This window comes from Sphingobacterium shayense (assembly GCF_013179575.1).
GTDB classification, from domain to species: domain Bacteria; phylum Bacteroidota; class Bacteroidia; order Sphingobacteriales; family Sphingobacteriaceae; genus Sphingobacterium; species Sphingobacterium shayense.
The window spans coordinates 1-46,525 of the sequence record NZ_JABMCQ010000012.1; the positions used below are offsets into that span (position 1 = coordinate 1).

The following is a 46,525-nucleotide window of genomic DNA, read 5'->3' on the forward strand; positions in this document are numbered from 1 at the left end:
ACCATTTCAATGTTTGTCACATCAGTAACAACTGTTAATGCGCGCATCGCTGTTTTGACAGTCTCTTTAATACGCTTATTGTCCATTACCGTTGCAATGTTCAATGATCCGAGGTTACATGAAATGCCATAGCGAATTTTATCTTCTTTGCCGTAAATCTCGATATCTGAAACCTGAGACACTTGCATAATCTCGGTGCACAAATTTGAAAACTTGACCTGACCGATTTCATTCAAAGCGTGTACTCTATTCGTGTTTTCTTTGAAGAAGATATATGGATACCCTGATTCTTTTTGAGTTTGAGCAATGCGAACCAACAAATGGCGTGCGTTGATCTTTTTCTTTTTAACGTTCGGATTTGTAATTAATTCATCATACATCAAATCCATATCCAACTCATCCAAATATTTACCATATTCCTGCATCACAGTATGTGGATAAATAAGATAGCACGCTTCATCTTTTTCAGCAAGCTCCATGAACTTGTCAGGTACGATTATCCCAATTGAAAGTGATTTAATACGAACTTTCTCGTCCACATTTATTTTCTTACAGTCTAAGAATTCTTCGATATCAGAGTGGAAAATGTTCAAATAAACAGCTCCGGCTCCAGGACGTTGCCCTAATTGGTTTGCATAGGAGAATGTATCTTCGAGAATTTTCATGATAGGTAGAACACCACCAGCACGACCTTCTACACCTTTGATAGCCTCACCGCGCGCGCGGATTTTCGAGATATTAAATGATACACCTCCTCCAATAGAGGAAAGCTTCATTGCTGAATCGACAGCATAACCAATACCATTGAGGTTGTCACCTATTTCGTCCAAGAAACAGGAAACTAATTCACCAGACCGTTTTTTTCCAGCGTTCAAGAATGTCGGAGTAGCAGGTTGATATTCTTGATTGATCATTATTTCAGCGTATTCGATAGCTTTTTTTACGCCCTCTTGACGAGCAAGAAATAATGATACAGCTACAACACGGTCCTCATAGCGTTCTAAAAATTTTTCTCCGGAATCATCACGTAAAGCATAGCTTTGAAAAAATTTAAAAGCAGCCATAAAAGATTGGAATCGGAATTTCTTAGCGTATACAAAATTGTATACTTCTTCCATTTCCTCGAATGTGAACCACTCATAGAAATCAATATAATAACTGTTTTCTATTAAGTAATCGACTTTCTCTTTCAGGTTATAGAAAAATACGGTGTTTTTGTTTACGTATTCTAAGAAATAGGCGCGTACAGCTTCTTTATCCTTGTGCAAGCTATACTCGTCGTCTTGCTTAATCATTATCTCATTGTTAAGCAATATCCAATTTTTTGCTACCTCGTTTGCTATCATTGTATTGGTGTTTAATAATTTCTATAAATTGATTGATATCCTCCATTGTGCCCGAAAGTTCAAATTTCATTGCTAATGGCACATCGTAATCCTCGGACACCTTGTTAGCTGCTAGACCAAAGTTTTTCCCCCAGTTTCTATTTCCGCTAGAGGTTACCGAAAATATTTTGTTAGCGTGCTTATCCATAAAGGAGGATGTGATATCTGGTACACTACCCATTTTGGTTGTGTAAGTAATCAAGTGGCCTTCTTGAACAAGTTCTATTCCGGATTCTATTTTATGCGCTTCCCATCCTGTGATTTGCACCACTTTGTTGATAAAACGTTGTACGTTTCCAGTTTTTGAATCGTAGTATAAATGAACCATAGCTCGCCTAATTTAAGGTGAATACTTTACTTAAAGTGCGATTGTAGCCAGCTCTTCTGGTTTAAAGCCGATAATACGCTGCTGTATCTCTTCGTTTTCCAAAACCAATACGGTTGGAACAGTACGAATTTTGAATTTGGCCGCTAAATCAGGCTGGTCGAAAGGGTTGATCGTTTCGTAGCTTACCCCCTTTTGATCCAGATAAGCCGATACCTGTGCGCATGGTGCACAGTCATTTTTTTCGAATTTAATGATTCTTGCCATGTTGTTGTAATTTAATATGTCAGAGAAAGCTAATTCCCTTAGAAGTTAATACACGATACTTGGCTCAGGTGTGAGTCTCAAGCTTAACAAATATCCAACATTTAAGTCCCACATGTTAACGATACTTTTCCACATGCTGGAGAATACGTTTGTATAAACAGCGTCCCTAGCTTATTTTTAGTTGTAAAAGCCTGATAGAGAGATGGCGGATAGAATGTTGATAACTTTAAAACCCTCTTATATCTTAAAATATTTGTGTTGAATTTAGAAAAAAAAACGTATATTATTGGGGGTAAAAACTGACTAAATTTTGACCATTATTTCTTCTCTCTGTAAGCGAATGGTTTATATACAATACCTGAGATTCGGAATTCTAAATTGGGACAAAAATTATTGTTATTTTAGTGAAAAAATAGATTATGAAATTTATATATAGCATTTTTTTCCTTTTTATTACGACCACGCTATGCGCCCAAGAACAGCTCACATTCCAAAGACCGTCCGCTGAAATTTTGGAGCTAGCGGATTATCAACGACCACCTGCGGTTATATTATCGCCCGATGAAAAATGGATAATTACACTATATAAACCGACCTATAAAAGCTTAGAAGACCTAAATAGTCCTGAGATCCGTTTGGCTGGGCTACGGATGAATCCCGTTGTTAACATGCAGAGTGGTGCCACATATCATAATAATATTAAAATCCGACCTTTCGGTTCTCAGCAGGAGGAACAAATAGATGGGCTACCAAAGGATGCAAAGCTTGAAAACTTAGAGTTTTCCCCAGATTCAAAATATTTGGCATTTACACACACCACTGGAAAAGGTGTAGAATTGTGGCTTTTGAAGCTTGATCAGAAAAAAGCAAAGAAAATTTCCCAAGATGATCTGAATGGGAATATGGGAAGCCCTTATCGTTGGTATCGTGACAGCGGTAGATTGTTGATTTCAAAACTGCCTTCGACTCGTAAGCCTTTAATTGATAGTAGTAAAGATATACCTACGGGTCCTACGGTTTCGACTAGTGGGGGAGAAGTATCTCAATTACGTACTTATCAAGATCTTCTTAAAAATCCTCAAGATGAAGTTAATTTTGAGACATTGACACAAACAGAGTTATTTTCGATAGATCTAGAAGGAAGTCAAACTAAATTGTTAAAATCTGGAATTTATACCCAACGTTCGTTCTCTCCGGATGGCAAGTATTTATTGGTAACAGTGTTAAAAAGACCTTTTTCCTATATTGTTCCATACCGAAATTTTCCACAAGAAACTTCAGTCTATGATTTATCTGGAAAATTAGTAAAAAAAGTCAGCGAAACGCCATTGATAGAAATTCAACCGAAGGGTTTTTCATCAACTCGGAAAGGTAAACGTTATATAAGCTGGCGCAGTGATTTGGCGTCAAGCTTAACGTATGTCGCGGCCCTTGACGACGGTGATGCTTTTAAGGAAGCGGAGTTTAGAGACGAACTATTTACTTGGGATGCACCGTTTGATAAGAATCCGGTATCATTGATGAAGCTAAACGATCGCTATGCTGGAGTTGTTTGGGGAGACAGTCATCACGTAATAGTATATTCTTCTTGGTATGACACACGGAATCAGAAGATATTTTTACTAGATCCTACGGCAAAAACCTCAAAAATTATTTCAGATAGAAATTCACAGGATGTTTATAATGATCCGGGGCAAATATTTATCGATAAAAGCAAGTATGGAACTGATGTCATGGTGATAAAAAATGACAAAATGTTTTGGATAGGAGATGGATATACAGACAAAGGGCAATTTCCATTTGTTGATGAACTTAATTTAAAAACGTTAAAAAAGAAGCGGCTTTATACTTCTAATATCGAAAAGAAAAAAGAAGATATATTGCGTGTTTTAGATATTGAAAAAGGCGATTTATTGGTGTTACAGCAGTCGCCTACCGAATATCCGAATTATTTTACAAAAAATATGAAATCGGGGGAGACGATAGCTCTTACCCATTTGAAAAATCCATTTCATTCACTAGAAGGGGTAAGCAAAGAGGTGATACATTATAAGCGCAACGACGGCGTAGACTTAAACGGCACTTTATATTTGCCAGCAAATTATAATAAAGGGAGTGAAGAGAAGTTACCACTTTTGATATGGGCCTATCCAACCGAATTTAAAGATAAAGCAACTGCGGGACAAAGCACAGCTAATCCATATGCGTTTACGTTTCCTTATTATGGATCGTTTGTTTATTGGGTTACTAAAGGATACGCGGTATTAGACGATGCCTCTTTTCCAATCATAGGAGAGGGGGATGATGAACCAAACGATACATTTGTAGAACAGCTTGTTGCGAACGGCGCTGCAGCGATCGATGCTGTTGATAAATTAGGTTTTGTCGATCGTAAAAGAGTAGGAATAGGTGGACATTCATACGGTGCGTTCATGACGGCGAATCTTTTAACATATTCTGATTTGTTCGCAGTAGGCATTGCACGTTCTGGAGCATATAATCGCACACTCACGCCGTTTGGTTTTCAGCGCGAGCAACGAAATTACTGGGATGATCCTAATTTATATAATCGTATGTCACCCTTCATGAATGCACACAAGATGAAAACGCCTTTATTGCTGATTCATGGTGGTGCAGATAATAATCCAGGTACTTTCACGTTGCAGACCGAGCGGTATTTTCAGGCGCTAAAAAACTTGGGTGCACCGGTGCGGATGGTGATACTGCCACTAGAATCTCATGGTTATGCATCACAAGAGAATATTTTTCATACACTGTGGGAACAAGACCAGTTCTTGGAAAAATATTTGAAAAATAAAATTGAATAATTTTTTTCGAATCCTATCTACGGGGATAAATATGCGTTAATGCCGTTTTTGACCAACGTATGATTGTTGTTTAAAAGAAAAGCTCGTTGATCCCATTTGTAAAACCAAAGAGCTTTTCTTTTAAGTATAGAGGGTTTATTTTTTCTTGACATTGAATGGGACAGCGTAATCGCCCCAGCTTAAAGTGATTAACCCGCTCGGCTGCGCAGAGATGGTAAATTGTTCTTGGAACTCGCCGCCAGAGCCATTATTTACATCCACACGTAACGCATCCGTACTTTTGTCATATTTTGTGCCCCATTGATCCCACGTCTTGTTAAATATGAGCGTCGTTTGCTGTTCTCCAGGGATACTGTATAAACTGTATTTTCCAGCAGGTAGCGATTTACCTTCAATAGTAACATTTTGGTCAACCTCAAATGTTGTCGCTTCATTCGCTCCTGTACGCCATACCTTACCGACAGGGGCGATATCTACACCTAGTTCTCTACCTTTAACGGACGGCTTACTATAAGTTATATTGATATTAATCCCTTCATCGGTAGTAACTGTTACATTGTCAAGAGGGCTCGCTCTTTTGCTTTTATCCGTTTGTGCAACTGTGATGAAACAAATCATGCTTAAAAAGCATATAATACTGGTGATTTTCATGGTATAATTTTTTAGTCCAGTATATAACAATTATTCCATTGATTTGTTTTATTATAAGACAAATAGCTAACTTTAATCGAACCGAGGTCTAATGGAAAATGAAGTGTTTAATCTTTACATAACGGAGCTATTTCGATTCTTCGATAAAGAACAACCATGGGCGTTGCCGGATGGTTGGGAGAAGGATTTAATGCTCGCGTTAAACGAGAGTGTGGTACGTAACATCCAAGAACGGTTAGGATTGATGTTACTTCGAGACAATACGTTTTCGAATAGTTGTTTTGCCACTGCTAACAAAGAAATTCGGGATGAATACAAGCAATTTATTTCACCACGTGAGTTTCTTTATTTTTTGTACGGTACGTTTTTAATATCAACTGAAGAGAATAAATCAATAACCGAGTTATTTTGGCCAGATATTTTACCAGAGGATAGTAGCATATTTTGGGAACGTCTTCGACATGGTGAAAAACGGCTCCTAATAGCACCGTAGCCTTTTCTTACGGTGCCATTATAAATCTTCTAGACCAAGTATTCAAATAATGTTTGATCTTTATTAAGTTCAATAAAGTCGAATTTATAGGACTTCATCCGATCAATGAAGGGTACATAATCGTTCGGATCATTTAACTCAATACCGATAAGGGCTGGTCCACGTTCGCGTTCGGTTTTCTTAATATATTCAAAACGCGTGATGTCATCTTTAGGGCCGAGTACTTCAGTTACTAATAACCTAAGTGCTCCCGGACGCTGCGGAAACCGAACTATGAAATAATGTTTAAAGCCTTCATATAGCAGTGACAATTCTTTGATTTCGCTCATCCGGTCTATATCGTTATTCCCTCCTGAAATAATACAAACGACCTTTTTTCCTTTAATTTCTTCTTTATGAAATTCTAGGGCCGCAATGGAGAGTGCACCAGCAGGCTCAACGACAATAGCATCTTTGTTATACAGTTCGAGGATCGTTGTACATATTTTGCCTTCAGGGACTGATTTTACACTATCCAGAAGTTGACTACTTAAACTATAGGTAAGTGCTCCTACTTTTTTTACGGCGGCTCCATCGACAAATTTATTTATGTGTTCAAGCTCGATAGGTCCATTATTTTTTATAGCTGCTTGCATAGAAGCGGCTCCCTCAGGCTCTATACCGTACAGCTTAACATTGGGAGCGTGTTTTTTCATATGATAACTTACACCCGATGATAGACCACCTCCGCCGATAGGAATAAAAATAGCATCTAGATCGGGAAGGTCTTCCAATACTTCGACTGCTACGGTACCTTGCCCTTCTATAACTTTTTGATCGTCGAAAGGAGGAATAAAAGTCATATTGTGAATTCTGGTATATTCTAACGCTGCTTTTTGGCAGTCATCAAATGTGTCCCCAGTTAGCACAATCTCAATGTATCCATTGCCCCACATCTCAGTTTGTGTAATCTTTTGCCGAGGTGTCGGTCCGGGCATAAAGATTGTTCCTTTGATATTAAGCTTTTTACACGATAGAGCAACACCTTGGGCGTGATTGCCTGCGCTTGCGCAAGTCACGCCCCGAGAAGCCTCTTCTGAGCTAAGGCTTACTATTTTATTATATGCGCCACGGAGTTTATAAGAACGCACGACCTGAAGGTCTTCGCGCTTAAGGTATATTTCGGCACCATATTGTTCAGATAGATGCTGGTTATATTGTAATGGCGTACGATTAACAACTGTGCTAATACGTTTAGCAGCTTCGTTCGCGTCTATGGTTAAAGTTGATAAATCCATTTAAAAAGTTATTTTGGCAGGCATTTTCCAATACGACTAAGCTTTGCGCTTATAGAAAAGATATACATTTATATGGGTTCCTCCTGATTGGTATAATCTTCAGGTTAATATGCCTAAAAAAGAATAAGAACGTCTTTCGTTCTTATTCTTTTTGCTTCTTTACGATTGCATTAGCGTTTCCAAGTCGTCGTCGCAGAGGTCTTTCTTCGAGTCTGCTAACACCAGGAATCTCTCGTAAGTATTCGCGAGTTGTTCTTTATCTAATTGATACCCCAGACGTTCTAAGTGATGTTTTAGCGCATGGCGACCAGAACGTGCAGTCAAAATGATATCTGCTTCATGTAAACCGACGTCTTCGGGACGGATAATTTCATAGTTTTCCCTATGTTTTAAAAAGCCGTCTTGGTGAATTCCTGAGCTGTGTGCAAAGGCATTTTTACCTACGATTGCTTTATTTGGTTGCACAGGCATACGCATCATTGAACTGACTTTACGCGATATTTGTGTAAATAGTCTGCTATCGATCTTCGAACTCAATTCTGGAAAATGTTGTGAATGGACTTTCATGATCATTGCGACCTCTTCAAGAGAGGTGTTTCCGGCGCGTTCGCCGATACCGTTAATCGTACATTCTACTTGACGAGCTCCATTTTGCACCGCAGCGATAGAGTTAGCTGTCGCAAGTCCAAGATCATTGTGACAATGAGCGGAAATGATAGCTTGATCAATATTGCTAACATTTTCTTTCAAAAACTTAATCTTGGCACCATATTGATCAGGTAAGCAATACCCGTTCGTATCGGGAATATTTACTACTGTCGCACCTGCAGCAATTACGGCTTCAACCATTTTCGCAAGGTATTCCAAGTCAGCACGACCGGCATCTTCTGCATAGAATTCCACGTCCTCTACATAGCTTTTTGCATGTTTTACTGCCTCGACGGCACGTTCAAGTATTTCTTCGCGCGTAGAATTAAATTTATATTTAATATGCATATCGGAAGAACCGATACCTGTATGAATACGCGGGCGCTTTGCATATTTTAACGCATCAGCCGCAACATCTATATCGTTTTTATTGGCACGCGTAAGCGCGCAAATAATTACGTCATTTACTGCTTTTGATAGCTCAACAACGGATTGGAAATCTCCTGGACTTGATACAGGAAATCCTGCTTCGATGATATCAACGCCGAGCGATTCCAAATCTTTAGCGATTTCAATCTTTTCTGGTGTTGTCAATTGGCAACCTGGGACTTGTTCGCCGTCACGAAGTGTCGTGTCGAAAATATATAAGTGATTCGGATCGTGTAGCATAATGTAAATTTAAAAAATTAAAAACACCAATTAGCGTTTTGCCTAACGTTTTTGAGTTTTCTAATTTGTTATGAATATACTCAGTTAATTATTTCTTTAAAAACTCTAGAACCTTAGCTCCCATAGCATTGGTTCCTAAGATCTTTTCAGTCGGGGTATTCTCATTGGCAATATCGCCAGTCCTCCAACCCTCCTTTAGTGTTGTCGCTACAGCATTTGTAACAGTTTTTGCCTCATCTTGAAGACCGAAAGCAATGTCTAACATGAGCGCTACCGAGAGGATTGATGCTAATGGATTTGCTTTATCCTTTCCAGCGATGTCATGTGCGGAGCCATGAATTGGTTCGAAAAAACCTGTGCCATCACCTATTGATGCTGACGCCAACATTCCCATTGATCCAGCTATTTGTGACGCTTCGTCTGTTAAGATGTCGCCAAATAAATTGGCGGTTAGGACGACATCAAATTTTTTAGGGTTTTTAACTAGTTGCATTGCTGCGTTATCAATAAACATGTGTTCCGTTTCCACATCAGGATATTCTGCTGCTATTTCTTGAACCACTTCGCGCCAAAGTCGAGAGGTTTCAAGAACGTTCGCTTTATCAACTGAACAAAGTTTCTTATTACGTGTTCGGGCTGCGTCGTATGCTTTGCGCGCGATTCGTTCCACTTCATAGCGGTTGTAGTTCATCAGATCAGAGGCAAATGTGCCATCTTCATTACGTTTTTTCTCGCCGAAATAGACATCGCCTGTTAATTCACGGAAGAAAAGGATATCTGTTCCACGTAACACTTCTGGTTTTAAGCTAGAGGCGTCCAAAAGTTCATCAAATAATAAAATTGGTCGCAAATTCGCGTATAGGCCCAATTCTTTACGTATTTTTAGTAGTCCTTGTTCTGGTCTTACTTTCGCCGACGGGTCGTTATCATATTTCTGATGTCCGATCGCACCAAAAAGAATGGCATCAGAGGCTTTCGCTTTGTCTAGCGTTTCATTGGGCAAAGGATTGCCGGTTGCTTCAATCGCAGTATGCCCCATAATCGCTTCTTGAAAGCTAAATTCATGGTTATATTGTTTAGCAATAGATTCTAAAACTTGTTTACCCCATGTTGTTACTTCTTGACCTATTCCATCTCCAGGAATAATTAGGATGTTTTTCTTCATTGTATATTTGTTACATACCACCGAAATACAGAAAATTTATTACCGTTTTTCCATAGTATTCACTTTATTAAATTTTTTCAAAAATATCTTCAGAGGTAAGAATCTCTCCCTCTTGTAATTCTAAACGATGATCTAAGCAGCGCGGCAAATGTGATTCGTAATGTCCCACGTAGATTAATGTTTTACCGTACATACTAAGTTCGTCAACCACTGCATTGAAATGTGCCGTTTGCCCTCTATCTAAGCCTTGGCATGGTTCATCTAAGATTAATAACTGTGGGTTCTTGATGATGGTTCTTGCGAGTAAAGCAAGCCGTTGTTTACCTAGAGGCAGTGTGTGTAATAATTTGTCCTTGACTTCAAGCAGATCAAAAAAATCTAAAAGTTGCTCAATTTGTTTTTGTTCTTCATATTTAACTTTGAGAAACCATCCAATACTATCGTAATACCCCGAGGCTACAGTGTGCCAAACCGTTGCGGTCTTGTCGAAATACCAATGAAGCTCGGGAGAGATGATTCCAATTTTCTTTTTTATGTCCCAAATACTTTCCCCTGTCCCTCTTTTTTGTCCAAATAACCAAATGTCGCTCGCGTATGCTTGTGGATGGTCGCCATTCAATAAACTTAATAAAGTTGATTTACCTGAGCCATTATGCCCCTGAAGCAACCACTTTTCGCCTCGGTCTACTTTCCAGTTTACATTTTTTAATACTAGCTTTTCGCCGTATTTTACGGAAACATTACGCAGCTCGACGATCGTTGAAGAATCTCCCTCGGGATCTTTTTGTAGAAAATATGGAAACGTTTTGCTTTGGCGTGTTTCATCTTGAGAAAACGCCTTGCTATTATTTACTATTTTCAATTTTCCATCCATAATTTCTGCATACCTATTGATTGAAGATGGTATGGAACGATCGTTGCTGATTAAAACGAGCGTACTCCCTTGAGCAGCAAGAAGATCTAATTGATTGTTCAAGTTAATTCGCGCGTTTTTGTCAAGTCCCGTATAGGGCTCGTCTAAAATAAGTAGTTGAGGTTTAAGCCATAAAGATTGAACCAACTGCAGTTTTTTATGTTCGCCACTAGAGAGTTCAATCAATTGGGTTTGTCGACAGTTGTTGAACCCTAACGCATCTAAAATCGGTTCCACTGTTTGGAAATCAAGGTTGTTCTTCTCCCCAAAGTGAAGTAAATCGGCAAAGACAGTTAAGGTGTCGTTTTGTTGGTGTTTATTGTACCGTTGTTGATAGTAGAAATTTCTATCGCCTTCCAAATTTGCAAATTGGTACCAATTTGATACATAATGTGCTTTTGGATGTAAGTCTGATTCAATTATAAAGCCGTACTTGATCTCGCCAAAGAATTTCTCTTGATAGACAATGGCCTTCGCCAAAGAAGATTTTCCACTACCACTTTTTCCCCCGATCATCCAATGTTCGCCAGGGTATATATTCCAATTTAAATTGTATAGCACGGGCTGTCCCGCGTATTGCAGATTTAAGTCGGATATATGGACGAGGGGGGTGCTCATTATCTGTTTTTTTCGAACTCTTCGATTTGTGCTTGGTGGCTTAAGATAAAATCGATGTCATCGTAGCCATTTATTAAGCAAGATTTCTTGTATGGGTTGATTTCAAAGGAGAAACTGTCCCCTGTTTGATCAATGATTATCGTTTGAGATTCAAGGTCTACAGTTAAGGTGCTATCTGCGTTAGCGAAAACGGAAGCGAATATTTTTTCTAAGAAATCTTCAGGTACCTGTATTGGCAGTACACCGTTGTTCAATGCGTTACCTTTAAAGATGTCTGCAAAAAAGGAGCTGATCACTACATCGAAACCATAATCTTGGATAGCCCAAGCAGCGTGCTCGCGGGATGAGCCACAACCGAAGTTTTTACCGGCCACAAGGATTTTTCCGTGAAACGTAGGATCGTTTAATACAAAATCAGCTTTGGGCTGATTGTTACTTTCGTAACGCCAGTCACGAAATAGATTGTCCCCAAAGCCATCACGTGTAGTCGCTTTTAAAAAGCGAGCGGGGATGATTTGATCGGTATCGATATTTTCAATAGGTAGGGGTACTACCGGAGAGGTTATTTTTTCAAATTTTTTCATTTCTATACTTCATTAAATATAGTGTTCTACAATAGGGAAAGGGTCGTAAAAATGATGAAGGGCGCTCTTCCATTGCTGGTATTCTACTGAGCTACGAAATCCAATGGTGTGATTCTCTAAACTTTCCCATTGTACCTGTAAAAGATACTTGTCATTTTGTTCCATACACTTCCTTAATTCATGCGATAGGTAGCCAACTTGACAGGAAATCAACGGTTCTGATTGAGCAAACGCTTTTTCAAAGTCATGTGATAACCCTTTTTTTATGGATAATATAGCAATCTCCAGAATCATAACCTTAGATCATTGTCCTTACATCAACAACCTTACCGGTGATAGCAGCAGCAGCAGCAGTTAACGGGCTAACTAGCATGGTTCGTGCGTTCGGTCCCTGACGACCTTCGAAATTTCTATTGGAGGTCGACACACAGTACTTTCCTGCGGGGATTTTATCTTCATTCATCCCTAAACATGCTGAACATCCTGGTTCGCGGAGTTGGAATCCGGAAGCCTGGAAAATGACGTCAATGCCCTCTTCTCTTGCTTGCGCTTCCACTTGTTTAGATCCCGGTACGATCCAGACTTCAACACCTTCTGCTTTTTGTTTTCCTTGAATAAAAGCCGCTACTTCGCGTAAATCTTCTATCCGCGAATTTGTACACGAACCGATGAAGACATAGTCTATAGGCTTATTTAATATAGGTTCCCCGTCTTTAAAACCCATATAGTCTAATGATTTCTTAAATGAAGGCTGTTCCGAGGACGGTTGCGTCGCTAGAGACGGGATGTTTTGTGTAACCCCAATTCCCATTCCCGGATTTGTGCCGTAAGTAATCATTGGTTCAATATCCGCTGCGTCAAATTCAAGGACAGCGTCAAAGACGGCCTCTTGGTCGGAGTATAATGTTTTCCAATATTTAAGGGCTTTGTTCCATTCTTCGCCTTTTGGGGCAAATTCACGGCCTTCTAGGTAATCGAAAGTGGTTTGGTCAGGTGCAATTAAACCTCCACGAGCACCCATTTCGATACTCATATTACAAATTGTCATCCGGCTCTCCATGGATAATGATCGGATTGTTGATCCAGCGTATTCTACGAAATATCCTGTACCTCCTGCTGCAGAAATTTTAGAAATGACATATAGTATGATATCTTTTGCTCCGACGCCTTTTGCAAGCTCACCGTTTATTTCGATTTTCATCGTCTTCGGTTTTTGCAACAACAGACATTGTGTAGCGAAAACTTGTTCAACTTGGGAAGTCCCGATCCCAAAAGCGATCGCCCCAAACGCACCGTGTGTTGAGGTATGACTATCTCCACAAACCATCGTTTTACCAGGTTGTGTAATACCTAATTCCGGACCAATAACGTGTACGATGCCTTGGTAAGGATGTCCCAATCCATATAGCTCGATACCGAATTCTGTCGTGTTTTTCGTCAGCATATCTACTTGATAGCGCGATAACTCTTCCTGGATAGGAAGATGTTGATTTAATGTTGGTACATTGTGGTCCGCTGTAGCCACTGTTTGGTTTGGACGTAAAACAGAAAGTCCTCGTTTACGAAGGCCATCGAAAGCCTGAGGTGAGGTTACTTCGTGAATTAAATGTGTGTCGATATACAAAACGTCTGGGAAGCCATCTTGGCGCTTCACGACATGCGCATCCCAAATCTTCTCAACTAATGTTTTTCCCATTTCTCTTCTCTATTTTTTCTGAAGTTTTATTTGTTTGGGGTCAGAAAACCCACGTCAAACTTTTTGTTTATCACCTGTTTTGAGCTAGGTGACTAGCATTTAGGGGTAAAATTAAAAATGCGTTAATTTTACCCCTAAATAACCATCAAATTTACGAAATTATTAAACAGTTTTAATAACTTTCATTGCCGTCATAGCCTTGCGGAGTTTTGTTCCGACGATTTCCACAGGGTGATTACGAAGAATTTCATTTATTTGAACAAGCTGTACGTTGTCTACTGCTCCATCTTTACCGTCATTAAAGTTTTTACCAACAAGGTCCGTATCTACTTTCTTCATGAAATCAGTTAATAACGGTTTACAAGCTTGATCAAACAGGTAACAACCATATTCTGCAGTATCAGAGATTACGCGGTTCATTTCAAATAATTTCTTGCGCGCGATAGTATTGGCAATAAGAGGCGTTTCATGCAATGATTCGTAATATGCGGATTCTGGCTTAATACCAGCCTCTACCATCGTTTCAAAAGCAAGTTCGACACCGGCTCTTACGAAAGCTACCATCAAAGTGTAATTGTCAAAATATTCTTGTTCATTAATCTTTACATCCCCCGCTGGTGTTTTTTCGAATGCTGTTTCTCCAGTTTCAGCTCTCCACTTTAGTAGATTGGCATCGCCATTCGCCCAGTCTTCCATCATCGTCTTACTGAACTCGCCAGACATAATATCGTCTTGATGTTTTTGGAACAATGGACGCATAATATCTTTTAATTCTTCAGAAATATGGAAGGCCTTGATTTTTGCAGGATTTGATAATCGGTCTAACATACCGCTAACGCCGCCATGTTTCAGTGCCTCTGTGATTACTTCTACTCCATATTGTACTAATTTGGAAGCATAACCGGCGTCAACGCCCTTCTCAATCATTTTGTCAAATGATAAGATAGAACCTGTTTGTAGCAAACCACAAAGGATAGTTTGTTCGCCCATTAAATCAGATTTTACCTCGGCTACGAACGATGATTTTAATACGCCCGCACGGTGTCCTCCAGTTCCAACACAGTATGCTTTTGCGTATGGCCATCCTTTACCTTCGGGGTCATTTTCTGGGTGAACAGCAATCAGAGTAGGAACACCAAACCCTCTTAAATATTCTGCACGTACTTCCGATCCAGGACATTTTGGAGCTACCATGATCACAGTAATATCTTTACGGATCTGCATGCCTTCTTCCACAACGTTGAAGCCATGGGAGTAGGATAGTGCGGCCCCTTGTTTCATTAACGGCATCACTGCATTAACAACGGCCGTATGTTGCTTATCTGGTGTCAAGTTGATAACAAGGTCTGCTGTGGGAATTAAGTCATCATATGTTCCAACAGTAAAGTTATTGTCTGTTGCGTTCTTCCAAGAATCTCTTTTTTGTTCAATAGCTTCTTTACGTAAAGCACAGGAGATGTCTAAGCCGCTGTCTCTCAGGTTTAAACCTTGATTTAAACCTTGCGCACCAGCACCAACGATTACAATTTTTTTACCCTTTAAAGCGGTTATGCCGTCTGCGAATTCCGTATTATCCATAAATTCGGCTTGCCCCAACTGCGTAAGTTGGTCTCTAAGAGGTAATGTGTTGAAATAATTTGCCATTGTTTTGCTATTAATTTTTTTCTTTTTAATTCGATTGTTGTTTGTTACTTTTTATTGCTCTTCGCAGCGCTTGTGCATATCCTAGATGAAGGTTGTCATGACCTATAGTTGTAATAAGGACGTCGTCAAACGTGGCCAGGGTGGAACCATAGGTACTCGTTGAGAACGGTGTAACGTTCGCAAATAGTCCGTTTTGGTAATCCAATTGTATTTTTTCAATACTTGCGATGGCTATACTTTTTAGCTCGTGAATTTCTGCAGCAGAAATAAAATAGGTAGGCTTCGTATCCTTTTTGTATGCCTGTACGTATTTTACGTCGGTCACATCCGATTTTATCCCTGTGCGGACGTAACATAGCGTTTGGGTGCTAACCACGATGTGCCCAAAGTTCCAAGCGATGTTATTATTGAACCCTTCAGGAATTTGATTTAGCTCGTCTATGGACAGTCCGTCTACTAAACTTATAAATGCTTTTCGCGTATCAATGATGAACTTGAATTCTTTTTCCATGAGCTACATCGTAAAAACCTTGTCGGCTTGGTCTAAGAATTCATTTTCAATAGTTTCTTGGGAAGGCTCTTCCCTTTCAAACTGTTTTAATTTGGAATGGAAACCTGCACTATCTTTAATAATAGCGATGCGTGCTCCACGTACAAACTCAATAAGTTTGTATTTCGTAAGTTCAGCTGTCAGCTTATCGATCTCCTCACGGTGTCCCGCCGTTTCAAATACTGTATAGTCATTTCGAATAACGACAGCTGATGCTCCATACTCACGTAATAAGCGTTCGACCGGTGCTTTTTCAGCGATAATGTCTGTCGGAACTTTATAAAGAGCCTGTTCTTGCCATATTAATTCTTCATCGGTATTGTAGTATGCTTTTAAAACCTCTACCTGTTTCTCAATTTGACGACAAAGTTTACGAACTACCTCCTCACTTTCATTAATCAGGATTGTGAAACGATGAATGCCATCTACTTCCGAAGGAGAGGTGTTCAAGCTCTCTATATTAATTTTACGTCTAGAGAAGATACCAGATATACGGCCGATCATACCGATGGAGTTTTCCGTATATAACGTAATTGTATATTCTTGTTTTTCCATTTTACTTCAATCTGATTTCGGATACCGAAGTACCTTGTGCAACCATCGGGAATACGTTGTTTTCTTTTCCTACCATGACTTCTAAGAGGTAAGCCCCGTCATGTTCCAGCATTGTTCTCAGCGCATCTTTTAACTTCTCCCGTTCGCTTACTTTGTTTCCTTCGATATAATAGCCTTTTGCTACAGCGACAAAGTCAGGGCTGGTAATATTTACAAAAGAGTAGCGTTTGTCGTGAAATAGTTGTTGCCATTGACGGACCATTCCTAAGAATTCGTTGTTTAATATCAAAATTTTCACCTTAGCACCAAATTGCATGATGGTCCCTAGCTCTTGGATCGTCATTTGTATTCCTCCATCACCAATTATAGCAATTACATCTCTGTGAGGGGCTCCGTACCAAGCGCCAATGGCCGCCGGAAGACCAAACCCCATCGTACCCAATCCACCCGAAGTGACGTTAGATTTCGATTGGTTGAATTTTGCGTAACGACAGGCAACCATCTGGTGCTGGCCTACATCAGAAACAATAACTGCGTCTCCATTTGTGAGCTCGTTTAATAAGCGAACTACTTCTCCCATAGTTAAGATATCTGAAGTAGGATTTAATTCAGGGTGAATTACTTCTTTGATCTCTTCAGCTTCTAATTCACGGAATTGAGCCAACCATTCTCGGTGATCATTTGACTGAATGAGCTCAGTAAGTAATGGCAATGTTTCTTTACAATCTCCCCAGACCGGAATAGTAGCTTTTACATTTTTGTCGATCTCTGCTGGGTCGATGTCTAAATGAATTACTTTTGCTTGTTTGGCGTATTTATCTAATCGACCGGTTACACGGTCATCAAAACGCATCCCGATAGCAATTAATACATCACATTCGTTTGTCATCACGTTAGGCGCGTAGTTGCCGTGCATTCCTAACATACCCACATGTTGTGGGTGATCTGTTTCTAATGCACTCAAGCCCATGACGGTCGTTGCAGCTGGAAAACCGCCCTTCTCTATAAAATTTTTGAAGTCTTGCTCTGCCTTTCCCAGGATTATGCCCTGACCAAAAATGACAAAAGGCTTTTTCGCGGCGTTGATTAACTCAGCAGCCTGTTCTATATATTCTTTACGAACTATGGGTTTTGGTCTGTAGCTACGAATATGGTCGCATTTATTATATCCCTGATAATCGAATAACTGCAATTGCGCATTTTTCGTAATATCGATCAAGACGGGTCCCGGACGGCCTGTCGATGCAATGTGAAAAGCTTTTGCTAATGCACCTGGGATTTCACTGGCATCTGTTATTTGATAGTTCCATTTAGTTACTGGAGTAGTAATGTTGATCACATCTGTTTCTTGGAAAGCATCTGTCCCTAGCAAGGAAGCGAATACTTGTCCTGTGATACAAACAATCGGATTACTATCTATCATTGCGTCTGCTAACCCTGTCACTAAGTTGGTTGCTCCGGGTCCACTTGTTGCAAATGCTACGCCGACGCGACCAGAAGTTCGCGCGTAGCCTTGCGCCGCGTGTACGCCACCTTGTTCATGACGGACTAGGATATGTTTCAATCTATCATTGTAGTCATACAATGCGTCATAAATAGGCATAATTGCGCCTCCTGGATAACCGAATATGGTTTCTACTCCCTCGTGGATCAAAGCTTCCAATACGGCTTGCGACCCGCTTAGTTGTGTCGCCGTTGTCGTATTTTGTTCTGGCTTTGTTTCCGTTTTTTCCAGTGTACTCATTTTTTTTAAGTAAAAAGTTATAGCAGAAAAGTATAAATCTACTTTTCGTTTCACTAATATTATTCTCTTCTATGCGTGTTTTATCGCTTGTTATTGGTCAGTAACACATCCTTCTGATGCGTCTGATACCGTTTTTGCATATTTATAAAGAACACCTTTGGTGACTTTTAATGCAGGCTGCTTCCAGTTTGCGCGACGTTCTGCTATTATTTGCTCATCCACGCGGAGATTAATCCTGTTATTTACAGCATCAATTTCGATGATATCGTCATCTTCCACAAGTCCGATAAGTCCGCCCTGATAAGCCTCAGGTGTGATATGTCCAACAACGAAGCCATGCGTTCCTCCTGAGAAACGACCATCGGTGATCAATGCGATAGAATTCCCTAAACCCGCACCAATTATCAAGGAAGTTGGTTTCAGCATTTCCGGCATGCCAGGCGCACCTATTGGACCCTCATTTTTGATAACCACAACATCGCCTGGTTTAATGCGACCTGTTGAGACGCCTGTTACAAGATCATGCTCTCCATCAAACACACGTGCCGGGCCAACGAACTTCTCTCCCTCTTTCCCAGATATTTTGGCAACAGATCCTTTTTCTGCTAAGTTTCCGTAAAGGATTTGCAAATGCCCGGTTGCCTTAATCGGGTTGTTTAATTTTTGTATTATCGGTTGATCGTAATCGATAATCGATTTTACGTTAGCTAAATTTTCTGCCAAGGTTTTTCCAGTAACCGTAATACAATCTCCGTGTAGCAGGCCTTCGTCCAATAGATATTTAAGGACTGCTGGTGTACCACCATATTGATGAAGATCTTGCATTAGGTATTTTCCTGATGGCTTGAAATCAGCTAATACCGGTGTTGTATCTGACATACGTTGAAAGTCATCTTGGGTAATTTCGATACCTACAGACTTACCGATGGCAATAAAGTGTAATACAGCGTTGGTACTTCCTCCTAGAATGATTATCGAACGCAAGGCATTTTCGAACGCTTTACGCGTCATAATATCGGAAGGTTTAATGTCTTTTTCTAATAACACTTTAATATATTTACCCGCTTCGACACACTCGTCCTTCTTCTCTTGGGAAACGGCAGGATTGGAGGCAGAGTAAGGCAAGCTCATTCCTAAAGCTTCGATTGCAGAAGCCATCGTATTGGCTGTATACATCCCCCCGCAAGCGCCTGCGCCAGGGCAGGTATGTTTTATGATCCCTTCAAAATCTTCATCTGACATATTGCCGCACACGCGTTGTCCTAAAGCTTCAAATGCAGATACAATGTTCAACTCTTCACCCTTATAGTGTCCAGGTGCTATAGTTCCGCCATATACCATAATTGCAGGGCGATCCAAACGGCCCATTGCCATAATAGCACCAGGCATATTTTTGTCACATCCGGGAATCGCAATAAGTCCATCGTAATATTGTCCTCCACAAATTGTCTCTATACTGTCCGCGATAACGTCTCGAGAAACTAGAGAATAACGCATTCCGTCGGTTCCGTTACTCATGCCATCACTCACTCCGATGGTGCCAAAAGTAAGACCCACCAAATCATTTGCCCATACACCCTTTTTGACCACTTGTGCTAGGTCATTTAAATGCATGTTACAAGTGTTCCCATCGTAGCCCATACTAGCGATTCCGACTTGTGCTTTATTCATATCAGCGTCTGTTAAACCAATACCGTAAAGCATTGCTTTAGCAGCTGGTTGGGTTTCATCTTGTGTAAAGATGCGGCTGTATTTGTTTAACGCTTTTTCCTTGTCAGATGATGACTTCATAATTCTCTTCTTCTAATACTAATTTTTTATACTTTCTTTGGATGGTGGCGCCGATTGTGTGCTCCCATTCTTCTTTATAACTTGTTTCGTCGATTTGTTTTATCCCGATAATTTCAGCAGCAGTACCACTTAAAAACGCACTTTCTGCATTCTTAAGGTCATCAATCGTCAGCTTTTTTTCTATAATATCGATATTTAGTTCTTTACATATTTCTATAACCGTTTGGCGCGTAATTCCAGGAAACACATTGCCTAGTGGAGGTGTGTACAACTTGAAGTCTTTCTCGATAAAAAGGTTTTCACTAGATGCTTGCGCCACGTATCCTTGTTCATCTAGTAGAATAGCTTCGTCAAATCCTTTTTTTGTTGCTTCATTTGATGCCAAGATTGAGTTGATATACTGGCCAGAGACTTTAGCATCGATACAGAATGATTTTGGACTAGGGCGTTGTACTTTTGAAGTGCAGACGCGTAACAAATTTTGACCTAAGTATGGTCCCCATTCCCATGCGGCAATCATTATTTTTGATTCCTTCGCAGCTGTCAAATGCATATTCGAACCACTGAATACAAGTGGCCGAATGTAGGCTGCACGTAGATTGTTTACTTCTAGTAAGTGATAGGATCTTTCAACTAAAGTTTGATTATCCCAGATATAGGGAAGGTTAACTGATTCGCAAGATCTCTTCAGCCTTGCAAAATGTTCTTCAGCTTTAAAGATACGGGTACCATGAAGCGTGCTGTATGCACGTAGGCCTTCAAAGGCACCATAACCGTAGTGCAATGACTGTCCGAATAGATCGATTCCAGCCTCAGTGGCTTTAATGAACTCACCCTCTAAATAAATGTAGGTGTCTTGATTGTAATATTGCATAACATCCCTCGGTTTTCCCTGTTGCGAATGCCTTCTTTCGATAGATAAGGCGCGTAGGAATTTCACTTTTGTTAAGTTAGGTGTATTCGTAATTGTTTACAATAGCAAATTAATTTATTTTAAAAAAGTTTATTATTTTGTTTTCTATTACTTTTTGCTCCTATGTTTTATTTTATTTAAGATAAGCCAAATTTAATTTTGATCTTCGTAGACTAAAATTAAAATCGGTATAATCCTAATAAATGAAGATTCCATAAAAAAAAGAGAAAATTCTTCCTAAAAATGCTTCTAGTGATAAAGTTTTTGAAAAACTAAGCGTTTAAACCCGAAGATTTAAAACGAAAATGAACGCTATTTGAAAGACAGCAGAGGATATGTTTTGTCTCAAAAGTTATAGATGAAAAAAAACGTCCTTAGAACATAATGTTATAAGGACGTTTGTATTTTTAGTATTATGACTAAGAAGATTATTCCACGATACCCTCTGCTAATACTGTAATTAAGTTTTCCTTAGCTTCCACGACACCGCCTTTAATTACAAGGACGGTTTCCCCTTGGTTATCTTTAATAATAACCTTTCCGTCATCCAAAGTGGAGACGATAGGAGCGTGATCTTTTAATATTTGAAAAGAACCAGCGCTACCTGGTACTGTTACTGCCGTAACTTCACCATCGTATGCTAATTTATCTGGAGTAATGATCGTTAATTTCATTCAAGTGCTTTTTTTAGATGTTAGAGTACCTGTCTTGAAGTTTTCGCTTTTCGGCCCATTTAATTGAGGCTGATCGGCTTTTAATATGAGCTAACACACTAGTTGTTAGCTCATGAATATTTTTGACAGGAAGAAGCTAATATCTAATTAAACTGCCTCTGCTAATAGTTTTTTGCCTTTTTCGATAGCGTCTTCAATACCACCGACTAGATTGAAGGCCGCTTCAGGATATTCGTCAACTTCCCCGTCGATAATCATGTTGAATCCTTTGATTGTATCTTTAATATCGACAAGTACGCCTTTCAATCCTGTAAATTGCTCTGCAACGTGGAAAGGCTGTGATAAAAAACGTTGGACACGGCGTGCACGCTGAACAGTTAATTTATCTTCTTCAGAAAGCTCGTCCATACCTAAGATAGCGATGATATCTTGAAGCTCTTTGTAGCGTTGTAAAATTTCTTTAACGCGTTGTGCAGTGTTGTAGTGTTCGTCACCTAAAACTGCTGGAGAAAGGATTCTTGAAGTTGAATCTAGGGGATCCACAGCAGGGTAGATACCTAACTCGGCAATTTTACGCGATAATACTGTTGTCGCATCTAAGTGAGCAAATGTGGTAGCCGGAGCAGGGTCAGTTAAATCATCGGCAGGAACATAAACTGCTTGAACCGATGTAATTGAACCGTTTTTAGTCGATGTGATACGCTCCTGCATTAAACCCATTTCTGTTGCGAGGGTCGGTTGGTACCCAACAGCCGAAGGCATACGTCCAAGAAGGGCTGATACTTCAGACCCCGCTTGTGTGAAACGGAAAATGTTGTCAATAAAGAAAAGAACGTCACGACCTTGACCTTGTCCATCGCCATCACGGAAATATTCCGCAACAGTAAGACCCGATAAAGCGACCCGAGCACGTGCTCCGGGAGGCTCATTCATTTGTCCGAAGACGAATGTACATTTTGATTCTTTCATCAATTCACTGTCAACCTGGTCCAAAGGCCATTCGCCTTTTTCCATGCCTTCCATAAATTGATCACCATATTTGATAATGCCAGATTCAAGCATTTCACGCAATAAATCATTTCCCTCACGAGTACGTTCGCCAACACCTGCGAATACAGATAGTCCTCCGTGTCCCTTTGCGATGTTATTGATTAACTCTTGAATCAATACTGTTTTACCAACGCCAGCACCACCGAATAAACCAATTTTACCACCTTTTGCATATGGTTCTAATAAATCGATTACTTTAATGCCTGTAAATAATACTTCTGATTCAGTAGATAGTTCATCAAATTTAGGTGGCACATTGTGGATAGGACGGCCGTTTTCTTTATCTAAGTTCTTGATACCATCGATTGCATCACCAACTACGTTAAATACGCGGCCTTTGATCTCCTCACCAATTGGCATTTTAATAGGAGCTCCTGTATCTACTACATGCATTCCACGAACCAATCCTTCGGTTGCATCCATGGCGATTGTACGTACACTTTCCTGTCCTAAGTGTTGTTGGACTTCTAATACAACACGTTGTCCATTGTCTTTTTCAATGAATAATGCGTCGTAAATCTTAGGAAGACTGTCATTGTCGGCGAAGTTTACATCAACTACCGGGCCGATAATCTGCGCTATTTTACCAATATTGGGCATATTATAGGGACTAAATATTTATTAATCAATTTAAAACAGATGGTCTCGCCACCTAGATTTTGGAATGCAAAAATAAGTTATATCTCGTTAAAAGCAAAACGCTTATTGATATTAATTTATTTTTTCCCTCTCTTTCCTTGTTAGCGGGTTAAAAACCTGAATTTGGGTGTAACAAATATAGGTGACGTAACCATTTTTCCTATCATTAACGAACAATAAAGAAATGACATCACCTTAAATATTAGGCTTCTTTATTCATTAATGGATTACGAGTTGCGTTTCATTTGCTCGTCCAATAGTTGTCTTTTCAACAACTGTTCTTTTTCCATTGATTTTTTTCGAAGTGTTTGTAACTCTTCTTGAAACTCGTCTGCGGTTTTCTTGTGTTCGACCGTGTCAATTCGTGCTTTTCGGAATGACGCTAAGGTTACTAAAAATAAAATTGCTAACACAACGATAATAATCCATACGATTGTATGGTACGTACCTTTCGCAAAATCAATTCCAAGGAATCGAATGGAGCTCGTTAATTTTTTTTCATTTTGTAAATCCGCATCTAGACTGGAAACGGAATCTTTCAGTGCTTTTATAGTTCCTGTAGAAGAAGAGGAGCTCTCAACTAAAGTAGCAATTTCTTTCTTGTATTGGCCGATAGAGTCTAACACGTTTCTACGGACGATTTCTAAATTGGTCTTTCGTATTAGCTTAAACGAGGCGTCTTGGGATCTAGATAGGTTACTTAGATTGATAAACTGCTCGTTCAATGTTCCTTTTTGAATGGCATAGGGAAGCATGGGTCTTTCCTGCCCAAATGCGATCGACACGCAAATGGTAAATGTGAATAGCAGAACTCTTTTTAACATAGAATTGAAGTAATTAGTATGGTATACATTTTATAACACCATAATTGTGAAATTATTGTTCGGTGAATCGCCGTAAAATTGGATAATTAATAAGGAAATCCCAAAAATAAATGTTTTTAAAGGGGTAATTGACTGTAGTACACCTGTTAGTTTAGGTAACGTTTGTTCGATTTAGAGATGAAATAATGTAGTATGTTGGCTATAGAATTACCTTATTGGTGCTGTTCATTCGGTGCCGATGGTAATATTTTGTAAGGATTGGATAATTATGCGGAGGAATAGCTTATTGTAAAATCGTTTATTTGAATATCCAATATAGACGAGTTAAATTGATTTGTCTGGGTTGAACAAAAAGCGTTTACAGATGTGGAGCTTGTTATTCGCGAAAGGCAAGAATAACTAAAATGGTAACTAACTATGATAAAATATTGTAAGTATTTTGGGGTATTGATTGTCTTGTGGTTTACAACTGCGGGAAATGATATGTTTGCACAATCTGCTCAGGTACACTACTGCGACAGCTCTGTGGTTAATGAACAGCGTTTTCAATATGCTCTGCAAAAACTCCATTCATATACAAAGACAAAAACAGAGGACAAAATTTTTCAACGTCAATCTCAATATGGATCAAAAGACATTATTGTTGGGATAGCAGCTCTTAAATGTTGGGAGGATTTCGTTCCCAAAACATTTCTAGACAGCTTAGATAAATCAGAATCCTACCTTATATATAGGAAAGATAAGACCAGTCCACTTCTCATTTTGGCAGCAGATGAATCGGGACTTGTATATGCGGCTGAACAAGTGTCTGGGCAATCAATTGATACTTTAGCTCAAGTTCGAATCTTTGAGAAGCCGGAAATGCTCTTGCGCGGTACCGCTATTGGATTGCAAAAAACAGCGTACCTCCCCGGCCGTGATGTATATGAATACCCATACACAGAAGAACTTTTTCCTTGGTTCTATGATAAAGATCTATGGGTACAGTATCTCGATATGTTACTTGAAAACAAGTATAATACTTTGTATCTGTGGAACGGACATCCGTTTTCTTCTTTGGTGAAACTCAAGGACTATCCTTATGCTTTAGAAGTGAATGAAGAAACATTTAAGAAAAATGAAGAAATTTATAGTTTTCTTACCGAGGAAGCCAATAAAAGAGGTATTTGGATTATTCAGATGTTTTACAATATAATTCTACCAAAGCCTTTCGCAGAGAAGCATAACCTGAAAACGCAGGAACGTAATCGCGTTATTACCCCTTTGATTGCTGATTATACGCAGAAATCTATCGCGGCATTCGTTGAGAAATATCCGAACGTAGGGTTGCTTATTACTCTAGGAGAAGCGATGGAAGGCGTAGGCCAAGATGATATAGACTGGTTTACTAAGACGATTATCCCGGGTGTAAAGCAAGGTCTGAAAGCGCAAGGAAACGATGTTGAGCCTCCGATTATTTTACGCGCGCATGATACAGATGCACCAGCCGTAATGCAGGCAGCAAAGCCTATATATAACAATTTGTATACGATGGCTAAATTCAATGGTGAAGCCTTGACCACTTATGAGACACATGGAAAGTGGGCTGAACTGCATCAAAAATTGGGAAGTATTGGTACCGTGCATATACAAAATGTCCACATCTTGGCAAACTTGGAGCCATTTCGGTACGCTGCTCCAGAGTTCATTCAAAAATCGGTTAAAGGAATGCACGATATTCATTTTTCTAATGGTGTACATATCTATCCCCAGGCATCCTACTGGGATTGGCCGTATTCAGCGGATAAAACGGAGAAACGGCTTCTTCAAGTAGAACGAGATTGGATGTGGTATCGCGCTTGGGCCCGTTATGCATGGAAGCAGGAACGAGGCGAGGCAGAGGAAAAGTCATATTGGACGTCGCAACTTGTCGATTTTTATGGTATTAGTAGCGATCAAGCAAGTCGATTACTATTGGCTTTGAATGAGATCGGTGAAATATCGCCTAAAATATTGCGCAGATTTGGTATCACCGATGGTAATAGACAGACTTCTTCGCTAGGAATGCTGATGACACAGTTAATTAATCCCTATCGATATGGACTTTTTACTTTGCTTTATGAATCTGAAGCCCCGGTGGGAGAGATGATTATCGACTACGCCGAAAAAGAGGCAAAGGGATTGCCACATACGGGAGAAACACCCATTCAGGTTGCTGATGAAATTGTAAACCATGCGAATATAGCTTTACAAGCGACTAACGGTCTTTTCGGGGTTGCGCATAGAAATAGAGAAGAATTTGATCGATTACTGCACGACATTAAGATTCACAAAGCATTAGCAGAACATTATAGCTATAAAGTTAAGGCTGCAATTCAGCTATTGGCCTATAAAACGTCTAAGGATATCCAAGATTTGCGCGATGCGGTTCCGGACTTTCAAAAAAGCGTTGAGGCATATAGAACGTTAACCGACCTCACACAAGATAGTTATCTTTACGCCAACAGTATGCAGACCAAAACGCGTAAAATTCCTATGCGTGGTGTTGATGGGCACTACAAACATTGGCGGGAGATGTTGCCAGTTTATGAACAGGAGTTTCTTAATTTTAAAAAGTCTATAGATTCTTTGGCAACAGTGACGGGAGAAAAGAAAGAACAAGTTGCGTTTCTTGTCGATAATCAGGTTAACGTCAAAGCAAATATAACTCTTGTTCCCCTCAAAAAAGGTGCAAAATTATACGAAGACCAGGAGCTTGTAGTTACGCATTTAGCAAATGAACTGGAAGGCCTATCGGCTGTTGTTATCAATTCCGAAAAACAAAAACTCGAAGGTACCACGCTCCAGTTTGAGAGTGAAGAACCTGTTAAAATATTGGTGGGATATTTTAACAATACAGATAAAGTCTTTGCTCCGAAACCGGTCCTAGAGATTGATGCCACTGCAAATGACTATGGACAGGCAGAAGCTAAAATTAGAAACGCGATGCGTGTTCAATATATGCCTATGATCGATATTCATAGCTATTCATTCGGCAAAGGAAAAAACGAGCTGAAAATACCGAAAGGTGAAGTTTTGATCCTCGGGTTTGTGAAGGATAAAGAACTGCAATCGCCACGTAATGCAGATGTTGAAAATCAGGGAGATGACATGGATGATCTTTTTGGATATTATCAAGAAACTAAATTATAGCAAATAGAATGTATTGGTTTGTTATAATGGATCCGCAGATTTCAACTAATAGATCATATCAATTTAAAACGAATAGAAAAAATATTATCAGGAATGACGAAACGTAGGCGCATTCCTACCGTTCTTGGAAGGTTCCAATACGGTTGTATCCTGCTTGTTCACGTATGAAATTTAATAAAATTGCATGTGCTCTATTATCTCTTCTGCCATTCTGTGTGTTTGGTCAAGGGGCGTTAGAGAGCAAAATCGACGACTATGTTGCCAAGTTTAATAGCCAGGATGATGAGGCTGTTGTTAATAAGATTCCAAATAAGGCATCTGCAAAATGGATGAAAGAGAATGTGCCTTTTTTTGCTTGCCCAGATAGTACCTTAGAAGAAATTTATTATTTCCGTTGGTGGTCGTTTCGAAAGCACATTAAGGAAACACCTGAAGGCACTATTCTTACCGAATTTATTGAACCGGTTAAACATGCCGGTAAATATAACTCAATTAGCTGTGCCCTCGGTCACCACATTTACGAAGGCAGATGGCTTCGTAAAGGCGATTTTTTAAAAGAATATATCGACTTTTTCTTGTATCACGCTGATTCGGGACAAGGTCGAGATCGTTTTCATCAATTTAGTTCTTGGGTTCCTGATGCTCTGCTCGCCTATTATATGGTTGACAACGATCAGGACTATCTTGTCAATCGGTTGGTCGATTTAGATAAAGACTATCTAAAATGGGAAGAGGAACGTCTATTGGATAATGGAATGTTTTGGCAATATGACGTGCGTGATGGTATGGAAGAATCTGTGTCGGGAGCAAGGAAACAGGAGAATATGCGACCGACAATAAATAGCTATATGCTTGGGAACGCAACTGCCCTTGCAAAAATAGCAAATATAGCGGGTAACGATAGTCTTGAGAACGTATACGTTGATAAGGCACAACGGTTGCAGCGACTATTATTAGATTCATTATGGGACAATGAGGATGATTTCTTTAAAACTAAAATGGAAACAGGTGAATTGCATTCTGCACGTGAGGCTATAGGCTTCATTCCTTGGTATTTCCATGCTGTTCCAGATAAAAAAAGTTTTGCGCAAGCGTGGAAGCAGGTGATCGATACCGCAGGTTTTAATGCACCATGGGGTCTGACAACTGCGGAGCGTAGAGAACCGACGTTTCGAACCCGAGGAACAGGAAGTAGTTGTGAGTGGGATGGTGCTCTTTGGCCTTTTGCAAGCTCACAGACACTAAGAGGTATGGCCAATTTCCTAGTTGATTATAAATATGGACCAAAAACACTATCAAAGTCAGATTTTTATAATGCAGTACATCAATATGCAGCGTCTCATGTCATGGATGGTAAGCCGTATATTGGAGAATACCAAGATGAAAAAACGGGGTATTGGCTAAAGGGCGATGATCCTCGAAGTAAGTTCTATAATCATTCAACTTTTGCGGATATCGTTATCCAAGATCTTATCGGGTTTAAGCCAAGTATCGATGGCAGTTTTTTCTTAAAACCATTGATTCCCGAAGGGGAATGGTCGTATTTTACGCTACAGGGGCTGCCGTATAAAAATAAAATCGTAGATATCTTCTGGGACGAAACTGGAAAGAAGTATAATAAAGGGAAAGGACTGCTGGTTTATATCGATGGTAAGCTAGCCGCAAACTCAAAACAATTAAAACCAATAAAGATTAAATTATAATGATAAGAAAAGTATCCTTAATGCTACTAGCTTTTATAACGCTGGCGGGGCAACTCGTACATGGACAAGCTTTTTATAACGTAATGGACTACGGCGGTAAGAACGATAGTACAAGTATCAATACCCGAGCTATTGCCAACGCAATTGATGCTGCTGCTGCAAAAGGCGGTGGGACGGTTTACTTTCCCGCAGGGAAATATATCACAGGCCCCATCCACTTTAAAAGTAATATAACGCTATTTATCGATGCCGGAGCGGAGCTCCACTTTAGTGATAATTTTGATGATTATCTACCGATGGTAAAATCTCGTTGGGAAGGTACTGAAGTAACGAATTTTTCGCCTTTTATATATGGAGAGGGATTAGAGAATATCGCAATCGTTGGACGTGGACTAATCGATGGACACGGTAAGAAATGGTGGGGCTATTCCGAAGTTACAATTCGCAATCAAAAGGAAGGAGAGGAAACTAAATGGCAAAAGGAGTTTAAAAGATTGAATAAAGATGTACTTGCGCCAGACCTTCCAGGATGGATTGAGCGGGGTTTTTTGCGCCCGCCGTTTATACAGTTTCTGAATTGCAACAACATACAGATAAAGGATATAAAAATTCAAAATTCACCTTTTTGGACAATAAATCCACAATATTGTAATAATGTGACTGTCGATGGAGTGACGATCGACAATCCACCATCTCCTAACACCGACGGAATTAATCCCGAGTCCTGTAGTAATGTCCATATTGCTAATTGTCATATCTCAGTGGGAGACGATTGTATCACTATTAAATCTGGAAAAGATCGGTCGGGGAGAAAAGTGAATATTCCAGCTGAAAATTATACAATAACCAATTGTACGATGCTTCGAGGACACGGAGGGGTGGTAATTGGAAGTGAAATGTCCGGCGGCGTGAAAAATATTGTTATCTCAAATTGTGTATTTGATGGTACAGATCGAGGTATCCGGTTAAAAACTGCCCGAGGAAGGGGCGGAGTTGTAGAAAACATTCGCGTAAGTAATATCGTTATGCGGAATATTCGTGATCATGCAATCGTTCTTAATATGCAATATGCAAAGACTGATGTAGAACCGATTAGTGAGCGTACTCCGCTATTTAAAAATGTGTTTATAAGTGATATGGCAGGGTCAACGAATAGCGTAGCATTGATTCGTGGGTTAGAAGAGATGCCTGTTGAAAATGTTAGTTTTACTAATATCAATATGAAGGCTACCGGGGGCTTCGAGATTGAGAATGCGAAACGACTTACTTTTAATAATGTGCAAGTGGAAGTTTCAGGTGAACCATTTTTAAAGGCAACAAACGTCGAACAATTGAGTTTAACCGGTATTCAAAATTTCACGCCGTTAACTGATAAACCGTTGTTATTATTTAATGGGGTAAAGGAGGCGAATATACAACAGAATTTTCCAATCAAAGATACCAGAGTTTTTCTGACGCTTGAAGGGGATACAAATGATAATATATACTTACATAGTAATAATTTTTCTAATGTTAAAACTGTTTTGTCGGGTAGTGATAAAGGGGTTAGTTTGATGAATAATGTTGGCAATAAAAAGTAAACTTATGATACTTCGAAGTCTCGTCATTTTTGGGTTCCTCATGTCATTCTCTTTTGTGTTCGGCCAGCATAAATTATGGTACGACAAACCCGCAACGGATTGGGAGGAAGCGCTACCCATTGGTAATGGCCGACTTGGAGCAATGGTTTATGGTGGTGATAATAAAGAGACATTGCAGTTTAATGAAGAGACCTTATGGACTGGTGAGCCTCGATCTTATGTGAAACAGGGTGCATATCGCTATTTGGATAGTATACGGACGTTGATAGATGAAGGAAAGCAGAGGCAAGCGGAAGAATTGGCGCAGCGTGAATTTATGGGAGTTAAGGGGATTACAGAAGAACTGGATCCTTGGTTAGAGGGCGTATCGCGCGAGCGAAATAAACCAAACGGTGCATATAGCCCTAAGTTTGACGATAAATCTTGGAATGTTATCACTTTGCCTTCCTACGAGGGGTGGGAAACGGTTGGTCATGAAGGGCTTAACGGCGCCGTTTGGTTTCGTAAAGAATTCTCACTCTCAAAAGACGATTTAAACGAAGATTGGACATTAGATTTGAATAAGGTACGTCAGCAGGACTATACCTATATAAATGGAGTTTTAATAGGGCAATCGAATGGAGAAAATGAAAAGCGAAATTATCTTATTCGTAAAGAAAATCTTCGAGTCGGGAAAAATGTGATTGCCGTCCAAGTGATAAATGTGGAGGGTAAAGGTGGGATAGCCGGTTATAAGGATACGACTGAACGCATAGGATTGAAGACAGCTTCGGGCAGGCTTATTCCTCTAGGTGGGGAGTGGCGTTATTGGATTCAAGACGCTAAGCCACCGAGAGTAGGGGACTACCAAGAAGCCTATCAACCGTTTGGTGAGGTGAACTTTACGTTCGCTTCCGGAGAAAGAACAGATTACAAAAGAAGTTTGGACTTAGAAGAGGGAATTGCAAAGGTCGTTTACAAACAATCGGGAGTGGAATTCAGTCGAACATATTTGGCAAGTTATCCAGATAACGTTATTGCCGTTCAGCTTACTGCTAGTCAACCCGCTAAAATCTCTTTCTCCGTCGGGATTTCTAGCAAACACAAACAACGTAGAGTGTGGAAAGTGAATGATCAGACTCTAGGGATGTCGGTATCTGTGTCCGAAGGTGCTATGAAAGGAACATGTCTGCTTAGTGTCGAGGCACAAGGGGGGACGGTTGTTGAAAAAGATGGGGTATTATCTGTGAGTAGTGCAAATAGCGCAACCGTATATTTGAGCGCTGCAACTAATTTTAAAGATTTTACCGAATTAAATGATGACTATAGCAAACCTTTGTATAGGAATCACCAAGATGTTGTTAAAATCCCTTTTGCGAAGGTGCTCGCGAGACATCAAGCAGATTATAAGTCGCTGTACAGCCGATTTTCGGTCGACTTGGGTAAAGGAGTTAATAGCGATCTACCCACCAATAAACGTATCGAAAAATTTGATTCGGCATCGGACCCGGACTTAGTGGCATTATACATGCAATACGGTAGATATTTGCAGATTGCAGCGTCGCGCAAAGGAACGCAACCGATGAATCTGCAAGGAATTTGGAACCATTTGCTTGAACCCTCTTGGGGAAGTAAATATACCACGAATATTAATCTGGAGATGAACTATTGGCCTACCGAGATGCTGAACCTTTCAGAATTACATGAACCACTTTTCAAAATGATTACGGAGCTAAGTCATGCGGGAAGAGAAACAGCAAAGGAATATTATAACGCGCGAGGATGGGTATTACATCATAACACTGATATCTGGCGGGGGACAGCGCCGATAAATAACTCGAATCATGGTATTTGGCCAACCGGCGGAGCTTGGTTAGTGACTCATCTTTGGGAACATTATTTATTTAATCAAGATCCCGAATTCATTATCCAATATTATGATATAATTAAAGGATCGGCATTGTTTTTTAAGGACGTTCTCGTATTGGATAAAGAAACGGGTTGGCTTATAAGTTCTCCATCCAACTCTCCTGAAAATGGGGGACTAGTGAAAGGACCAACAATGGATCATCAAATAATACGGGCGTTATTTCAGGTGTTTACTGAGTCTTCAAAACTTGTAGGGAAGGACGCTGAATTGAGAGATTCAATTACAGCGTTGATTCCAAAAATAGCACCTAATCAAATCGGACGTTACGGTCAGTTACAAGAGTGGATGGCTGATGTCGATGATCCAAATAACAAGCATCGGCATGTTTCCCACTTGTGGGGCTTACATCCAGGGAATGAAATTAATATGGAGGATACTCCGGATCTCGTAAACGCAGCTAAGCAATCGCTTATCATGCGTGGAGATGATGGCACAGGTTGGAGTTTGGCCTGGAAGATCAATTTTTGGGCACGTTTAAAGGATGCGCAACATACCTATACAATGATAAAAATGTTGCTTCGCCCTGCAGGGAAAGCTGGTGGTTCATATCCTAATTTGTTTGACGCTCATCCTCCTTTTCAAATTGATGGAAATTTTGGAGGAGCAGCAGGAATCGGCGAGTTGCTTCTGCAAAGTCATAGTAAATACATTGACATATTGCCGGCCTTACCTAAAGAACTCGCTCAAGGAACTATAAAAGGAATAAAGGCGAGAGGAAATTTTGAGCTAGATATTAGCTGGCGTGAAAGTATGCTCATAGGACTTCGTGTGAAATCTAATGCCGGTCGTTTGTTAAGGCTTCGTTACAATGGTAAAATAGTTGAAATACGAACTAAAAAGAATATGGTGTACACGTTCGATTCACAATTAAATCAAACTAATTAATGTTTAAATATATTTCCTGTTTTCTTCTTGCCATAATTACATGTTATAATACGCAAGGTCAGTCTCCTCGCGAAGAAATCAACTTGAACGAAGGTTGGGTGACAGCAATGGATGAATCCGATTCAGCTCGCTTTCGAGGTTTTCAAGAAGAAAGTTTTGATAATCTGAGCTCGTGGAAGCACGTTTCTGTCCCGCACAACTGGGATCAGTATGGAGGATATCGTAGACAGATACATGGAAATATACACGGTTTTGCGTGGTATAGGAAGTCTTTTACTTATAACGGGACGCAGTCGGACAAGCGTTTTTACTTATTTTTCGAGGGTGTAGGTTCCTACGCTACCGTTTGGCTAAACGGAATAAAAGTAGGATATCATGCTGGTGGACGCACAACTTTTACACTTGATGTTAGTGAAGCGATCTATACGGATGGACGTACAAATATTTTAGCAGTGCGTGCTGATCATCCCCAAGGAATTCGTGATCTTCCGTGGGTAGACGGAGGATGTTCTACCGAAAGAGGGTTTTCTGAAGGCTCTCAACCGTTAGGTATTTTTCGTCCGGTAACTCTAATCGTAAAGAATCAGTTGAATATTACGCCTTTTGGGGTTCATTATTGGAATGATGAAACAGCAGATGGAACGCAGGCGCGCATTCATCAAACTGTCGAGCTGCAAAACACGTCCTCCAAAGAGCGGATCGTACAAATAAAAACGAATGTCTTAAATAGGGATGGAGTGAATGTTTATTCAGGAACTGACGAAAAGGCTATAGGTAAGCTCTCTCTAACTGAAGTTCCTTTAACAGACATTTATCTTAACGCGCCCAAATTATGGTCCGTTGAATCTCCCTATTTATATACAATAGAAACAGAAATTTGGGAGAGGGGACAGCTTCTTGATAAAGAAATTACGTCTTACGGTGTTCGTAGCATACGATGGCCAAAAGGAATAAAACCTTTAGGGACCAATCAGCTTCTAGTTAATGGTAAGCCTGTTTTTATTCACGGAATAGCCGAATATGAGCACAAGCTGGGGAACTCTCATGCATTTACAGGCGAAGAAATTCTTGCACGTGTGCGCGATATGAAAGCGTCGGGTTTTAATTCTTTTAGGGACGCTCATCAACCACACAATCTACGTTATCAGGACTATTGGGACGAACATGGCGTATTGCTATGGACACAAATGGCTGCGCATATATGGTTCGATACACCTGCATTTCGTGAGAATTTTAAAACGTTGTTGAAAGACTGGGTAAAAGAGAGAAGAAATAGTCCTTCTGTCTTCCTTTGGGGGCTTGAAAATGAGAGTACATTGCCTGAAGAATTTGCGCGTGAGTGTATGGATATTATACGTGAATTAGACCCAACAGCCTCAATCCAACGATTAGTAACAACTTGTAATGGAGGCAGTGGAACAGACTGGGATGTTCCACAGAATTGGACCGGTACCTACGGAGGAGATCATAATACCTACGGTGAAGATCTTAAAAACCAGCTTTTGGTAGGGGAATTTGGAGCATGGAGGACCTTAGAAATGCATGCGGAACCCCCGTATTTGGCGAATGATAAAAACTATAGTGAGGAGCGTTTCACTGAGATCATGGAAACTAAACTTAGATTAGCGGATTCTGTAAAAAATGAAGTAATTGGCCATTACCATTGGTTATGGACATCACATGACAATCCCGGACGAGTCCAGGGGGGCGAAGCTCTACGCGATATTGATAAGATTGGGCCTGTGAATTATAAAGGACTTTTAACACCTTGGGGGGAACCAACTGATGCTTATTATATGTTTCGCGCACATTACAGCGACCCTAGTGATCCGATGCTCTATATCGCCTCGCATACTTGGCCTAACCGATGGACAGCAGCGGGGAAAAAGGATAATATACGCATATATTCCAACTGCGATGAAGTTGAGCTTTTTAATGATTTAGAGCGGCATTCACTAGGTGTTGTTAAAGATCCTGGCCACGGAAGATCATTCGAGTTCAACAACGTCGAAATTAAATATAATGTGCTATATGCTGAAGGGAAAATCGAAGGAAAGATTGTTGCTCGAGATACTATTATTCTTCTAAATTTACCACGTAGCCCTAGTTATTTACAGATGGTTGACACAAGCTCAACATTAGTTCGAGGAGATAAGGATTTTGAGTATTTGTTTCGCGTAAACGCTGGTGGGCCAGACTACATTGATCGGTATGGTCAACATTGGTTAGCGGATCAACCCTATACGGATTTGGCAGGATGGGGATCTGTATCTTGGGCAGATACCTACGAGGATATCTCTTCGACCTTTGCAAGCCAGAGACGCATCTTTGATCCAATCAAAGGCACAAGTGAATGGCCGCTTTTTCAGACATTTCGATATGGTCAAGATCAGCTTTACTATAAGTTTGAGGTGCCTGATGGCGAGTACCGAGTTGAACTGTATTTTTCCGAACCATGGGCAGGTGGAGGAGGAATAAAAGATGCTAGCGGGATGAGATTATTCGATGTTGCGATTAATGGACAGGTACAAGAAGAGAATCTTGATATTTGGAAGCAAGCGGGGCATGATGGCGCCTTGAAAAAAGTATACAACGTGCATGTGAGAGATGGAGTAATTCGTATAGACTTCCCAAGAATTTCTGTAGGGCAGGCGATTGTTCAAGCCATCGCGGTAGCGGCAAAAGAACATAAAGTTTTAACAACTAAGCCCGCCACACATTTTAATCTTAAGGCTGGTAGGGAAGAAATACCTTTTCTAAAACGCTGGATGGATATTGGACAGAGATACGATGATGCAAGCGCTATCACCTTTCAGTCTTTGCCTAGTTTTTTATATGGATCAGATTATTTTTTAGCCTCAACTAAGACGATCGGCTTAGAGCTAGCGTTTGTCCATCCGTCGTATCTTTATGCACTTTCCGCTAGTCCTGTTGAAGATTATGAATACACCGGTGATTCAGTAATCACCAGTGTTGGTGATGTGAAGAGAGTGTATAGAAAAGTGCTCGCATCGGGTGAGAAAATAATTCTTCCAAACCTTGAGGAGGGCTCTCTTTTTGCATTTCAAGTACAAAGTGGTTTACAACCTGCATTTGACCTAAAACAGGTTGTTAGTTATAAGGCTAATGCGGTGAAGAAGACAGAAGGCACAAATATGGTTAACTTTCAAAAGGGTAAACGGCGGCAAATTATTGATAACAATGGATGGATAACCTTCGATATAAAAGTGGGGGTGGCAGATGTTTATTCCTTAACGTTGAAATATCATAACAGTTCAAAGGAGATAAAAAAGGGTACGATAGAATTGGTGAATTTAGATGGGGCTATTTTAAAAGAGCCGCAGACGATTGAGCTTACACCTACTCGTAGTGGAAAATGGAATTATATAACTACCGATACAGGTACGATGATCAATGCAGGTACATACGAAGTACGGGTCCGTTCGATCAACGCGAAAGATATTTATATCGATGCGGTAGATGTTCAATAAGATTTTAATTCCTGCTAAGATAACGTCTTTTATATTCTAATGGGGTGAGCCCCATTACTTTCTTAAAGTGACGATAAAAATTTGACACATTGTTAAATCCACATTCAAAACAAATTACTTCGGTTGGGAGCATGTTTTCCACAAGAAGTCGACAAGCATGGCTGATTCGAATCTCGACTAAGAAATCATAGTATGTTTTTCTAGTCATCATCTTGAAATATCGACAAAAAGAAGTGATGCTCAAGTTTGCGATATTAGCCACTTCTTCTAATGTAATATCCTGTTTATAATGCGCATGAGTATAATTGAAAATGTTATTTAAGCGAATATTGTCTGCTTCATTGGATTGATGAAATGTAGTTTGTGTTTTTACAATTGTTTCACACTCTTCACTCTCGGCTATTATTTTAAGAATATTTAATAGCGAGATTATTTTGCCGAATCCGGTTTCTTTTACACAGGTATGCATTAGTTGAGCTACTTGTTTTTTGGTTTCTCCTTTAATGATCAATCCACTTTTAGCCCTTTCAAATAGTTTTGGGATCAAATAGGCTTCTGGAAGTTGTAAAAGTTGTTTACCAAAGCATTCAGGTAGAAATTGTAAAACAATAGCTTCTATACTATAATCCGAATCGTTTTGAAAATACTCGTCCTTACATCGCCAAGCATGCGATAATTTTTCTCCAACCAATATGATCTCGTCGGGAGAAAAGCTACTTATGTTATCACCAATGAATCGGACACCTTCTCCCCTGATGGTATAGTGGAGCTCAAGCTCTTCATGGAAATGCCAAACATTCCCAAAATTAGGCATGATGTCATGTCGTGCAGAGAACGAACTCTCGAGTTTTGCTGGAAGCTTTCTATATAGCGGTTTCATGACTTCGAAACGAATTTATTTTAACGGTTTATATTATATTTTTTGGCAAGACTAAGATACGTTATTTATTTATAAAATATGCTAATATGCTATAATGATCTGATAATGTTACACTATTAGAGGTGATGAAAATATTGTTCTTTTGAATAAATGTCATGAGACTTGGTGAATCAGGATAAGCTAATATTATCCTCATTACAGTAAATCAATCAGGGATTTCAATAACAGTTTGATTTTTTTTGTCTGCCGTAAAAGGTGAAAAGACGGGGTTAGGGAAAGTCTAATGTTATTGTTTGACTAATTATAAGTTTGCAACATATTAACAATTTAAACCATGAATTTTCGATTTCTTAAAAGGAATATTCGGAGTATTAGTTTCGTGCTAATTCTCCTGACAGTGAGTACTTTTCCTTTTTCTTTGACATTTGCCAACGAAGCGGTAAGTGACGCGATTTTTGCATCTGAGCAACAAATCCAAATTACCGGCCGCGTAACAGACAGTGAAGGAACGGCAATTCAAGGCGCAACTGTTTTGATAAAAGATGACGTTAATGCTACTGGAACGCAAACTGATCAGGGAGGAAACTTCAATCTTCCAGTCACAAAAAGCGAGGCGGTTCTAGAGGTGAGTTACGTTGGTTTTCAAAGTCAGCAAGTCCATGCCGCTGTTGGAAAAGACGTCCACGTGACCTTGCTCCCTATTGACGCGCTTGATGAGGTGGTAGTCGTTGGATATGGTGCTGTGAAAAAGCGGGATCTCACGGGTGCAGTGACATCGGTGAAGGCGGAGGAGATTATGCGAACACCGACTTCGAATGTGATGGACGCATTACAAGGGAAAGTCTCTGGGATGGATATTATGAAATCTTCAGGGAGGGCTGGTTCTAGTGTTGAGGTGTCGTTGCGCGGGACCCGTTCTATATACGGAGATAACAATCCGCTGTATATTATCGACGGTATTCCGGGAGATTTTTCTCGGTTAAATCCGAGCGATATAGAATCGATCGATGTGCTAAAGGATGCTTCTTCGACGGCGATATACGGTTCTGCCGGTTCTAACGGTGTGGTAATTATAACGACGAAAAAAGGTCGCCGAGGTACGACAAGCGTGGCCTTCGATTCCTACGTTGGTTACAACGGATTCCCAAAATACCCGCATGGTCTTGTCGGTGAAGATTATCTTGAATTAAAGCGAGAAGCCTATCGGGGAGAGCATGGTAGCTATCCGGAATTCCTAAATAATATCTTCAAAAATCCTGAGCATTTATCAGCGTACGAATCTGGAAAGAATGTTGATTGGGTTGATTTAGTTTTGAATGATGGAATCCAGCAGAATTATAGTCTTGCGGTTACCGGAGGTACGGAGAAGACCAATGCATATTTATCTGTAAATTATAACGATGAACAAGGTATTATCGAGAACGACCGATTTAAGAAATATGGCGTACGGGCAAATATTGATCATAAAATAGGTGCATTCGTGAAGCTGGGAACTAATTTACAACTTACCCAGTCTGATAATGATCAAGCTGCTCAGAATATTTTCGGCAATAGCTTAACTTTTCTTCCTTTGGGTGACGCCTACGATGATCAGGGGAACATTCAACATATCGCCATTGATGGAGTCACCAATCCGTTGTCCGATTTGATTAAGGATCAGTATGTGAATAATACATTGAATACATATTTTTCGGGTAATGGTTATTTTGAGCTCGAGCCAATTAAAGGATTGACGTTTCGTTCGGTATTGGGTGTTATTCTTGGTTCTGCGAGAAATGGAAAATATTTTGGCACACAATCTATTGCTAATCCAGAGGCAGGTTTTAGCGTGCCGGCGGCAGTTATCGTCAATGATCGTAACCAGGATTATCGATGGGAAAATATACTAACGTACAATGTAGACCTTAACCAGGATCATCACTTTACGTTTACCGGTGTAACCTCTTGGGCAAAAAATCGTGCAGAAATGGCTTATGCGGCGGGCTCGGGCTTCGATTTAGATTCATATTCATTTTATAACCTTAGTGGAGCGACAGATCCTGTGATACGGTCATCATTTATTGGGACCCAGTCAATGTCTTACGTGGGGCGTGTAAACTATAATTATAAGGGTAAATATTTGTTTTCTTTCTCTAATCGGTGGGATGGCGTTTCTAGATTGTCAAATGGTAACAAATGGGATGTTTTCCCTGCTGGAGCTTTCGCGTGGCGAATCAGTGATGAGTCATTTTTCATTCCGTTTCAGGAAGCAGTGTCCAGCCTCAAGTTTCGTGTAGGTTACGGTGTCACCGGTAACTCAGGCGGCGTCGGTGCTTATGGTACTCAGGCTGGAGGATTTAATGCTCCTAAACCGGTAGGTTTCGGTCAAACCGCTGGTGCGGCGTTTATTTTAAATCAAACAATGGCTAATGCTGATTTAGGATGGGAGAAATCATATACGACGAATTTAGGTTTAGATGCAACTTTTTTAAACGGCAGAATTGATCTAACGTTTGATTGGTACGATGCACAAACCAAAGATTTGTTATATCTACGTGACATGCCTGCTTCTCTAGGGGGGTCTTGGGGAGCACCATTTAAAATGTGGCAAAATGTCGGTGAGACAAATAATAGAGGTTTTGAGGTGACGCTACAGACTAAAAATATTGAGCGTGATAACTTCACATGGTCTACAGCATTTACTTTTGCCAGAAATAGAGAACGAATCGTATCCCTACCGGGAAATAAGGATTTGATTTCGACAAACCTGTTCCTAAACCATCCGGTAGAGACGTTTTATGACTATAAGTATCTAGGAATATGGCAAGAAAGTGAGGCTGAGGAGGCTTCGAAATACAACTCAGTTCCTGGAGATATTAAGTTAGCCACCGATGGATCTGTGGATGAAAACGGGAGACATGCCTATGGTATAAATGACAAGCGAGTGTTAGGTTCGGCGGTTCCTGACTGGACTGGCGGCATTCAAAATAATTTCACGTATCGAAATTTTGATGCCAGTATTTTCCTAACAGCGCGTTGGGGTCAAATGATTTCTAGCAACCTTATAACGAGATATGACCCGACTACAGGCGTGGGGAACAGCCCGGATGACGTAGATTATTGGACTCCGGAGAACCCGAAAGGATACCTACCTAGGCCAGGTTTACACTCATCAACTAGCGGGTACATAGGGTTTGGTGCTTTAAAATATGTTGACGGCTCGTATTTTAAAATCAGGAATGTTACGTTGGGCTACACATTGCCTGACAATGTGACCGGACGTATTGGGATGCAGAAACTACGCTTCTATGTAACTGCAAATAATCCATTTATATTCACAAGAAGCAGACATTTAAAATATCAGGATCCAGAGGCAAATGGACGGGATAATTTTCCATTGACAAAGCAATTTGTTGCCGGTGTTAACATGTCATTTTAAGTTTTATATAGAAAGAGTTCTTTTTAATTGGAAATTGCGAAATGCAGGCGCATTCCTCGCACCGGTCTTGACCGGTGTGTTTCCTGCCTGAGATTTATGAAAACAATATTTTACTACTGTATCAGCGCCAGTTTGTTCCTTGCCTCCTGCTCATTGGAGGAGCTTAATCCAAGTGGGGTAACGGTAGATAAAGTCGCCCAAACGAAAGAAGGTTACGAAAAGCTTGTGAACAGTTGCTATTTTGATTTACCACGTTATTATTATGGTCGGAATCTCCTTTTGGTAACCGAGGGAGGAACGGATATCTGGACGGCCGATTTAAATTCAAATAATAACCAGGATTATTTCAAGTATTCCTCTGGCGGAGCAATGTCTGTAGATATGGCCAAAGACTATTGGAATGGCGCATATGATGCTATTAATTATTGTAATATTGTAATAGATCGTGTCAACGAGGTTCAAGGCTATCAAAGTGAAGAGCAAAAGTTGGAAAAAGTGGCTGAAGCATATTTTCTCCGAGCTTTGTATTACTTTCACCTAGTGGAACAATTTGGTGCGGTTCCTTTGTCGCTTGAAGAGACAACGACGGCAAACACCGAAGTAGTGCGGGTCTCCCCAATGGATGTTTATAGTCAAGCGATAATTCCGGATTTACGATATGCTGTGGAACACCTCCCGCAAGATGCTGTAGAACCAGGGAGGCCATCTAAGAAAGCCGCGTTAGGATTTCTTGCTAAAGCGTGCTTACAAACGAAAGGGTATGGAACGAATGAATATATCGAGGAAGCATTGAGCGCTTCAAACGAACTTATAAACAATCAATCAGTGTATGGTGTTCGTTTGTATGATAATTTTGTAGACAATTTCAACGAGGCTAATAATAAAAACAATTACGAAGCCTTGTACCAATTAACTTACGACCAAGAGTATGGATCTACCAATTTGTACGAACATAACGGCGATTTTATGCGATTTTATTGCATTCCAACCGCTTTTGGTGCTATTCAATTGGCGGGCCATCAAATGGAGATAGGGCGATGGAGCGACGGTGATTTTATGCCAAGTAAATATTTATTGGATGTTTTTAGGTATCCTGATAATACGTTGGATCCTCGTTATAAAATGTCTTTTCAAACCAGTTGGACATCCAACGTCAATTATCAATGGGAACAGGATGCTATCGTACAATTCGATCGCAACTCGTCAATTAAACCTGGAACAGCTCTAACAAACGGAGCTATTGCAATAAAGTTTGTTCGGCCGGAGGAAGGAGACTACGATGTCGCAAAAGAAGAACGGTTATCCCAAAATTATTTATGGATCGATTATCGTGATTTGTATGGCGAGGACAATAAAGTCAAGATGAAATATACACGGGTTAACCAACGACCGGGAATTGTCGATAATCCGTTTATTAGTTTCTATCCATCCCTAACTAAATTCAATTCGGGTTCATTGAAGAGCCCACGGACGAACAGGTATACGAGTGACGCTTATTCAACAATTATGCGACTTGCAGAAGTTTATCTCATTGCTGCAGAAGCTGAATTCTATTTACGGGGCCCAAACGCGGCAGCAGTTGAATATATTAACGTGCTTCGTAGCCGGGTCGAAGGAAAACAAGTAACCGTCTCAGATATTAACTTACAGTTTTTAATAGATGAACGTGCCAGAGAGCTTTGTGGCGAATATGGTAGATGGTATGATCTTAAACGAACAGGAAAATTAACCAAATCTTATTTAATGGAGAAGAATCCAGATATTGGTCAATATTTTGTGGATGGCGTCCACTCTGTACGTCCAATACCGCAGGGCCAAATTGACGCCATAAGTAATCCCGAAGGGTTTCAGAATAACGGCTATTAAATCGACAAAAAAAGCCGAGAACATATATGTAACACCTCTTGAGAGTCATCATACTTTCAAGAAGTGTTTCTTTTTTTTAATTTTTCGCTTTACTATATTATTGTCATTTCGACGGTTAAAATTGATGTTTGTAACATTTACATGATAATATTTTATAATAAATAGATAATTGAACATATTATTGTCCCCCTTTTAATCCGTTATTTTGAATTAGCAATTATAAATGAATTGAGCTTATAAATACGTATATTTTTGTAACTCATTGTGGTAAGCCGACCTTTTTGTCGTGAGCCGCTCGATTGATAGGTTAAATCGAGTCCAAATATTTCATACGTTATTTATGAGTTGTTGTCATTGTTACTAGTGATCGTTTAGATTCTACAGCGGTCTGATTCATGTTTATGACGGATTCATTTAAATTGTATAAAGCGAAGTTAAATACAAGATAAAATGTGATGAAGAGAAATTTAAGATTATGTTTGATGTCCCTGCTAAGTTTAATGGTGTATTTGGGATACGCACAAACAGAACAACAGAAGTATATCGCGGTTATTACGGAACGATCAGATAAGATTGTCGCGGAATTAGATATAAATGACGCAGAACGTTATAGCAATGTTCGTGACGTTCTGGTCGAGCAATACCAGTTTTTGAACGCCCATCATGAAGAGAGAGAGGAGAAAATCAAGGGTCTAAAGGAAAAGTTCAAAGAGCAAAAGGAAAAATTGGAAGCAGAACGGTCCGCTTATGAGAAGTTGGAAGATAAAAAATTGCTAGTCAATCATGAGTCGTTTCTAAAGAAACTTAAGACCTTAGTTAATGAAGAACAGCTCGACAAGATTAAGAATGGAATGACCTATGGAGTACTTCCACTAACTTACAAGGCTTATCAAGACATGATTCCCTCCTTGAGTAGTGCTCAAAAGGAAAAGATATTTGCATATTTGATAGAAGCTCGGGAATTAGCGATGGACGCGCCAGGGTCAAAGGAAAAGCATGGTGTGTTCGGTAAATATAAAGGACGAATTAACAACTATTTGTCTGCAGAAGGATATGACCTCAAGGAAGAAGGTCGCAAATGGGAAGAACGCCGAGCGAAAAAGGGAAAATAACAAATAAATATGAGCGTGCTTTTGCGTTCAATCCCAAAGAGTTTTACCTCGTAGTGGTAAACAAGTGAGATAAAATTACTAACCTATTATAATTTTTTAAAACCATGACTATGAAGGCATTTTTTCGAGGTCACCTTCTTAAGGGAAGTATTGGATTGTTTTGTCCGTTACTTCTACTTGCTCCTACTGGAAAGGCGTATGCTTTAGAGACGAAGGTAGGAATTGGAAGTTATTCCAACTCGTTCGTAAATATTATGGGCAAGGTATTGGATGCAAACGGTAACCCTATCGTTGGGGCTACGGTAACAGTAAAAGGGTCGAACACAAGTACACAGACAGATGGCACAGGAACGTTTCGATTAAACGTATCGCCAGGAAGTGACGTCCTTTTGGTGAGTTTCGTCGGGTTTAAAACCCAAGAAGTAGTTATTGCTGGGCGAACTAATTTTGAGGTGCGTCTTGAGCCATCGGAAGCATTAGATGAAGTTGTGGTCGTTGGATATGGAACACAGCAAAAAGCCCATTTGACAGGAGCTGTTGAAACTGTAGATATAGCTGCTATTGAAAATTTGCCTTCTACTAATATAGGAGCGTCCTTAGCGGGACGAATCGCGGGAGTAGGCGTGAGTGGGGGAATCGCAAGACCAGGTTCAAAAGCAGGTTTAACAATACGTAAACCGATTCCACCGGGCAAGGACGCAGGTACCTCAAATCCGCTGTACGTAATAGACGGCATGATTCAGGTTGATGCACAAAATCGCCCTGAAACAACCCAATTTGACAATTTAGATCCTTCGGAAATTGAAAGCATGTCTATCTTGAAAGATGGTGCTGCGGCCGTTTATGGTGTCCGGGGAGCCAATGGTGTGGTGCTTATTACAACAAAACGAGGAAAAGCGGGGGCACCAAGAATTTCGTATAATGGTTCATACGCAATCAATGACAGGGCCTATAAAACCAAAATGATGAATGCGTATCAATTTGGCCAGTACTTCAATATCATGAATGGACCAAACGGCGAAAACGTTCAATCGGATAATTCTAACTATATCAACCGCATATTCAGTAGTGATGAGTTAGAGCATTTTAAGACGCTTGATTATGATTGGTTAGATGATGCATGGAAATCTGCTTATAACACTAGACATACGTTAAACTTAAGTGGTGGGTCGGAACGAGCTACCTATTTTGCGGGTGCTTCGTACCAGAAGCAGAACGGTAATCTCGGTACTTTGGATTATGATAAGTGGAACTTCAGAGCGGGAAGCGATGTGCAAGTGTCGTCCAATTTCAAGGTTTCTTTGCAAGTGTCTGGAAACGAGGATCAACTGGATAAGACCTTTAATAAGGTTTCTGGAGAAGGTCCGGAAGACGATTATAAAAATTTATTGACGGCGGCACCATACGTACCAGCTTATCTTAACGGCTTACCTGTTAAATTACCGGGAAGATCCAACGATCTTTCAGCGTATCACTTTTTTGAAATAGAGAAACTAGGTAATCAAAACAAAACGAATTCGAAATTTTTTACCGTGAATGTCGCTGCTGAATACGATTTTAAATTTTTACCAGGATTAAAAGCTCGTGGTACGTATACGCGTAACATGCGGAGTTCAGCGGGTAGTCAAATAGGTACAAAGTATGATGTGTATGAATTTACTAGGGCTGGTGAAAATGGACATATATATGAAGGCGCTACGGATCCAGAAGCGGTGAGAGCAAGTAATGGTAATAGAGTTTATTTTTCAAACAGCAACGGAACAAACACGCAGTATAACTTTTTCTTGACTTATGAGAAACAAATTGGCAATCATAACTTTAGTGGGTTATTCTCTGTGGAGCGAGGAGAAGCGAAGGGTAACCAAGAGGACGTGTGGAAATCTGATCCATTAGAAACAACTAATGGTCAATTTGGAACAGCCTTCGGAGAGATTGATGGGCGTACCTTTGCTTATGAATCGGGAACATTAGGTTATATAGGGCGGATAAATTACCGCTACGCTAATAAGTATCTTGCGGAAGTTCTTTTCCGTACCGATGCATCGAACAAGTTTGCGCCCGAGAATTATTGGGGTAAGTTTTATTCCGCATCGGCGGGATGGATCTTGACGGAGGAAGATTTCTTTGACGTGAAGGGGATTGACTTTTTGAAGCTTCGTTATTCTGTAGGTCTAATGGGTAACGATCAGTTTAAACCATGGGGTTGGCGCCAACGCTTCAGTTACGAAGTCGGCAAAGGGGCTGTGTTTGGTGGCAACGGAAGCTCTGCAACCGGAATGAAAATGAGTTCGTCCCCGAATAGGGATGCGACATGGAGTGATGAATTTAAAAATAACCTTGGTATAGACGCGCGGTTTTTGAACAATAGACTTTCGGTGAATTTAGACGGTTACTATAATAAAGCAACCAACGTACTCCTTGAAAGAATAGGAAATGTACCGGTGTCTGTCGGAGGGTCAGTTGTCGGTGAAAACTATGCGAAGTTAGATACCTATGGGTACGAGATTAGTTTAGGTTGGAATGATAAAATTGGCACTGATTTTAATTACGGTGTCTCAGGACGTTTAAATTGGTCAGATATGAAGATCGTTTACAAAGATTTGGATC

General features: G+C 40.1%; 31 protein-coding genes and 1 pseudogene. 11 read left to right on the plus strand and 21 right to left on the minus strand.

Features of this window, described 5'->3' with window-relative positions; genetic code table 11:
* From HP439_RS02920 to HP439_RS02930, 3 genes and pseudogenes are all read right to left on the minus strand, one after another.
* Window positions 1–1,346 (minus strand): ribonucleotide reductase N-terminal alpha domain-containing protein (locus HP439_RS02920; protein ID WP_281358165.1); only part of this gene is annotated, 1,346 nt, incomplete at its 3' end.
* Complete coding sequence (gene nrdI, locus HP439_RS02925) at window positions 1,306–1,713, minus strand: class Ib ribonucleoside-diphosphate reductase assembly flavoprotein NrdI (RefSeq protein ID WP_172388854.1); 408 nt, start codon at window positions 1,711–1,713, stop codon at window positions 1,306–1,308. The genes HP439_RS02920 and nrdI, both read right to left, overlap by 41 nt.
* 30 nt (window positions 1,714–1,743) lie before the next feature.
* Window positions 1,744–1,998: pseudogene (locus HP439_RS02930) on the minus strand (glutaredoxin family protein); the annotation flags it as partial.
* 398 nt (window positions 1,999–2,396) lie between these two features.
* Here HP439_RS02930 and HP439_RS02935 point away from each other — a divergent pair.
* The gene (locus HP439_RS02935; RefSeq protein WP_172388856.1) at window positions 2,397–4,805 is read left to right on the plus strand and encodes a S9 family peptidase; all 2,409 of its coding nucleotides are present in this window, start codon (window positions 2,397–2,399) and stop codon (window positions 4,803–4,805) included.
* A 135-nt stretch (window positions 4,806–4,940) separates the two neighbouring features.
* Here HP439_RS02935 and HP439_RS02940 read toward each other — a convergent pair whose 3' ends face one another.
* Window positions 4,941–5,456 carry a DUF2911 domain-containing protein gene (locus HP439_RS02940; protein WP_172388857.1) on the minus strand — a complete coding sequence of 172 codons (516 nt, stop codon included), beginning with the start codon at window positions 5,454–5,456 and terminating at the stop codon, window positions 4,941–4,943.
* Window positions 5,457–5,547: 91 nt separating this feature from the next.
* Between HP439_RS02940 and HP439_RS02945 the strand changes: the two genes are divergently transcribed.
* The gene (locus tag HP439_RS02945) at window positions 5,548–5,949 is read left to right on the plus strand and encodes a hypothetical protein (protein ID WP_172388858.1); all 402 of its coding nucleotides are present in this window, start codon (window positions 5,548–5,550) and stop codon (window positions 5,947–5,949) included.
* Window positions 5,950–5,978: 29 nt separating this feature from the next.
* On the opposite strand, the gene ilvA is transcribed toward HP439_RS02945, so the two are convergent.
* From ilvA to HP439_RS03025, 16 genes are all read right to left on the minus strand, one after another.
* A complete protein-coding gene (ilvA, locus tag HP439_RS02950) occupies window positions 5,979–7,226 on the minus strand; it encodes a threonine ammonia-lyase IlvA (RefSeq protein WP_172388859.1) in 1,248 nt (415 codons plus the stop codon).
* A 159-nt stretch (window positions 7,227–7,385) separates the two neighbouring features.
* Window positions 7,386–8,543, minus strand: a complete 1,158-nt coding sequence (locus HP439_RS02955) for a 2-isopropylmalate synthase (protein ID WP_172388860.1) — start codon at window positions 8,541–8,543, stop codon at window positions 7,386–7,388.
* Window positions 8,544–8,631: 88 nt separating this feature from the next.
* A complete protein-coding gene (gene leuB, locus HP439_RS02960) occupies window positions 8,632–9,708 on the minus strand; it encodes a 3-isopropylmalate dehydrogenase (protein ID WP_172388861.1) in 1,077 nt (358 codons plus the stop codon).
* 67 nt (window positions 9,709–9,775) lie between these two features.
* Entirely contained in the window at window positions 9,776–11,239 is a 1,464-nt protein-coding gene (locus tag HP439_RS02965; protein ID WP_172388862.1) for an ATP-binding cassette domain-containing protein, read from the minus strand.
* Window positions 11,239–11,823, minus strand: coding sequence for a 3-isopropylmalate dehydratase small subunit (gene leuD / locus HP439_RS02970; protein ID WP_172388863.1), 585 nt, complete (start codon window positions 11,821–11,823; stop codon window positions 11,239–11,241). Before leuD ends, HP439_RS02965 begins: the two co-directional genes overlap by 1 nt.
* A gap of 12 nt (window positions 11,824–11,835) precedes the next feature.
* Window positions 11,836–12,117, minus strand: coding sequence for an antibiotic biosynthesis monooxygenase family protein (locus HP439_RS02975; RefSeq protein ID WP_172388864.1), 282 nt, complete (start codon window positions 12,115–12,117; stop codon window positions 11,836–11,838).
* A gap of 4 nt (window positions 12,118–12,121) precedes the next feature.
* On the minus strand, window positions 12,122–13,519 hold the full coding sequence (gene leuC, locus HP439_RS02980) for a 3-isopropylmalate dehydratase large subunit (RefSeq protein WP_172388865.1): 1,398 nt from the start codon (window positions 13,517–13,519) through the stop codon (window positions 12,122–12,124).
* Between the two features lie 162 nt (window positions 13,520–13,681).
* Window positions 13,682–15,163 (minus strand): ketol-acid reductoisomerase, encoded by a 1,482-nt coding sequence (gene ilvC, locus HP439_RS02985; protein ID WP_172388866.1) that lies wholly within the window; start codon window positions 15,161–15,163, stop codon window positions 13,682–13,684.
* 25 nt (window positions 15,164–15,188) lie between these two features.
* Complete coding sequence (locus tag HP439_RS02990; RefSeq protein WP_172388867.1) at window positions 15,189–15,674, minus strand: DinB family protein; 486 nt, start codon at window positions 15,672–15,674, stop codon at window positions 15,189–15,191.
* A 3-nt stretch (window positions 15,675–15,677) separates the two neighbouring features.
* Window positions 15,678–16,268: an acetolactate synthase small subunit gene (gene ilvN / locus HP439_RS02995; RefSeq protein ID WP_172388868.1), complete on the minus strand. Its 591-nt coding sequence runs from the start codon at window positions 16,266–16,268 to the stop codon at window positions 15,678–15,680.
* 1 nt (window position 16,269) lies between these two features.
* A complete protein-coding gene (ilvB, locus tag HP439_RS03000; RefSeq protein ID WP_172388869.1) occupies window positions 16,270–18,012 on the minus strand; it encodes a biosynthetic-type acetolactate synthase large subunit in 1,743 nt (580 codons plus the stop codon).
* 90 nt (window positions 18,013–18,102) lie between these two features.
* Complete coding sequence (gene ilvD / locus HP439_RS03005) at window positions 18,103–19,803, minus strand: dihydroxy-acid dehydratase (RefSeq protein ID WP_172388870.1); 1,701 nt, start codon at window positions 19,801–19,803, stop codon at window positions 18,103–18,105.
* A complete protein-coding gene (locus tag HP439_RS03010) occupies window positions 19,787–20,743 on the minus strand; it encodes a branched-chain amino acid transaminase (RefSeq protein WP_343043504.1) in 957 nt (318 codons plus the stop codon). The genes ilvD and HP439_RS03010 overlap by 17 nt, the downstream gene beginning before the upstream one ends.
* 401 nt (window positions 20,744–21,144) lie before the next feature.
* Entirely contained in the window at window positions 21,145–21,390 is a 246-nt protein-coding gene (atpC, locus tag HP439_RS03015; RefSeq protein ID WP_172388871.1) for an ATP synthase F1 subunit epsilon, read from the minus strand.
* A gap of 147 nt (window positions 21,391–21,537) precedes the next feature.
* The gene (gene atpD, locus HP439_RS03020; RefSeq protein WP_172388872.1) at window positions 21,538–23,040 is read right to left on the minus strand and encodes a F0F1 ATP synthase subunit beta; all 1,503 of its coding nucleotides are present in this window, start codon (window positions 23,038–23,040) and stop codon (window positions 21,538–21,540) included.
* A 266-nt stretch (window positions 23,041–23,306) separates the two neighbouring features.
* On the minus strand, window positions 23,307–23,903 hold the full coding sequence (locus tag HP439_RS03025; RefSeq protein WP_172388873.1) for a hypothetical protein: 597 nt from the start codon (window positions 23,901–23,903) through the stop codon (window positions 23,307–23,309).
* 417 nt (window positions 23,904–24,320) lie between these two features.
* Between HP439_RS03025 and HP439_RS03030 the strand changes: the two genes are divergently transcribed.
* From HP439_RS03030 to HP439_RS03050, 5 genes are all read left to right on the plus strand, one after another.
* On the plus strand, window positions 24,321–27,074 hold the full coding sequence (locus tag HP439_RS03030) for a hypothetical protein (RefSeq protein ID WP_172388874.1): 2,754 nt from the start codon (window positions 24,321–24,323) through the stop codon (window positions 27,072–27,074).
* 164 nt (window positions 27,075–27,238) lie between these two features.
* On the plus strand, window positions 27,239–28,777 hold the full coding sequence (locus tag HP439_RS03035) for an MGH1-like glycoside hydrolase domain-containing protein (protein WP_216657750.1): 1,539 nt from the start codon (window positions 27,239–27,241) through the stop codon (window positions 28,775–28,777).
* A complete protein-coding gene (locus tag HP439_RS03040) occupies window positions 28,777–30,357 on the plus strand; it encodes a glycoside hydrolase family 28 protein (protein WP_172388875.1) in 1,581 nt (526 codons plus the stop codon). Before HP439_RS03035 ends, HP439_RS03040 begins: the two co-directional genes overlap by 1 nt.
* Before the next feature lie 4 nt (window positions 30,358–30,361).
* Window positions 30,362–33,151, plus strand: coding sequence for a glycoside hydrolase family 95 protein (locus HP439_RS03045; RefSeq protein ID WP_246229196.1), 2,790 nt, complete (start codon window positions 30,362–30,364; stop codon window positions 33,149–33,151).
* A complete protein-coding gene (locus tag HP439_RS03050) occupies window positions 33,151–36,642 on the plus strand; it encodes a malectin domain-containing carbohydrate-binding protein (protein WP_172388876.1) in 3,492 nt (1,163 codons plus the stop codon). The genes HP439_RS03045 and HP439_RS03050 overlap by 1 nt, the downstream gene beginning before the upstream one ends.
* 4 nt (window positions 36,643–36,646) lie before the next feature.
* Here HP439_RS03050 and HP439_RS03055 read toward each other — a convergent pair whose 3' ends face one another.
* A complete protein-coding gene (locus HP439_RS03055) occupies window positions 36,647–37,522 on the minus strand; it encodes an AraC family transcriptional regulator (RefSeq protein ID WP_172388877.1) in 876 nt (291 codons plus the stop codon).
* Between the two features lie 334 nt (window positions 37,523–37,856).
* Between HP439_RS03055 and HP439_RS03060 the strand changes: the two genes are divergently transcribed.
* The 4 genes from HP439_RS03060 to HP439_RS03075 form a co-directional block, all read left to right on the plus strand.
* Complete coding sequence (locus tag HP439_RS03060; protein WP_172388878.1) at window positions 37,857–40,940, plus strand: SusC/RagA family TonB-linked outer membrane protein; 3,084 nt, start codon at window positions 37,857–37,859, stop codon at window positions 40,938–40,940.
* A gap of 96 nt (window positions 40,941–41,036) precedes the next feature.
* Window positions 41,037–42,806 (plus strand): RagB/SusD family nutrient uptake outer membrane protein, encoded by a 1,770-nt coding sequence (locus HP439_RS03065; protein WP_172388879.1) that lies wholly within the window; start codon window positions 41,037–41,039, stop codon window positions 42,804–42,806.
* Between the two features lie 455 nt (window positions 42,807–43,261).
* Window positions 43,262–43,918, plus strand: a complete 657-nt coding sequence (locus HP439_RS03070; protein ID WP_172388880.1) for a DUF3826 domain-containing protein — start codon at window positions 43,262–43,264, stop codon at window positions 43,916–43,918.
* 110 nt (window positions 43,919–44,028) lie between these two features.
* A partial coding sequence (locus tag HP439_RS03075) for a SusC/RagA family TonB-linked outer membrane protein (RefSeq protein ID WP_172388881.1) occupies window positions 44,029–46,525 on the plus strand: 2,497 nt, incomplete at its 3' end.

Bases quoted from the DNA above. Each gene is read 5' to 3' on its own strand.
- nrdI (WP_172388854.1), bottom strand. From the start codon at position 1,713: ATGGTTCATTTATACTACGATTCAAAAACTGGAAACGTACAACGTTTT.
- HP439_RS02935 (WP_172388856.1), top strand. From the start codon at position 2,397: ATGAAATTTATATATAGCATTTTTTTCCTTTTTATTACGACCACGCTA.
- HP439_RS02940 (WP_172388857.1), bottom strand. From the start codon at position 5,456: ATGAAAATCACCAGTATTATATGCTTTTTAAGCATGATTTGTTTCATC.
- HP439_RS02945 (WP_172388858.1), top strand. From the start codon at position 5,548: ATGGAAAATGAAGTGTTTAATCTTTACATAACGGAGCTATTTCGATTC.
- ilvA (WP_172388859.1), bottom strand. From the start codon at position 7,226: ATGGATTTATCAACTTTAACCATAGACGCGAACGAAGCTGCTAAACGT.
- HP439_RS02955 (WP_172388860.1), bottom strand. From the start codon at position 8,543: ATGCTACACGATCCGAATCACTTATATATTTTCGACACGACACTTCGT.
- leuB (WP_172388861.1), bottom strand. From the start codon at position 9,708: ATGAAGAAAAACATCCTAATTATTCCTGGAGATGGAATAGGTCAAGAA.
- HP439_RS02965 (WP_172388862.1), bottom strand. From the start codon at position 11,239: ATGAGCACCCCCCTCGTCCATATATCCGACTTAAATCTGCAATACGCG.
- leuD (WP_172388863.1), bottom strand. From the start codon at position 11,823: ATGAAAAAATTTGAAAAAATAACCTCTCCGGTAGTACCCCTACCTATT.
- HP439_RS02975 (WP_172388864.1), bottom strand. From the start codon at position 12,117: ATGATTCTGGAGATTGCTATATTATCCATAAAAAAAGGGTTATCACAT.
- leuC (WP_172388865.1), bottom strand. From the start codon at position 13,519: ATGGGAAAAACATTAGTTGAGAAGATTTGGGATGCGCATGTCGTGAAG.
- ilvC (WP_172388866.1), bottom strand. From the start codon at position 15,163: ATGGCAAATTATTTCAACACATTACCTCTTAGAGACCAACTTACGCAG.
- HP439_RS02990 (WP_172388867.1), bottom strand. From the start codon at position 15,674: ATGGAAAAAGAATTCAAGTTCATCATTGATACGCGAAAAGCATTTATA.
- ilvN (WP_172388868.1), bottom strand. From the start codon at position 16,268: ATGGAAAAACAAGAATATACAATTACGTTATATACGGAAAACTCCATC.
- ilvB (WP_172388869.1), bottom strand. From the start codon at position 18,012: ATGAGTACACTGGAAAAAACGGAAACAAAGCCAGAACAAAATACGACA.
- ilvD (WP_172388870.1), bottom strand. From the start codon at position 19,803: ATGAAGTCATCATCTGACAAGGAAAAAGCGTTAAACAAATACAGCCGC.
- atpC (WP_172388871.1), bottom strand. From the start codon at position 21,390: ATGAAATTAACGATCATTACTCCAGATAAATTAGCATACGATGGTGAA.
- atpD (WP_172388872.1), bottom strand. From the start codon at position 23,040: ATGCCCAATATTGGTAAAATAGCGCAGATTATCGGCCCGGTAGTTGAT.
- HP439_RS03025 (WP_172388873.1), bottom strand. From the start codon at position 23,903: ATGTTAAAAAGAGTTCTGCTATTCACATTTACCATTTGCGTGTCGATC.
- HP439_RS03030 (WP_172388874.1), top strand. From the start codon at position 24,321: ATGATAAAATATTGTAAGTATTTTGGGGTATTGATTGTCTTGTGGTTT.
- HP439_RS03035 (WP_216657750.1), top strand. From the start codon at position 27,239: ATGAAATTTAATAAAATTGCATGTGCTCTATTATCTCTTCTGCCATTC.
- HP439_RS03040 (WP_172388875.1), top strand. From the start codon at position 28,777: ATGATAAGAAAAGTATCCTTAATGCTACTAGCTTTTATAACGCTGGCG.
- HP439_RS03045 (WP_246229196.1), top strand. From the start codon at position 30,362: ATGATACTTCGAAGTCTCGTCATTTTTGGGTTCCTCATGTCATTCTCT.
- HP439_RS03050 (WP_172388876.1), top strand. From the start codon at position 33,151: ATGTTTAAATATATTTCCTGTTTTCTTCTTGCCATAATTACATGTTAT.
- HP439_RS03055 (WP_172388877.1), bottom strand. From the start codon at position 37,522: ATGAAACCGCTATATAGAAAGCTTCCAGCAAAACTCGAGAGTTCGTTC.
- HP439_RS03060 (WP_172388878.1), top strand. From the start codon at position 37,857: ATGAATTTTCGATTTCTTAAAAGGAATATTCGGAGTATTAGTTTCGTG.
- HP439_RS03065 (WP_172388879.1), top strand. From the start codon at position 41,037: ATGAAAACAATATTTTACTACTGTATCAGCGCCAGTTTGTTCCTTGCC.
- HP439_RS03070 (WP_172388880.1), top strand. From the start codon at position 43,262: ATGAAGAGAAATTTAAGATTATGTTTGATGTCCCTGCTAAGTTTAATG.